Source organism: Gammaproteobacteria bacterium (ex Lamellibrachia satsuma) (genome assembly GCA_019623805.1).
GTDB lineage: Bacteria > Pseudomonadota > Gammaproteobacteria > Chromatiales > Chromatiaceae > QGON01.
The window spans coordinates 576,716-634,386 of sequence record CP053680.1 but is presented as its reverse complement, the minus strand read 5'-3'; the positions used below and the strand labels follow the sequence as shown (position 1 = coordinate 634,386).

At 52.7% G+C, this 57,671-nt stretch carries 42 protein-coding genes and 2 pseudogenes (2 of these 44 running past the window's edge); 12 read left to right on the top strand and 32 right to left on the bottom strand.

The window, feature by feature from the left end; translation table 11 throughout:
• From HPY30_02805 to HPY30_02710, 20 genes are all read right to left on the bottom strand, one after another.
• A protein-coding gene (locus tag HPY30_02805) for an alkaline phosphatase family protein (protein ID QYZ65012.1) crosses the window boundary here: on the bottom strand, positions 1-817 show its 5' portion. The gene continues 554 nt to the left of window position 1, outside the view; 817 of the gene's 1,371 nt are visible here — the first part of the coding sequence; the start codon lies at positions 815-817; its stop codon lies beyond the left edge, outside the window.
• Positions 814-2,046, bottom strand: a complete 1,233-nt coding sequence (eboE, locus tag HPY30_02800) for a metabolite traffic protein EboE (GenBank protein ID QYZ65011.1) — start codon at positions 2,044-2,046, stop codon at positions 814-816. Before eboE ends, HPY30_02805 begins: the two co-directional genes overlap by 4 nt.
• A 147-nt stretch (positions 2,047-2,193) precedes the next feature.
• Positions 2,194-3,075, bottom strand: coding sequence for a hydrolase TatD (locus HPY30_02795; GenBank protein QYZ65010.1), 882 nt, complete (start codon positions 3,073-3,075; stop codon positions 2,194-2,196).
• A 23-nt stretch (positions 3,076-3,098) separates the two neighbouring features.
• The gene (locus HPY30_02790) at positions 3,099-3,974 is read right to left on the bottom strand and encodes an EboA domain-containing protein (GenBank protein QYZ65009.1); all 876 of its coding nucleotides are present in this window, start codon (positions 3,972-3,974) and stop codon (positions 3,099-3,101) included.
• 156 nt (positions 3,975-4,130) lie between these two features.
• Positions 4,131-5,015: a UbiA family prenyltransferase gene (locus HPY30_02785; GenBank protein ID QYZ65008.1), complete on the bottom strand. Its 885-nt coding sequence runs from the start codon at positions 5,013-5,015 to the stop codon at positions 4,131-4,133.
• Positions 5,012-5,854, bottom strand: a complete 843-nt coding sequence (locus HPY30_02780) for a sugar phosphate isomerase/epimerase (protein QYZ65007.1) — start codon at positions 5,852-5,854, stop codon at positions 5,012-5,014. The genes HPY30_02785 and HPY30_02780 overlap by 4 nt, the downstream gene beginning before the upstream one ends.
• Before the next feature lie 126 nt (positions 5,855-5,980).
• Positions 5,981-6,547: a cytochrome B gene (locus HPY30_02775; GenBank protein QYZ65006.1), complete on the bottom strand. Its 567-nt coding sequence runs from the start codon at positions 6,545-6,547 to the stop codon at positions 5,981-5,983.
• A complete protein-coding gene (locus tag HPY30_02770) occupies positions 6,534-9,011 on the bottom strand; it encodes a VWA domain-containing protein (protein ID QYZ65005.1) in 2,478 nt (825 codons plus the stop codon). Before HPY30_02770 ends, HPY30_02775 begins: the two co-directional genes overlap by 14 nt.
• Positions 9,008-10,579, bottom strand: a complete 1,572-nt coding sequence (locus HPY30_02765) for a hypothetical protein (protein ID QYZ65004.1) — start codon at positions 10,577-10,579, stop codon at positions 9,008-9,010. The genes HPY30_02770 and HPY30_02765 overlap by 4 nt, the downstream gene beginning before the upstream one ends.
• A complete protein-coding gene (locus HPY30_02760) occupies positions 10,576-11,451 on the bottom strand; it encodes a DUF58 domain-containing protein (GenBank protein QYZ65003.1) in 876 nt (291 codons plus the stop codon). Before HPY30_02760 ends, HPY30_02765 begins: the two co-directional genes overlap by 4 nt.
• On the bottom strand, positions 11,451-12,443 hold the full coding sequence (locus tag HPY30_02755) for a MoxR family ATPase (GenBank protein QYZ65002.1): 993 nt from the start codon (positions 12,441-12,443) through the stop codon (positions 11,451-11,453). Before HPY30_02755 ends, HPY30_02760 begins: the two co-directional genes overlap by 1 nt.
• Positions 12,427-13,578: a hypothetical protein gene (locus tag HPY30_02750; protein QYZ65001.1), complete on the bottom strand. Its 1,152-nt coding sequence runs from the start codon at positions 13,576-13,578 to the stop codon at positions 12,427-12,429. Before HPY30_02750 ends, HPY30_02755 begins: the two co-directional genes overlap by 17 nt.
• Complete coding sequence (locus tag HPY30_02745; protein QYZ65000.1) at positions 13,575-14,051, bottom strand: hypothetical protein; 477 nt, start codon at positions 14,049-14,051, stop codon at positions 13,575-13,577. The genes HPY30_02750 and HPY30_02745 overlap by 4 nt, the downstream gene beginning before the upstream one ends.
• Positions 14,048-15,451, bottom strand: a complete 1,404-nt coding sequence (locus tag HPY30_02740) for a hypothetical protein (GenBank protein ID QYZ64999.1) — start codon at positions 15,449-15,451, stop codon at positions 14,048-14,050. Before HPY30_02740 ends, HPY30_02745 begins: the two co-directional genes overlap by 4 nt.
• Positions 15,452-15,684: 233 nt before the next feature.
• Positions 15,685-16,764 (bottom strand): terpene cyclase/mutase family protein, encoded by a 1,080-nt coding sequence (locus HPY30_02735; GenBank protein ID QYZ64998.1) that lies wholly within the window; start codon positions 16,762-16,764, stop codon positions 15,685-15,687.
• A gap of 31 nt (positions 16,765-16,795) precedes the next feature.
• On the bottom strand, positions 16,796-17,452 hold the full coding sequence (locus HPY30_02730) for a hypothetical protein (GenBank protein QYZ64997.1): 657 nt from the start codon (positions 17,450-17,452) through the stop codon (positions 16,796-16,798).
• A 47-nt stretch (positions 17,453-17,499) separates the two neighbouring features.
• A complete protein-coding gene (locus tag HPY30_02725; GenBank protein QYZ64996.1) occupies positions 17,500-18,732 on the bottom strand; it encodes a myo-inositol-1-phosphate synthase in 1,233 nt (410 codons plus the stop codon).
• Positions 18,733-19,013: 281 nt separating this feature from the next.
• On the bottom strand, positions 19,014-20,456 hold the full coding sequence (locus HPY30_02720; GenBank protein ID QYZ64995.1) for a sigma-54-dependent Fis family transcriptional regulator: 1,443 nt from the start codon (positions 20,454-20,456) through the stop codon (positions 19,014-19,016).
• Positions 20,453-21,853, bottom strand: coding sequence for a HAMP domain-containing protein (locus tag HPY30_02715; GenBank protein ID QYZ64994.1), 1,401 nt, complete (start codon positions 21,851-21,853; stop codon positions 20,453-20,455). The genes HPY30_02720 and HPY30_02715 overlap by 4 nt, the downstream gene beginning before the upstream one ends.
• Before the next feature lie 78 nt (positions 21,854-21,931).
• Positions 21,932-22,552, bottom strand: a complete 621-nt coding sequence (locus tag HPY30_02710) for a hypothetical protein (protein ID QYZ64993.1) — start codon at positions 22,550-22,552, stop codon at positions 21,932-21,934.
• 97 nt (positions 22,553-22,649) lie between these two features.
• On the opposite strand from HPY30_02710, the gene HPY30_02705 reads away from it, so the two are divergent.
• The 7 genes from HPY30_02705 to HPY30_02675 all read left to right on the top strand — a co-directional run bounded on the left by HPY30_02705 (position 22,650) and on the right by HPY30_02675 (position 29,062).
• The gene (locus HPY30_02705; protein QYZ64992.1) at positions 22,650-23,669 is read left to right on the top strand and encodes a methyltransferase; all 1,020 of its coding nucleotides are present in this window, start codon (positions 22,650-22,652) and stop codon (positions 23,667-23,669) included.
• Positions 23,666-24,451, top strand: a complete 786-nt coding sequence (locus HPY30_02700; GenBank protein ID QYZ64991.1) for a hypothetical protein — start codon at positions 23,666-23,668, stop codon at positions 24,449-24,451. Before HPY30_02705 ends, HPY30_02700 begins: the two co-directional genes overlap by 4 nt.
• Positions 24,452-24,502: 51 nt before the next feature.
• Positions 24,503-24,886, top strand: coding sequence for a hypothetical protein (locus tag HPY30_02695; GenBank protein QYZ64990.1), 384 nt, complete (start codon positions 24,503-24,505; stop codon positions 24,884-24,886).
• 12 nt (positions 24,887-24,898) lie between these two features.
• Positions 24,899-26,602, top strand: coding sequence for a potassium channel protein (locus tag HPY30_02690; GenBank protein QYZ64989.1), 1,704 nt, complete (start codon positions 24,899-24,901; stop codon positions 26,600-26,602).
• Entirely contained in the window at positions 26,599-27,150 is a 552-nt protein-coding gene (locus HPY30_02685; protein QYZ64988.1) for a purine catabolism protein pucG, read from the top strand. Before HPY30_02690 ends, HPY30_02685 begins: the two co-directional genes overlap by 4 nt.
• A gap of 177 nt (positions 27,151-27,327) precedes the next feature.
• Positions 27,328-28,197 (top strand): OmpA family protein, encoded by an 870-nt coding sequence (locus HPY30_02680; protein ID QYZ64987.1) that lies wholly within the window; start codon positions 27,328-27,330, stop codon positions 28,195-28,197.
• Positions 28,198-28,519: 322 nt separating this feature from the next.
• Entirely contained in the window at positions 28,520-29,062 is a 543-nt protein-coding gene (locus HPY30_02675; protein ID QYZ64986.1) for a transposase, read from the top strand.
• Here HPY30_02675 and HPY30_02670 read toward each other — a convergent pair.
• On the bottom strand, positions 29,001-30,074 hold the full coding sequence (locus HPY30_02670) for an IS630 family transposase (protein ID QYZ64985.1): 1,074 nt from the start codon (positions 30,072-30,074) through the stop codon (positions 29,001-29,003). The two genes, HPY30_02675 and HPY30_02670, sit on opposite strands and share 62 nt — an antisense overlap.
• Positions 30,075-30,126: 52 nt before the next feature.
• Between HPY30_02670 and HPY30_02665 the strand changes: the two are divergent.
• Positions 30,127-31,152 (top strand): annotated as a pseudogene (locus tag HPY30_02665) (IS21 family transposase).
• Positions 31,153-31,166: 14 nt separating this feature from the next.
• Positions 31,167-31,904 carry an ATP-binding protein gene (locus HPY30_02660; GenBank protein ID QYZ67881.1) on the top strand — a complete coding sequence of 246 codons (738 nt, stop codon included), beginning with the start codon at positions 31,167-31,169 and terminating at the stop codon, positions 31,902-31,904.
• Between the two features lie 543 nt (positions 31,905-32,447).
• Here HPY30_02660 and HPY30_02655 read toward each other — a convergent pair.
• Together HPY30_02655 and HPY30_02650 are read right to left on the bottom strand one after the other, a co-directional pair.
• Entirely contained in the window at positions 32,448-33,440 is a 993-nt protein-coding gene (locus tag HPY30_02655; GenBank protein ID QYZ64984.1) for an amidohydrolase family protein, read from the bottom strand.
• A gap of 279 nt (positions 33,441-33,719) precedes the next feature.
• Positions 33,720-35,809, bottom strand: a pseudogene (locus HPY30_02650) (HAMP domain-containing protein).
• On the opposite strand from HPY30_02650, the gene HPY30_02645 reads away from it, so the two are divergent.
• Positions 35,808-37,055 (top strand): IS256 family transposase, encoded by a 1,248-nt coding sequence (locus HPY30_02645; protein ID QYZ64983.1) that lies wholly within the window; start codon positions 35,808-35,810, stop codon positions 37,053-37,055. The pseudogene HPY30_02650 and the gene HPY30_02645 sit on opposite strands and share 2 nt — an antisense overlap.
• Here the strand turns inward: HPY30_02645 and HPY30_02640 are convergent.
• The 4 genes from HPY30_02640 to HPY30_02625 form a co-directional block, all read right to left on the bottom strand.
• Positions 36,977-37,735 carry a CHASE3 domain-containing protein gene (locus tag HPY30_02640; protein QYZ64982.1) on the bottom strand — a complete coding sequence of 253 codons (759 nt, stop codon included), beginning with the start codon at positions 37,733-37,735 and terminating at the stop codon, positions 36,977-36,979. The genes HPY30_02645 and HPY30_02640 overlap by 79 nt on opposite strands.
• Before the next feature lie 215 nt (positions 37,736-37,950).
• Positions 37,951-39,306: an HlyD family type I secretion periplasmic adaptor subunit gene (locus HPY30_02635; protein ID QYZ64981.1), complete on the bottom strand. Its 1,356-nt coding sequence runs from the start codon at positions 39,304-39,306 to the stop codon at positions 37,951-37,953.
• Positions 39,303-41,495, bottom strand: a complete 2,193-nt coding sequence (locus HPY30_02630) for an ATP-binding cassette domain-containing protein (protein ID QYZ64980.1) — start codon at positions 41,493-41,495, stop codon at positions 39,303-39,305. Before HPY30_02630 ends, HPY30_02635 begins: the two co-directional genes overlap by 4 nt.
• Positions 41,496-41,500: 5 nt before the next feature.
• Positions 41,501-43,168, bottom strand: coding sequence for an ATP-binding cassette domain-containing protein (locus tag HPY30_02625; protein QYZ64979.1), 1,668 nt, complete (start codon positions 43,166-43,168; stop codon positions 41,501-41,503).
• Between the two features lie 257 nt (positions 43,169-43,425).
• On the opposite strand from HPY30_02625, the gene HPY30_02620 reads away from it, so the two are divergent.
• Together HPY30_02620 and purL are read left to right on the top strand one after the other, a co-directional pair.
• Positions 43,426-50,289, top strand: coding sequence for a hypothetical protein (locus tag HPY30_02620; GenBank protein ID QYZ64978.1), 6,864 nt, complete (start codon positions 43,426-43,428; stop codon positions 50,287-50,289).
• A gap of 189 nt (positions 50,290-50,478) precedes the next feature.
• On the top strand, positions 50,479-54,366 hold the full coding sequence (gene purL, locus HPY30_02615; protein ID QYZ64977.1) for a phosphoribosylformylglycinamidine synthase: 3,888 nt from the start codon (positions 50,479-50,481) through the stop codon (positions 54,364-54,366).
• Positions 54,367-54,521: 155 nt separating this feature from the next.
• Here the strand turns inward: purL and HPY30_02610 are convergent, their stop codons facing one another.
• The 5 genes from HPY30_02610 to HPY30_02590 form a co-directional block, all read right to left on the bottom strand.
• Positions 54,522-54,917 (bottom strand): hypothetical protein, encoded by a 396-nt coding sequence (locus HPY30_02610; protein QYZ64976.1) that lies wholly within the window; start codon positions 54,915-54,917, stop codon positions 54,522-54,524.
• Positions 54,918-54,978: 61 nt separating this feature from the next.
• The gene (locus HPY30_02605; protein QYZ64975.1) at positions 54,979-55,740 is read right to left on the bottom strand and encodes a glycosyltransferase family 2 protein; all 762 of its coding nucleotides are present in this window, start codon (positions 55,738-55,740) and stop codon (positions 54,979-54,981) included.
• A 12-nt stretch (positions 55,741-55,752) separates the two neighbouring features.
• Entirely contained in the window at positions 55,753-56,472 is a 720-nt protein-coding gene (fabG, locus tag HPY30_02600) for a 3-oxoacyl-ACP reductase FabG (protein ID QYZ64974.1), read from the bottom strand.
• The gene (locus HPY30_02595) at positions 56,469-56,906 is read right to left on the bottom strand and encodes a hypothetical protein (GenBank protein ID QYZ64973.1); all 438 of its coding nucleotides are present in this window, start codon (positions 56,904-56,906) and stop codon (positions 56,469-56,471) included. Before HPY30_02595 ends, fabG begins: the two co-directional genes overlap by 4 nt.
• Positions 56,900-57,671, bottom strand: the 3' portion of a protein-coding gene (locus HPY30_02590; protein QYZ64972.1) for a 3-oxoacyl-ACP synthase. It continues 29 nt past the right edge of the window; only the last 772 of its 801 coding nucleotides appear in the window; the start codon falls outside the window, past its right edge; the stop codon is at positions 56,900-56,902. Before HPY30_02590 ends, HPY30_02595 begins: the two co-directional genes overlap by 7 nt.

Here is a 57,671-nt window from a genome sequence, read left to right as displayed (position 1 = left end):
GCAGTTCCCAACCCAGCGTCTCTTGAGTGCGCAGAAACCCTGCCGTGCGCAGGATCCGGTTGATATCGACACTGCCGGTAGCCTGTTCGATACCGTACTCGGAGACCACCATGACCTCCGCTCCCTGGGCGCGAACGTGTTCGATCAGCTCACCCGCGACCTGATCGATCTGGCGCAGATCCTCGCGGATGGTGGCATCGTTTGGACCCAGTCGCTGCAGGTTGTAGTCGAGATGCGGCAAGTAGACCAGTGAAAGCCCGGGTCGGTGGGCATCGAAAACTTCTCTGGCACTCTGGGCGATCCAGGCTGATGAGCGAATGTCAGAGGCGGGTCCCCAGAAGTTGAACATGGGGAAGGGGCCGAGTTTTTCCTGCAGCGATTGTTTCAGTGTGGGCGGTTCGGTGTAGATGCCGGGAATCTTGCGTCCGTCAGCCGGATAGATCGGTCGTGGCGTTGCCGACCAGTCCACATCTGCGTACATGTTGTACCACCAGAAGAGCTTGGCGCAGGTGAATTCCGCGTCGGCCGAGCGGGCTGCATCCCACACCTTCTCTCCCTGTACCAGGTGATTGGACTGGCGCCAGAGCCAGATCTCCGCCAGGTCGCGGAAGTACCACCCATTGGCGACGACACCGTGTCCACTGGGGGGCAAACCGGTGAGCATCGAGGCCTGAGCAGTGCAGGTGACGGCGGGGAAGACCCCTTCCAATGTGGCCATGAAACCGTCGTTCACCAATGCATTGAGGTGTGGGGTCTCCTCTCCCAATAGCGCTGGAGTGAGGCCAACAATATCGATGACCACCAGTGGCCTGCTCATTGTGACGTCTCCTGTAACAGACCGCGGCTTTGCATCGCTTGCTCCAGCCATTCAAGTTCAGCGCTCAGCCCGTCGATCAATGCCGGTTCATCCTTGGGCCGGATGGCTTCCGGCAGAACCTGCCAAGTGTAGGTCTCTACCTCCAGGTGGGGATGAAAGTCCGGGTGGTCCACCAGAAAATCGAGTGTCCGAAGGATCTGGTTCTGGGTGGTGCCGAGTGAGCCGGAGGCGAGTTCCCGGGTCTGGATGGGGATGTGAAAATGGGAGCGCCAAGGTGTCGTCCGGGGAAAGGTCTCCACTGCCTGATCCAGATCCATGACGCGTTGAACCTGGTTGTTCTCATCCAAATGGCAGCTCTGGTGCAGATAGCGCGCCTCGATAAATTCAGCGAGTTCATTTCTGGCCGATTGACTGGCCGGGTTGTAGAGTTCCAGGGCACTGGATATCTGTATCTTACCGATCGGAATCCCCGCCTGATGAATCCGCGACAGGCTTTCGTAGGCGTCTTCAAACATCACCGCCTGGTGGCAGACATCGAAGCAGATGCCGAGATGTTGGAATAGCAGATCCGGATCCATCTGCAGCTGCTCCAGCGCACTGGGCAGTTCCCTGGTGAAGAAGGGGATCAACTGATCCGTGTCTTCCAATACGCAGCCCGGTTCCATTTCGAGACAGAGCCTGATGCTGCAGCCGGTCTCCTGATGGATTTCATAAAGACCGCCAATACAGCGGCAAAGGGTATCCAGCGCTCTCTCCTGGCGGGCTTCACTCCAACCGGGGGCGAAACCGAGTGGGACGCTGGAGATGGTGCCCTCCTGCTGTTCCGGCGGCATCACTCCGGCAAGAATGACGGCAAGGTCGAGGGTGTAGAGAAGCCTTGTTTCATCGGACCAGTCGGGCAGATAGACTCGTTCTTTGACCCGTTTGGAATGGAAGTCACCATAGGGAAAACCGTTGAGGGTAAAGAGGTCGATGCCGTTGGCATCCAGGGTCCGGGAAAATGCGCGATAGGTTTTGTCGGAAGTCAGCACATTTGTGGCGGTGGCATGGCTCAGCCAGAGGCCGCTGCCCATATTGGGTAACCGGCGTGCCTGCCTTACAGCGGCGAGCGGGCCATTGATGACCGCGAGCAGCTGTTCCAATGTCTCGCTGGGGTGAACATTGGTGCAGTAGGTCAGGTCAGATCGATGCCATGTGGTTTTAGCGTATTCTTGTCTGTCTTGCGTCATACTGCCCCTAAAATGCCGAACAAAAGTAGGCCGCTTCAAGCGCAGCGGAACCGGCGATCCGGCAGTGCCCGATCCGTAACGCTTGATCGTGCCTACATCCTGAATAGATACGCTTATTATCGATTACCGCTTTCGAAAGGATGCTTGTTATTCTTCCACGATAGGTTGTTGACCACGTAACACCGAGTTCTCTTCCCAGAGTTTGGTCTGGTCGACCTTTTTCGGGTTCATCTCCTCCAGAGAGATGCGACCGCTTTGGGCGAAGAAGTTGATGGGATTTTCAAACAGCACTTTCTCAACTTCTGCCTCGCTGAACCCGGCTGCGATCATCGCTGCACCGGTTTTTGGTACTTTTAACGGATCGCTGCGCCCCCAGTCTGCGGCACTGTTGACCACCATCTTTTCGGTGCCGTACTGTTTCAGCAGTTCCGTCATGCGCGCTTCCGACATCTTGGTGAAAGGGTAGACGGAGTGACCCCGCCAGCAACCGGTCTCCAATACCATCGGCAGCGTCTGTTCGTTGAGGTGATCGATGATGACCATCTCTTCATCGATTCCCACCTCTTTCACCAGCGCGATGGTGCGTTCGGTACCTTGTACCTTGTCACGGTGGGGCGTATGGATGAGTACCGGCAGTTCGAACTCCTTTGCCAGTTCCATCTGTTCGGCAAAGAAGCGTTCCTCTTCCGGTGTCTGATCGTCATAGCCGATCTCGCCGATGCCGACTACTGTATCCTTCTGACAGAAGCGGGGCAGCACCTTCATCACCTCTTCAGCCATAGGCACGTTGTTGGCTTCTTTTGGATTCAGGCCCATGGTGCAGAAATGACGCATGCCGAACTGACTGGCGCGGAAGGGCTCCCAACCGATCAGGGTATCGAAATAGTCGATGAAAGTGCCAACATTGGTTCTGGGCTGTCCCTGCCAGAAGGCGGGTTCGACCACGCCAAGGATACCGGCAGCCACCATGTTTTCGTAGTCGTCGGTGGTGCGTGACATCATGTGGATGTGTGGGTCGAAATATTTCATAAATGACTCCCTGAATCTGTTGGTTAGCCCGGCTGTTGTTGCAGGAGATCCTGGAGTAAGTCGAGAACGAGCGTGTTATTTTCCTGTTTCAGCCGATCTTGCAGATGTGATTTAAGCGGCGGGTTTTCCGACAGACGCTGTCCCAGGGCAAGTGCTGTGTAGTAGCGGTGTCCTGTCTCCTCGTGGGTCAGATAGGCCAGGATCTGCTGTTCCCCTTCCGGTGACGCATGAGGCCCGATGGCCAGCCATATATCGACCGGCACGGTACGGCTGGCATTCTCCCGCTCAACGACATAATTCTCGCACATACGGGTAAGATCCGGATTTGCCCGCTGTTCAAGCCCTACCACCCGCTCTATGGCAAGACCGAGAAAGAGGCACTTCAAAACCATCTGATTGAACGTCTGCTCACTGTAGAAGGAGGCGGGGTAGGGGTTGTTGAGCGAGAGGGCGGAGAGCAGTTCCAGGCTGTTGGTGCGGCCTGCATCGAGGGCGATGGTGGTCAGATAGTCCGCTGGTGCGAAGAGGATCAGTCCCCGGATGAGGGCGATGCGTTCGGATTCGTCACCCATCCTGTAATAAGCTTGCACCAGCTCTTCGGTTTGATCAGGCTGGCGCTTGACCACCGATAGCAGCAGAACGAGTCGGGCGGCGTCAGCTTCCCCCCAGCGGCGGATATCAAGAGGAGAGAAGACGGCGTCTATGGCGGGGGCATGATCCAATCGCCTGTTTCCCAGCTTGCGTTTGGCCATTGCTGAGTAGAGTCCCAGATCGTCAAGAGTTTGATCGCTGGCGGCCAGTTTCTTCAACGTATTGTCGAGCCATGTCTTGCCGCTGTCCGTCAGGACTGGCGCTATCGCCGCAGTCAGCTGGGCTTGAAAGTTATCAAGATCTTCCATGGATTGTTCCATTTAGTATCGCCCCGCCAGAATTTTAGAGATTATATCGCTAAGGTGGGTATCTAAAAGCCGTTTTTTCTGTGATTTAGTAGAGGTATCGTCACGGTATGGCTTTTCTGTATAAACCTGTTTGAAAAGGTTGGAACCAAGGGTTTCTCATGTGACATACATGAACCTTGCCAGCAGCTTTCCCGGCAGCATCAGACTCAATACGGCCAGGGCGCCCCACCAGGGACCAAAGGCCAGTACCAATAGTGCGTCCAACAGGATGATGCCGAACAGCAGCAGTTTGACGGTGGCTGTGACTCTTGCAGGGGTAAAGTCACGGTAGGTGATAAGTAACTGTCTGGACACGATGAACAGGCTCGCAACTATCCCCAGCGCCAATAGTGGATGTTCCTGTATTGGCACTGGTGCCAGAAGGGAAATGAGTAACCCAGCAGCGTTGATGCCCACAAAGGTGAATATGAGCACCCAGCGGTGCCTTGCCTGCTCCTCTTCGCGGCTGAGCAGCGTCAGAGAAGTGATGTAGATAAAAACCGGCAGCGCAATGATCAGCAGGTCTCCGGTGAGTGGGAGGAAAGAGAACCCGAGCAGCCAGTTGAAATAGCGGCAGCCCCCCATGTTGAGGCTGCCGAGCAGGGTGCGTTTGAGCAGGCCGTCATAGAGCAACACCAGCAGTGTGATGATGATGGCGATGAACATCGACTGAATATGTGCATAGGCCGCGAGACCGATGCCGATCACAAGTAGTTCCAAGCCGAGAAACAAAGCGTTCTGTCGTTCGATTCTGCCGGAAGGCAGAGGGCGTTGTGGTCGTTCCTCCAGATCGATTCTGTAGTCGAACCAGTCGTTGAGCGCCATGCCTGCGGTATAGAGTGCGGCGGTGGAACCAAGCAGAAGCAGCAGCTGCGGCCAGGCAATCTCTCCTTGAGTGATGATGAGATGGGCCGCAAGGATGTTTGACAAGGCAGTGAAGACCGCCGGCGCCCGTACCAGTTGCAGGTAGTCGATCAATGGGGGTCTCTGCGTTGTATTCATCGATGCAGAATTCGTGAGAGATAAGCGAGAGATCTTTCACCCGCCTCGATGGGGTTGTGCGGATAGGTGTAGAGTTCTACCGTCAGAAAGTCATCATAACCCTGTTTATGCAGCGCTTCGAAGTAACGTTCGAAGGGTAGGTCGCCATCACCGGGAATACGATGGTAGTGCTTCATGCCGAGGATGTCCTCCACATGCACGTTCCAGATCCTGCCGCCGAGCAGTTCGATCGAGACCTCTGGTGACTCTCCATCAAGATAGGAGTGACCGATGTCGAGGTTGACTCCGAGGCTGGCTGATCCCACCCGGTCGATAATATCGGCCGCCTCGGTGGCGCGCTCAACGAGCAGTCCGGGTTCGTACTCTATGCCCACCCGGATATCCAACGCTTCTGCAAGGTTGCAGACCTGTTTGAGACTGTCGACGAAAAGTGTCAGCCCAGCTGCTGGATCGCCGCCGGAACCGGGTTGGCCGGAGGTGACACTGATGCACTTTGCCCCAAGCTGTTTCGCCAGTTGCAATGCCTTGATGGTGTATTCGATCCGCCACTCCCGCCACTCATCCCTGCGGCTGCTGAGTGCCGGTTCGAAAACATTTTCAGGTGGCAGCGGGTTGAAATAGATGTTGGCTGTATTGACGTTCAGATTGCTGATTGCAAGATGCTTCTCCTGCAATAGCCTGGAGATGGCAGAAACTTCGTCGGCGTCTGCCTGATGAGGGCGCAAATGGGGCGCATCGCAGAGAATCTCGGCGCCGGAAAAACCGATATCGGCAATACTGGCCAACGCACTGAAAAGATCGGTGCGGGTATAGGCGTTGGTGCTGTAGGCGAGTTTCATCTGATATTTATATAGATAAATCAGTCATCATTAATAATCGGGTAACGCCGTAGGCCGGTTCAAGCTTGCGGAACCGGCAAATGTCGCATGCTCCACCAGTGCAGCTGCCTGATCCGTTGCGCTTGATCAGGCCTGCGAACTTCGCTTGTTGCCGCTGATCATCGCTTTGATCAGGTTTTCACGGTGTGCAATGGAGGAGTGGATGACGCCGAGAATATGCAGTGGTATCAGGATCAACAAGGCATTGGTACTCCAAACGTGGATATCGAGAATCATCTGTTTATGGCGGTAGAGTTCCATCTCGGCAAACGGGCCGGACCAGTTCTCTGCACCGTCCAGGGCGATGCCGCTGATTGTCACCACCAAAAGCCCAAGCAGCAGGAGCAGCACCATCATGCCTCCCGCCGGATTGTGTCCGAGGTGGCGTAATGCCTGTTGCTGCAGCAACGACTTCGTATAACCCAGTACCTTGCGTGGGCCTTTGACGAAATCGGAAAAACGGGCATGGGAGGGTCCGGTAAAGCCCCATAGTATGCGAAAACAGACCAGCCCGATGATTGTATAACCTGCCTGTAGATGAAGTTCGTAATTCGCTTCCTGGGTGTACCAGGCAACCGCGAAACTTGCTGCCAGCAGCCAGTGGAAGATGCGTACTAAAGGATCCCATACCCGGATCATGTCAGGTTGATTCATTATGGTCTCCACCAATTTTTTGTGGGAGTGCTGCAAAGATGCCGGCGCGCCGTTCGTGCAGCAGGATTGAAAAGAACAGAAAGAGCGCCAGCAGCAACCAGATCTTACGCGATGGTGATCTTCTGCTGCTTGACTCCAGGAATTCCATAAACGCTGCTTTTGACCCGTTTTGGATGCTGCCCTGATCAACTCCAGCCAGTAGCCACGGGACGACGGGGGTCTCTATTGATTCGCTGTTTCGTACCTGCTGAAGCAATCGGTGGGTCCGCTCGTTGCCAACCTTGACCCATGCCTGATAGAGGCCGGAGAGAGGAGCCTTGATAATGGCTTCAAATCGTCCCGGTGCAGAGGGTGTCAGGTGGTGTTGCCGGCGGATTCCAGCAGGTGTTTCCAGAATCAACTCGGCTGCTCTTGCATCACTCCAGCGACCATCGCTATCAAGAGCATCGATGTTTATCTGCAACTCGCCTGCCATACTTCGATAGTCCAGCTGCAGGTGAGGGTTATGTCCCTGTCTGTCGAGCCATGCCAGCAGGCTCTGGGTAAAATGTCTGTTATACACTGCTCGGAGCAAACCGCCGGGGAGGGCGGCCACCCGTCCTGCTGTCGTCTGCCTGACGGCCAGCAGAGGGTCGCCATTGGGGGTGGCAAGATAGGCGGTGGAGTTGGGTTTGGTGCGGGTTATCTGGTAGCCGTTGACGGGTAGCCAGGCCGTTTCCTTCGGGATGGAAAATGGCAGTGGCGACACGGATTGGGTTTTTACCACAGTCGGCTGCCAACTCTGCCGTTGCTGCTCCAACTCGTGCCGCATGAAGCGGGGTAGCTCTGCAGTTTTGGTAACCTGCAGGACCTGTCCACCAGTGGCGGCAGCGAGTTGCTGCAGCACCGACAGATCTGCGTCCTCACCGACTGCAAGGGCGATCAACTTGATGCCGGCGGTTTGCATTTTTCCTATCAGTGGTTCGATGGTTTCCCCCTGAACGAATCCGTCGGTGACCAGTATCAGAAAGCGTTTTTCCGGCGTTGCAGTCTCCAGTTGCCCGATAGCGGTTGTGAGAGCGGGCGCCAGTCTGGTACCGCCGGAGGGGTTTACTTTCCACTTTCGACTCAGGGTTGATTGCGGGTCGGCATGGGCCTGTAACGGCAATAACGGCTGGACATCACGATCGAATGCGATCAGCCCGATATGATCTCCGGCGCGCATCGATCCGGCGCTCTCCGCCACTGCCCGAAACGCGGTGGCGAGACGGCTCTGGGGGAGAGTTGCTGAGTCCATACTGCCCGATTTGTCCACCAGAAAGAGAAATGCCGCTGCCGTCTCAGGACGGGCGGATTCCGCTTCGACAGGCAGCAGCCGCTCCAGTGTGGAGTGACGGTATGCACCACTGCCGAAGGCGTTGGGACCGCCGAGTACAATGAGTCCCACTCCCTGCTGTTCCACCGCCCCGGTGAGCGCAGTCACGGTTTCCGGCTCAAATTCGTCGGCGGGTATATCGTCAATCAAGACGAGCGAGGTGTCTTTGAAGCTATCTGGCCGGGAATTCAACTGTCGTGGTGACAACTGTGTGATTCCCCATCCGCTCTGTTGTAATTGTTGCACTGGCAGGGAAGGGGATTGGTGCGAGATATAGAGCAGTTGATGTTCCCGTAAGACCTCAAAATAGCGCTGTCTGGAATCCAATGGATCCCCGTTCGGGTCTAAAATCGCCAACTCCAGCAGATGTGGCCCAGTGGTTGTCGCGCTGAGTTGCAGATGATGGACGGTGCTTGATTGCGCTGTAAAGCGCAATGGTTTTTCCGTCAGCTGAAGTCCGTCGAGTTTGGCGATCAGTTGGTTCTCTCCAGCCGTGGGGGATGTTATGGCGATACTGACGGGAAACGTCATCCCCGGTTTTACTTTCTCCGGAAGATTGATCGACTCGATAACCGGGTGGCCAGCGGCGTACCGTGCTGGAGGTGCGGACCAGAAGAGTGCGATGTTACCCTCGGCATCGGGAAGTGCGGGTGGTGACGTGTCACTGTTTTCACGGCCGTCGCTGAACAGCAGAATGGCGCTCCTGTGGCTGGGAACAAGCTGATTGGTGGCCTGTTCCAGTGCTGTTCCAATCGCGCTGGTATTGTTGTCGAGGGAGAGGGTTCGGGGCGGTGCCGGTTGCTGGAGTTGTTGTTGCAGCTCGCTGTCGGATATCGGCTTCCAGGTGATCTCCGTCTGCGGCCGATCGGCAAAACGAATCAGACTGAATCGGCTGTTGGCGGGAAGATCGGCCAGCAGGGGTCTGAGTCCCTGCCAACTTTGGTCCGAAAATTGCCGGCCGACACTCTCGGATTCGTCCATCACCAGCAGCAGATCCAGAGGTTCTTCGGCGGGTAGCAGATCGGGGTTCCACCAAGCGAGCAACAGAAATAACGCGACAAGTGGATAGCCGAAAAGAGGAAACAATCTATGGAATGCACCCTCTCTCATCCACCGCTCCTGCGTTGCGACCGGAAGCCCCACAGCATGTCGATCAGCAATAGTACAAGGGCTGCAATAATTGGCAGGCTGGTGATGGATACCTGCTGTTTGGAGTGATCAGCAACGAGTCTGTTTGAGGCTTCCGACAGGGCGAGCGGCGTGATTCGGGAGGCATCCGGGTCACGGGAGGTGGAGACCAGGCTTTCAGCGAGGGGACTTTGCAGCATGCGCTCGATCAGTGCTGACAAAAGAAGTGGGTATTCCGGACTGTGAGCGAAACCGGGCTGCTGGAGATCAAGATAGACGTCGATAGTCTGTGCGGGTGTACGAGTTTCGCGAATCAGGGAGTGGCCGTCGGCACTCAGCAGCGTGACGCCTGAAGATGTTGCTTCACTCTCTTCCCGGATGAAAGCTAAGCCCCGGTGGATCGATAGATGTTGAACCCCCTCTTTTACATGCCAGTGCCCCGGTGAATGGGTCGTTTGATGATTCCCGCCGCTGTGCAGTCGGAGCAGGGGTGTGCCGGCAGAGGTCTGTATGTTGTCACAGTCGATGAAAATGCCAGGGTTGCGCTCGGACTGTTCAAGCCCCGGATGGGACTGCAGAAAAGCAGACAGATAAAGGCCGCACTCTCCCGTTACCTTGACGGCAATCGGTTTCAATGCGCTGGAGAGCGGGAGCCTTAGTTCATTATCCAGGGGCAGTGAATCGCCTGCTGCATGAAGTCTTGCAATAAGGTCGGCCGGGTAACTGAGGTCTGCCGCAAAATCCAGCAGCTTGCGCTCTCCGGGTGGGAGCTTGACCAACCAGCTCTCTATTTCGCGGCCTCGCTGGATCAGGATCAATCTGGCGTTCATTTCAGACTCGCCGCTGTTTCGCAGCTCGACCAACCCCTGTGCAGCTGAGGGGGTATCCGGTGAGGGGCGAATGGCCAGGCGGGTCAACGAAAGATTGCCGGTGCTGCGGCCGGTCTGGATGATCTCTGAAAACGGTGCACTTTTCAGCCAATGGCTGAGCCGGACATCCGCGCCATCCGTTAAAAGGATATGCCTGTTGTTCCGGTGCATCAACGCAGGTGCTGGAGGGTGGGGTTCTCCCCGGGGATCGTTGCCCCACTGTTTGAGTTCACTGATCCAATCACTGTCGGACTGGGGGTCTATTACCCAAGTGACGGTGGGGTTGCCCAGTGAGTGGAGGATCAATGAGGAGGGATGCTCCTTCTCCACTCGCTGGGTGAGCCGGTCGATGCCCCGCTGTAACCGTGTTTTCCCTCCTTCCTGAGTGAACTGACTCAGAGAGTCATCGAGCCAGACTTCCATGGGTATACCGCTTATTGTTTCCCGATAGGGATCACTCAGCGCCAGAACCAGAAGAGCGGCAATCACTGCCCGCAGACGCCATCTCGGATCGGGTCTGGTGGGGGCGTTCCCGGCGGCACCCTCGGTCTGGATACGTCGCCAGAGGAAGAGTGCGGCAGTGGGTCGAATGTGGCCCTGCCGCTGAAAGCGGTGTAGCCAGCGCAGCAGCGGCAGGCCACTCAGCAGGAGGAGCCAGAGCGGAGCGCCCAGGCCGATCACGAGGTTCTGCCTCTGGCGTGTAAATGATGGGTCAGTACATATTTCCAGGGGATGTCCGGTGTGGCATGGGAGAACTGAATATGGCGGCGGTGACAATAGTTTTCGAGGGATGCAGAGAAGGCGTCCAGCGTCAGCTTGAAATGTTCCCGGTCGGTTTCGGTAGGCGTGACGGCAAGAGTTTCGCCACTCTCCACATCCATGAGTGTCATCTCGTCGCCACCATCAGGGAAGTCGTTGTCAGCCCGAACCTGGAGGGCGTGGATTCGGTCCCCAAGCAATCTGAGCTTGTCCAGGGCGGGGCGCATGCCATCCTCCACCAGAAAATCGCTGATGACGAACACCGGACTGCGGCGTTTGATATGGGAGATGCAGGCGCGCAGATCCGACCCGCCACCGGATGTCAGGGGCATGGTTTTCCGCAGGGTCTGCAGTACGCGGGCGTAGTGGGTGGATCCTCGTCCAAGCGGTACCCGCTGATCGACCTGGTCGCTGAAGAGCAGGATTGCAACCCGATGATCCAGATGGATCAGCAGATAGGCCAGGGCGGCGGCACATTGAACCGCCAGCGCCCATTTATCCCCCGATCCCATGGATGCGCTGTGATCGAGGCAGATGGTCCAGTCAGCAGCTGCCTCGTCCCAGTAGCGGCGAATCTTCGGATGGCGGCTGCGAGCGGTGGCGCGCCAGTCGATATCCCGCAGGTCATCACCGGGAACGAACTCCCGATGGTCCAGAAACTCTACTCCGAATCCGGCCCGCATGCGGTTGGACCGGTGGCCCGGGGCCAGCAGCAGCCGGGTATTGAACAGATGATCAGCGATACGGGTCAACTGACCCAGTTCCTGCTCATTCAGGGCCTCGAGGGGGTGCATCAGATCCGGCTCCGCCACTCCTGGATGATCTGACGCAGGATGCTGTCGCTGTTGATGCCGTCCAGTTCACTCTCAATAGTGAGCAACACCCGATGGCGCAGCACCGGCAACGCCATCCTGGCCAGGTCGTCAAAATCGACCTGTAGGCGACCCTGTAACAGCGCGTGGATTCTGGCGGTTTTGAGCAGCGCCTGCAGACCCCTTGGGCTGGCGCCGTAGCGAAAGTGGCTGGTTCCGCCTGATGTGTCGGGATGGGTGGCGAGCAGTAAGGTTACCGCAGCCTGTTTGACCCTGTCGGCGATCACGATCTCCCGACCGGTCGCCATGATCGAATCCAGCCGTTCCAGATCCAGCACCGGTTGCAGATGCTCGGATGGTTCGTCGTCAAGGGAGATGTCGAGCATGGAGAGCAGGGCCGCTTCGCTGGGAAACTCCACGTTGAGCTTCACCAGAAAGCGGTCGAGTTGGGCCTCCGGCAGCGGATAGGTGCCTTCAATCTCGATAGGGTTTTGAGTTGCCATTACCCAGAACGGCGAGGGTAGGGGATGGGTGGCGCCGGCGTGGGTGACCTGATGTTCCTGCATCGCCTCCAACAGTGCGGCCTGGGTCTTTGGAGTGGCACGGTTGACCTCGTCCACCAGTACCAGCGGGGCGAAGATCGGGCCGCGCTGAAAATCGAGCCGCTGCTCGCCTTGGGAATCCCGGATCAGGATCTCACTGCCGGTGATATCCGCAGGCATCAGATCCGGCGTGCACTGCACCCGCGAGAATTTGAGACCGGTGGCTCCGGCCAGTGCTTTGGCCAGATGGGTCTTTCCCAGGCCGGGCAGTCCCTCCAGCAGGATGTGTCCCCCCGAGATAAAGGCGATGAGCAGACGATCGATCAGTTCCTCCTGCCCCACGATAGTGCTTTCCAGTGCCTGCTTCAGGCCTCTGAGGTCGTCATGGGCGTTCTGAAAGTCGGATTCGGTAAGTTCACGGTTTGCTTGCATCGAATTGACTCAACTGTTTGAAATAGCGGTTTACCAGCACACGCTGGTCTGGCGTCATGGAGGTAGAGCGTGTTTGTTCACCGGCGCCGGTGAAATACTGATCGACTGATGATAACCCTGTTTTTAGTGGCTGGCTGGTAGTCGTCAGGTGTTGACCTGTTTGTCGGTCGAATGCCTGGCTCTCCCGGTCAGAATCCAGTGAGATATCCTGGTAGCGCTGTTGTGTGAATGGTGCTGCCTGACCGGTTGTCTGATCCGTTGTGACAGAGGCATCCAGGCCGGGGGCGGTTCCGCTATGTCGTTCGGCGGATTCTCCAGGGTTCTCCCCGACATCGCTGGCAATGATAATCCGGGCTGCCGGATTTTTCCGGGTTTCTCCGTTTGTACTGCTCTCCATCCGGGATTCGTTTGCTTTTTCCGGGGATTGCCCGTTCGAAGGATTCCCTGTCTGCTCCTCTTCAGGATGAGGGCCTTCTGCCTTGGCGTGCTGCGTGGTTGCCTGAGATTCATGTTGTAGTGCTGCCTTTTTTTCTGCCAAGAGTACTTCATTGATGGCAGCCAGAGGATCGATGGTTTCCGAGTCCTTTGATTGCTGCTGTTTCGTGTCGTCACTGTTTCTGACTTCCAACGATTTCTGGGTTACCTTTCCCGGCAGCAGAAGCAGGAAACAGCCGAGAATTGCCAGGGTGATTCCAAGCAGGAGAGATGAGCCGGGGCGTTGTTTGAGTTGTGGTCTTAGCTGTTCCTGCCAGTGTGGAAGTTCTGCGGCGGCACGGACGAGCAGTAATTTTTGTGTGCTGGAGGGGATTTGCCGAAAAGTGGTGATCTCCCAAACCGAGAGGAAAAGTGCATGGGCCTTGAGCTGGGTGTCCGCTGCTGTTGCCCCTTCAGCCATCGTGGGAACCCGCCTGATAGCCACCACTGACAGATAGAGGGCGGGAGGCAGCAGGGCAAGGGTGAAAAACAGCGGGCTGTTCAGTTGCATCCACCCTTGGTGAATGACTCCGCTGGAGAACAGGATGAGAACCAACCAGCCGAGCGGCAGTGCTGTCCGTGTCAGTAATTGTGCCGACCAGAGCCGCCGCTGTTGCCGCCGAACCAGTCTTGGCAGCGTCTTGGATAGTGTTTCACTCACAGTCCGGCCCAACCCCACCAGATTTGACGGAACTGCCAGAGCAGAATGAGCAGTGCAATCTGCAGTGCACCGATCATTCCTTCTCTGATAGCTGGATTTGGCAGGATGTAGCTCAGGCCCTGCCGGATACCGAATGCAGTCAAGCCGGTGAGTGTGACAACAAGTGATCCCAGCGCAATGGAAATGATCTCCAGACTGCCGCTGAGCCAACTCAGGGTCAGTAGCGGCAGTGGAAAAAAGAGTACCAACGCCACCCCCATGATGTCGTTTTGTCGCGAGCTATCGACAGGCTTGAAGAAGAGCAGTATCACACCGATGATCTGTGCAATGAGCGTGACATGGACTGCTTGATCGAACAGTGTCGTCACTCTGGCAGCAGCCCAGTCATTGAGTTCCAGCTGTGCCGTCAGCCAGAGTGTGAGTGGCAGCAGGTAGGCCAGACTGCTTATGGTGGCGAGCCGGATCAGGTTCATGATCGCTCCCCCGTGGAGGAACGGATTACCAACCAGCCTGTGGTCGAAGTGGCCGAAGGGGCGAATCCTCCCCACTCCTGGGAAATGGGGATCAGCAGTGCGGCGTTGCTGAATGAGAGCCGTCGGTTGAGTAGTCGCTCGGCAGGGGTTGTGGGGGCTTCGCCCTGCTGTTCAGGCTGCCATGTTTCACCGGGTGAAAGTGCGGGCAGTACATAACTGTGGCGTTTCCAGAGCAGCCGTCCGGCAGGAGTTGCCCTGGCTCCGGTATTGCGGACAATCGGCTGACCGCTGTCCAGTATCAGCGAGAACCGGTGGGGTTGCCGGACGATGCCGTCCAGACGATAGCGTGTCGGTGCAAACAACGCCGTGTCGCTGGTCAGATGATAGAGATCGTTCCCCTCTCTGTGTTCGATCGGTGTGGATGTCTCCTGGTTCTCAAGACGTGTTATAACCATATCCCTGGTAAATATCGTCTCCTGAAAACCTCTGCGGTCACCACCGCTGTATTGGATCGCCGCCAGCCTGGCGATAGGATCTCCTGTCTCCGCTTCGGCCCAGAGAGTAAGCTGCTGCACCCCTGCACCGTACCAGACCACCAGACCTGTAGCAGCAGTCAGAAGCGGGAGCACCAACAGCAGAGCGGGGCGCTTGAGCAGACTGCTCAATAGCACCATGAGCAAAAGATAACCAAAAAGGTATAACGGCACCGCCAGGTTGGGCTGACTAGTGGTGAGCAATGCCAGGGTTGTGCTTTCAGGTAGTTTTGGAGGACGCAGCCCATCGAGTTGCTGCAATAGTTGGGGAATCCCCGACAGTTGATCGTAACTGCGGATGAGATGTCCACCGCAACCGGCTGATCTGCCCAGACGTTCAATTACTGATGAAGATGCCTTATCCAGCAGCAGGATGCCGCATCCCGCCAGATATTGACCCAAGGCCTCAGACTGTCGCTGCTCAAGGGCAGCCAGACTTTCAAGGTCGGTGATGATCGATTGGACAGCGCCATACCCCTGGGTGGTATGGGGAAACCCGGCGGAAGAGAGCATCACGATAACGCGCTCTTCGGTTGTTTTGAGCTGCGCAGTGGACCTCATTCGTTCGTTCGGCGCGATGGAAACCAGGGTGATCGGTAATCTGGTGGCCGTGAGATTGATGGAGTGGGTGAGCGTTTTATCGCTTGGCACCGTCAGGGTGACGGTAACCGAACCATCCTTTTTTTTGGGTTTGATGCCAAACCAGAGTTTTTTCCTGGCGTGTTCGTTTAATTGCAGATGATGGATCGTTTTGCCGTTGGCATCTGAGATTGAGAGATCGGCTTTTGCTGCGCGGGATGAGATGATCTCCACCCCGATTTCGGTGGTTCTCCCCGGCTGGAATTTCCCCAGCAAACCTGCTCGCACGCGCAGATCAGCTGAAGCCCCTGCTGCTACCTGAACAGTGAACAGCAGCAGGATCAGCAGGATTGAGGTGCGAGGAAGGAGGGTCAGGGTAGGTTCCTTTGAATAAGTCTGATTAATTACCTCATTGTCATCTCGACCGGAGGGAGAGATCTCAAACCCCCGAAACCATGAATGATTTCCGAAGTATTGGATTTCTCGCAACGCTCGAAATGACAATCAGTCACAGACATCCTTCAACGGATGACATGATTCAGGGAGATGACGGCCCAGGCGGTCACCAGGTTCTTGTTGCCTTCCCACCAGCGTGGGGAGTCTGGGTTGACCCAGGAGCCATCTTTGTCCTGCAGGCCGAGCAGTTTTTCGGCCAGGTCGTTGCGCCAATTATGTTTGATGCCGCTGCTATCCGTGACCTCTGCTTCACCGAAGGCATACATGCTCTTTGCGAAGGCGTTGAAGTAGTAAAATAGTCCCTGGTTTTTCTTCGCGCCGGGATTCTCATCCAAGGTGTAGTTGGCACGGATCCAGTTAAAGGCCGACTGAACCCTGGGATCATTCTTGTCGACACCGGCAAACAGCAGACTAATGAGTCCGGCATGAGTCATGCTGCCATAGGAGACAGCGTCTCCATGTGGGCTATAACCGGGCATATAGGCGAAGCCACCGTCATTCTTTGCCCATTTAAGATCGTTGGTTTCACTATTGTTTTGGGAACGGCTGACAAAGACCAGCGCCTTCTCCCAAACTGGATCGTTGGGATCAAGGCTGGTGGCCTTCATCGCTTCGATGGCAAGGTATTCATTGGAGAGGTCAGGGCGTTCGTCTCCACCGTAGCCGATGCCGCCGTAGTATTTGTGATCCTTTGTATAACCGGTTTTCTCATCCAGTTGCAGTCCTTTCAGAAACAGCTGGCCATTTTTGATGGTCTGTCTGTATTTTGGGTTGCCGGTGGCTTGTAGTGCGGTGATGGCAACTGCCGTGTTGTAGTTGCGGTTGTTGATGGATTCACTGATGGAACCATCCTCTTTCACATGAGAAAGCAGGAACTGAACAGGCCTGGTAATGAAGGGGCCGTCATCCTCGGTATATTTGCGGCGGCTTTCCAGGTAGGCCCGCAGCGCCAGTGAGGTGATGCCGACTGAGCCCGACCAGGAGCCGTTTTCCTCCTGTTGTTCCCGCAGGTAACGCAGGCCGTTATCGGTGGCGCGCTTGGCTTTACTCTTCAGCCCTGAATTCATGTTGGCATCCGTGGCGGAGACACTGAAAGCCAACAGGAAGGTGAACAGAAATGTTAGTGTCTTGGTCATCAATTTCATGGGTAATGTCTCTTCGTCAATATTTGCCGATTCAATGCAGGTTGGGTTTAAGTCGCAGGGTTAGGGTATGCAACGCTGCTGCAAACCCCAGATAGATAGCGCCGAGTTGCAGGCTGTCGGGATAGGCAAAGCGCAGGCTGCCGAAGGGTGTGTTGCGATAGAGCCACTCGCTACGCAGGTAGTCGTACTCAGCGGCGGCGGATATATAGCTCATGGGGCTTGCCGCGATGATCGCATTGACTGCGGCGTCACTGAAAACAAAAAGTTCAACCACGGGGCCAAGCCAGAGGGTGGCGCTACCGGCAACCAGTGCCAGCAAAAATACCGTCGGTAGAGCGATCTCTGTGGTTGCACGAAATCTTTTTAGAAAACCCGCAAGACTGAACAGCAGCAGTGTGGTGATGAACACTGCAAGTGTGCTCTGCAGCAGAATGGTATAGGGGACCGTGCCTTTATCGTGTGCAAACAGCAACAGCAGAAATATGATGGCAGAGGCGATGCTGTTGAAAACAAGAGAAAATGTGCCGCCGGTGTGTGGCAGCATCAGCAGGCAGGCCAGAGAGGTTGCCAATCCCAGGTTGACCACCAGCCATGCATCAGAGGGGAAAGATGACCCTGAGAGGGGCGTCGTGTGTTGAAACAGCAGCACCAAAAGCGCCGCGAGCCCCCAACGCAGCAGCCAATCCATTATCTGCACCGGATTCATCCGTTCGCCAAGTGCCGGATGGAACATCGTCAGCCAATGCTTTCCAGGTTGACTGCTTCGGTATTTCTCTGCAGATGACTATCAACATATTCGAGCAGGAGTTGGAACTGGGGGTAGAGTGCCAATTCATCGCAATCGATGGGGTTCTTGAAATAGGCCGCGAGATGGTACATGGGGCCGGATTCACCCTGCCGCGCGGCGAACTCGCTGAGGCGGATCATATCCAGTACCAGTGGTGCCGCCAGGATGGAGTCACAACCCTGCCAAGTGAACTGCATGGTCATCTTGACGTCGAGGAAACCCTGAAAATGAATCAGGTCCCAAGCGGTTTTCCAGTCTCCCAGTGAAGGGACATAGTTAATGTCGATCCCCCCGTGAGGGGAGTAGCCGAGGATCGAGTCGAGAACATTACCCTTGTTACGCAGCTTGGCCACTTTGTGGTCCGGGTCGTCCAGTGTTTTGCCGTCTCCGTTACCCAGCATGTTGGTGCCTTCCCAGCTAAGGATGCGCAGGTTGCGATAGGCAAACATGGGTGCCAGGGCTGTCTTGACCAGCGTCTCGCCGGTTTTGCCGTCATTGCCATAAAATGGCACACCCTGTTGGTCCGCCAGTTCGTGCAGACCTTTCAGGTCAGAACCGGGATTGGGGGTGAAATTTATATAGGAGCAGCCTTCAAGAAAAGCGGCCTGGGTATAGCAGATGCTCGGGGTCAGTGATTCGGAGCGGTTCTCTTCGATGAGTAACTCGATGCCCGCTTTCGTCTCATGGGCTTCAGTTTCCACGGGCAGGGATTCGGATGAGGTGAGATTGACCACCACCAGATGATCGAGTGTATGCCGCTCTTTGAATCGTTTCAGATGACTGCGAATTCTGGAGATGAACATCGACATGTTAGGTCGTGTTTCGACCGGTGAACCGGGTCCCCAGAGCGCCGTGGGTTCATAGATGATATCCGCATCAATTGCTTGCAGATCGGATTCGATGGCATCAATCAACTCGTAGGTATAGGTGCCGGAACGCCTGGCGACCACACGGGCTGTATCTACGAGGGAATCCTCGATAATATCCAGGCCACCGAATACCAATGAGTCCAGGTCAGCCAAATCGAGATCGCTGATGGGCGGGATCTCGGTGACCATGCCGCTGCTGGAAACCCGTCCGGCTCGTACTGCCAGAGTACCGACAATCAAGGTTGTTGCGATATCGCCGCGAGCGCCGGTGAGCCAGACGCCAATTTTTCTGGGAGAACGTTCTCTCTTCATGATTTCTGCCGAAGCGTCCGTGTTGATTCTTGATTCGTCTGCATAAATTACGCAAAAAGAGGGCCAATGTCTTCTGATCTGATAATGTTGAAGAAAACTTATTAATAACAAAAGGATAGTTATTGTTATGGTGGGTGTTGGCGGAATGGGAAAAAGCTTTATATTGTACGCTGAGTGTACAGTCTGCTTTTTGATAAAGGCGAAAAAAATATAATAATTAATTAATTATCAATGAGTTGGATTGATATGATTATTTGTTGGTATGGTTGTACAGAAGGATGTCACTCATCTGACGGTGACGGAATTTTGTTGCGCAGTGTCGTTCGGTGGAGTCCGAGCAGCTTGGCTGCGGAGACCTGGTTATCGTCGCAGAGCCGGAGCGCTTCGTCGACCAGTTCCCCCTCGGCAAAACTGATCAGTATATGAAAAGGGCCGTCAGTTTTCCCGGTGGGTCTGTTCTTTTCTACCAGTTGGCGCAGGGTGTAACGTAAAGTGCCACTCAGCTCTTCGAACTCGTCCTGGGCAGTTGAACCGGATTCATGGGTGGGCGATGCGGGAGATGCATTCTCCAGTGCAAGGTCATGATTGGTTAGTTTGTTGCCCCGGGCGAGCAGCGCGGAGCGTTTGATGACATGTTCCAGTTCTCTGACGTTGCCCGGCCAACAATGGGCGCACAGCCGCTCGATGACGCCGGGTTCAAAATCGGACAGTGGTTTGTTCAATTCACCTGCGACCTGTTTTAAGAAGTGACGGGCCAGCAGTTCGATATCCTCCTGGCGATTGCGTAGCGGTGGGACCTGTAGAGTGACCAGATTGAGGCGATGGAGAAGATCTTCCCGAAAACGTTTGTCTATAACCTCCTTGGCCAGGTCCCGGTTGGTGGCGGTGATCAAGCGCGCCTGCAGGGGGATAGGGGTACTACTGCCGATACGCTCGAAACTCCGTTCCTGTAGCACCCGCAGCAACTTTCCTTGCAGGGGCAGGGGAAGTTCACCAATTTCGTCGAGGAACAGAGTGCCCTCACCGACGCTTTCAAAACGTCCGATACGACGAGTTTCGGCGCTGGTAAAGGCTCCTTTTTCATGACCGAAGAGTTCACTTTCCAGTAGGTTTTCCGGGATGGCGGCGCAGTTGATGGCAACAAATGGGGCCTCGGACTGTCTGCTGTGTAGGTGGATGCCTCGCGCCACTAACTCCTTGCCGACGCCGCTCTCGCCGGCGATCAGCACGGTCATGTTGTTGGTGGTCAAGAGTCCCATCAGTTTAAAAAGCTCCTGCATGGGAGCGCTCTGTCCCACAAGTCTGGGCTCAGTTTCCGGTTCTGCCTGCCCGGTTTCGGCTTCAGGGGCTGGGGGTTCGGTGGCGGACTGTTCGAGCATCTGGTGCAGCAGCTGCCTGACGCGGGTCAGCTCCACCGGTTTGCCCAGATAATCAAAGGCATCGAGGCGCACCGCTTCCATCGCTGTCTCCATGGCGCCATAGGCGGTCATGATTACAACAGGCAGTCCGCCGATCTCATCACGGATTTGAGCCAGTGTCTCGATGCCGTCCATACCGGGCATTCTGACATCCATGAAAACCGCGTCGGGATGTTGTTTGCGGATGACCTGCAAGGCCTCTTTCCCATTGCTGGCAATCAGCGCCTCATGTCCCTCCATCTCGAACAGACGGGAGAAAGCATCGCAGATGGCGCGTTCGTCGTCGGCGATGAGGATCTTGCTCATGCGGTGGTATCCTGAAGTGGCAGGCTGAGGAAAAATCTGGCGCCGCCAAGTTTACTCTTTTCGACGCGAATCTGTCCGCCATGAAGCTCGGCCAACTCGCGACAGAGCCGCAATCCAAGACCGAACCCTCCCGGTTTGTCGCTGCTGGGTTGATCGAACAGCGTAACTTGCCGATCCGGCGGAATGCCCGGTCCCGAGTCGTCCACTGCAATCCACAGGCTGCGGCCGCCCGTCTCCACGCCTGTGCTGAGAACAATCTTACCGCCATCTGGCAGTTCATCCTTGGCGTTGAGCAGCAGATTGAGCAGTATCTGGCGGAGCATATCCCTGTCGGCGGATAACGGGGGGAGAGATCGACCAGGCGTCATCTCCAATTGAATATGCTGGTGCTCGAACTGTAGTCGGGTGAGGCGGATGATTTCATCGATCAGCAGATTGACATTGACGGTGATCCTTGACGGTTTTGCCGGCAGGCGATGCTGCAGGGTGCCGGAGACGATCAGTTCCAGTCGTCCAACCTCGTCCAGCAATGTCTGCAATACACCAAGATCCTCTTTGCCGGAGATCTCCTTCAATAACTGCAACTGCATCTTGATGGCGGTCAATGGGTTGCGGATCTCGTGGGCGATGCGGGCGGTCATCTCCCCCAGCGTGGCCATGCGGCTCTGTTCAGCCACCGTCTTTTCGTACTCCTGCAGTCTGCCCGCCATAGTATTCAAGGCGGCCGCAAGATGGCCGATTTCGTCCCGGCGGTGGATGCTGACTGATGTCTGGCGCTCTCCGGTGGCAATCTTCTCAGCCATATCCGCCAGTTCTTCAATAGGCAGGGTGATGCTGCGGCTGGTGCGGTGACCGACCCAAGCCACCAGCAGCAGCCCAGAGATGACGCCGAGCCCCAGCCACCAAGCCATACGGTGTGAGGTTGCGCGGATATCTGACAGGTTTGAGAGGGCGGCAACATAGATTATGTTCCTGCTGCTGCGAGGTTTTATCGGCCGCATCACCAGCAGATAGTCGGCCCCACTCAAATCGACTCTGTGGCGTTCTTCAGAGTGCAGCAGGTTAGGGTGGTCGGCGAGCAATCCAGTGATAATCCTTTGCAGATCGTCTCTCTCTCCCTTGAAGGTCGTAAAGTCTACTTTTCCATCGGTGCTGATGAGGGATAGATCGGCTCTGATTAGCTGTGATAGTTGCTCCACAATGCCGGTCGTATGGGGGAAATCTCTGCGGGAGAGTGTCTCTACGGCGTGGATCAATTGTTCGTGCAGACGCTTTTCCAGCGTTTCGGAAAAGAGTTGACTGCCCATCCACCAAGCTGCGCCTGCACTGAATAGCAGAGTGACCACATAAGGGATAAAGAGCCGTTTATAGATGCCGTCGCTAAGCATGTAACTCACTGAACAAACTGCTTATGTCTCAACACAGCATATCTTAACTATTGGTTTGTTTGCGAAAAGTATCCCCTAGCCTGAACTTTAGGGCGTTGAAGAGCTGCCGCTATCGTCGCTCCGTTTCTGATAGCGTCTCCAGACAAGCCAGGTTACCACCGGCAGACCCAATGGAATCAGCAGGCCGGGGCCGAGAAATGAATCCGGCAGAAGGGTGGCGCCGTTACCTGCCAGAACTAGGGAGATCAGTCCGTTTGCGATGAGTGTGACCAGAAAAAAGTGCCGCAATGACATGCCTCCCGCACCGGCGGCAAAGGCGACCGCTTCTGCCAACACCGGCACCGGTCGGCTGATGGCGAGTATGACCAGCGTTGGTGCCTCGGGCAACACCCTGTCTGGTCTGGAGAGCAGCATACGCCCGGCCAGCCAACCGAACACATTTCCCAGCATCAGTCCAAGCCAGCACCAGGGCCAGCCGGGGACAATACCGAGACGGGCGCCGAGCATGGTACCTATGATGCTCGAAGGAATCGGCAGCAGGATATCACTGGCCAGCAGACCTGCCCCAGTCAATCCGAAGTAGAGCGCGTTATCATCGGTGGCGGAGAGCCACTGCTCCCCAGGAAGTTCCCCGATTACCGCGAAGGGGATGATGGGAATCAGCAGAGCCAGGGTGATGACAAGAATCTGTTGTTTATGAAGTCGCATCGATGTGTGAATGATTGAAAGGTACTTCAGTCTAGCGGATTGGGTTAGAATCCGACAGATGGAAAAATCCTGTAAGCACCACTACTAGGAGAATGGAGTGAGCCAGCCCGATAAAGCTATGCAGGGTTTAAGTCCCGCTCCGTTGATGCAATTGTCAACTGCCTATTGGGATTCACAGACCCTGCTTACCGCCAACAGAATGGGGCTGTTCGATCTGCTCTCGGATGGTGGGAAAACGCTGGAGGAGGTTGCAACCGCACTGGGCACCGAGCCGAGACCGACGCGGCTGTTCCTCAAAGCCTGCGTCGGATTGGACCTCGTTGATGAACGGGAAAACAACTTTACCAACACGTCCTTGAGTCAAACCTTTCTTACATCCGAAAGTCCGGCTTATCTGGGCAATGCACTCCGTTACAGCGACAATCTCTATACTACCTGGGGTAACTTGGAACGGGCGTTGAAAGAGGACAGGCCGCCAATGCCTCCTGAGACCTATACCGGTAACGACAAGGCGCAGACCCGTGACTTTGTCTACGGTATGCACGATCGGGCGTTGGGCATCGGACAGGTTATGGTCGAATTGGTCGATCTCTCCGGGAGAACCCGCATGATCGATGTGGGCGGTGGACCGGGCACCTATTCGGCGCTGTTTGCGACAAAAAATCCGGCGCTGCACTCCCGCGTATTGGACTTGCCTGAAGTGGTGGCGATAGCGGTCGAGATCGTGGAATCCATGGGAATGTCTGAGCGAGTCAAAACCGAGCCACTGGATTACATGCAGGATGCTTTTCCAGTGGGTAACGATGTTGTATTGATCTCTGGTGTTTTTCATCGTGAGAGCGAACAGACTTGCCGTGGCTTCATCCAGAGGGCCTTTGATGCTCTTGAGCCGGGCGGTATGCTGTTGGTAAGCGATGTGTTTACCGATGCAGGTGGGAACAGTCCCCGGTTTGCCACTCTGTTCGGCCTCAACATGCTGCTGACAGCAGAGGATGGTGGAGTGCATGCGGATGCCGATGTGGTGGATTGGATGAAGCAGCAGGGTTTTACTAATATAGAGAAGAGTCCCTTTCCACCACCTATGCCGCATCGGATCGTAACGGGAATCAAGCCATGAAGGGACAGAATATGTCTGAGCGTCGAATAAAAATCACCGTAATGGCCTTTTTTATGATTGGCCTGTTTGTCTTTTTCGGCGCGGTTTTGGCAGAAGTCAAAACGCCCGCTATGGGACAGATCGTGATGCCTCCAGAAGCCAGAGAACCTGGTGATGGGTTGATGAAAACGAAACCCCGAGTCGAGGATTTGGGTAAAGGCAAGTACCGTATCGGCAACATTCAGTTGGACAAGAAAGCGGGGCGTTTTAGCCTCTCGGGTGTCATGCTCTATTATGAAGAGGGTGGACCGATAGAATATATGGCAGTGATGAAAGGTGGCTTCAAATCCTATGAGAGTGTGCTTGAGTTGGATGCCGATGCCTTTGAGTTTAATTTGGCATGTATTCTAATTGGCCTGGATGCCAAAGGTGTCCGACTACCTGAATACCACTTCGATACCAAACCTGTAGATGGTGATGCGGTGGATATTCGCGTCAGTTGGGAAGAGAAAGGTAAACAGGTCGAAGTCGATTTGCTGGATCTCGTCAAGTTGCGCGCTGAAGCACCCAAGGACAATAGAAGGCAGGTATGGAGCTACACCGGTTCCACCTTCATCGAAGGAGATCGTTATCTTGCTCAGATGCACGGTACGTTGATCGGTGTAGTTCATGACCCCGGAAGTATTATTGAACACCGCCTGGGTCTTGGTTTGGAGCAGTGGGGTTTCGTCTTTACCGACGTTGAGCGTGCACCGCCCATCGGAACAAAGGTTGTACTGACGGTGCAGCGTATCCAAAAATAAGTATCAACTGCATTGGGGCGTGAAATACCCCGATGACAAAGGAGACATAGCGTGAACCCTGAAAAAGTCCTTTTCGGTTTCTTCATTGTTTTGGCCTTGACCCTCAACTTTGGTTTTTTTGTCGGCGAACTGGATAATCCGGATCATCATCACGTGTACGAGTTGTTTGCGGTGATCGTTGTCAACCTAGTCGCCACGGTGCTGAAATTCGGTGACCGGACGCAGATGGGGGCGGTGCTGCTTGCCACCAGTCTGGTGGCGCTGCTGCAGCTTTTTGCCGCCGCGCTGGTTTGGACTGTGGCGGAACAGATTACAACAATCGGACTTACGCCGGTGGTAACTGCCAGTATTGTCTCCCTTTCCGGTGGCGCCATGCTGGCCAATGTGGTCTCTGTTGTGCTGTTGGTGATCGAAACGGTCATGTTGCGACGTTGACGGCTATCCGTCATGCAAAACATCTTCTTTCTAATCTTTCGGCGCATGCGGGCGCCGTTGCTGGCCCTGATCCTTACCTATGCAATCGCAGTGCTGGGTCTGGTGCTGATTCCAGGGCAGGATGCAGATGGCAATCCCTGGCGCATGGATTTTTTTCATGCCTTTTACTTTGTCAGCTTCATGGCCAGCACCATCGGCTTTGGGGAGATTCCATTTGAGTTCACCAATGCCCAGCGCCTCTGGGTCACCTTCTCCATTTTTTTTACCGTTGTTGTCTGGCTCTACTCTATAGGTACCCTGCTGACGCTGTTTCAGGATCCCACTTTTCAACGGGCTTTGACAGAACGTCGTTTTACGGCCCAGATCCGGCGGATCCGCGATAGATTCTATTTGATCTGTGGTTATGGTGAGACCGGCAGTGCACTGATCCAGGCGCTTACCGACCGCGATCAGCATGCTGTGGCAATCGATATACGTCAGGATCGGGTCAACCTGCTTAAACTGGAAAATCTGCGACAGTATGTTCCGGCATTGTGTGCCGATGCCCGCATGCCGATACATCTGATGGAAGCAGGTTTGAAGCATGCGCTCTGCTCCGGGGTGGTTGCCCTGACCGACTCCAACGATGCAAATTTGAAGGTAGCCATCACTGCAAAACTGTTACACCCGGAAATCAAAGTGATTTGCCGCGCGGATTCCCACGATATTGAAGCCAACATGGCCTCTTTCGGTACCGACTACATCATCGATCCTTTCGATACCTTTGCTGTTCATCTCGCCACTGCAATACAGGCGCCTTGTCTCAACCTGTTGCAGGAGTGGTTGACGGGCCGGGAAGAGAGTGAGCTCAGAGATCCTATCTACCCACCAAGTGAGGGGTTGTGGGTGATATGCGGATACGGTCGTTTTGGCAAGGCTGTGTATGACCAGTTACGCAAGGAGGGGCTGGAGCTCGTTATTGTCGAGGCTGAGCCGGAGAAAACCGGACTGCCGAAAGAGTACTGCGTCATGGGTCGTGGTACTGAAGCAGAGACCTTGCAGGAGGCCAATATTCAGCGCGCCGTGGGACTGATTGCCGGTACTGATCATGATGCCAACAATCTCTCGATTATCATGACGGCACGTAAACTCAACCCGGATCTATTCGTGATTATGCGGCAGAACCGGCAGGATAACGATGCAATCATCGAAGCGCTGCAGGCCGATATGGTGATGCATCCCAGTGCCATTGTGGCGAACCGCATCCGTGTATTACTTGGAACCCCAATGCTGCACGAGTTTCTGCAGCTTGTTCTGTATCAGGATGATAGGTGGGCCTGTGAACTGGTGAGCCGTATCCTGGCGCTGGTGACTTCCCATGCGCCGGACATATGGGAAGTGGCGTTTTCTGAGGAGTCCTCCCACGCCATCTGCCAGTCAGTCCTGGAGGGGAAGGCGGTAAGTCTTCGGGATGTGGTGACAGATCCTCGGAATCGCTCAGAATTACTTCAGTGTATCCCTTTGATGATGTTGAGAAATAATGAAAGGGTGCTGCTCCCGGAAATGGATGAAATACTGCATCGAAATGACCAGATTCTGTTCTGCGGGTCACACTCGGCTGCAAATCGGATGGAGTGGACCCTGCAAAATGAACACGCATTGAGCTATATACTGACAGGAGAGGCCCGTCCTCAGGGTCTGTTGTGGCGCTGGTTGAAAAGAAAGGAAAAGGCATGAGTACGCTTCTGGAACGATTGCATCGCGATCACACCATATTGAGACGTCTGCTTGATCTATTGAGCAGTCAGTTGGATGCCTTTTTTGCAGGCCATGAATCGAATTTTGATCTCAAGATCGAACTGCTGGACTTCATTGTGCACTATGCCGAGCAGATTCATCATCCCACTGAAGACCTGTTATTTCAGGTTGCAAAGAACAGGTGTTCAGAAGATGGGGAGCTGTTTGAGCGGATTGGTAATCAGCACCCTAATCTGGAGGCATTGACTCACCGTTTCAGGGAGACCCTGGAGGGGGTGATCCAGGGCGAGGTGATGCCACGGGAAGAGGTGGAAGTCCGCGGGCGTGAGTTTGTTGCCCTTCAGCGGCAACATATCGACCAGGAGGAGCAGGAGGTCTTCCCTCTGCTGGAGAAGTGTTTGGCTGCTGAGGACTGGGAAAGGCTTTTGGCTGAGGTTCCACTTGGTGAAGATGAGTTGTTCAGCCGGGAGGATTTTGCGCGGTTTCGTGGACTTATTGATTTTCTTTCAGATCATGGCAATGAGTGATTTTTGCTAAAGGGTGTTCGTCCAAACGCCGCTGTAAATCCTAGAGCGTAGAGTGCGCACGGCGGACCCTACTCAAAAAAACAGGTTCTCTGCGTTATAGAAAGTAAAGAATTCTGAATATTAGCCGATATGCTTCACGCCTGTGAATATCGTGCAATATGAGGTGCCTATATCCAAATGAGAAGTTGGCCGGGAATTCTGATCTTACTATTGGCGTGGCCGATAAATGCTGCTGCATTGCCGTTCAGCGATGAAATCCACGTGGCAGACGAGCACAATTCTGAATGGCATTTCAGCGGTACGAAGGTGAAATGTGAGCTGCGCCATGAGATTCCCGGATTTGGCACCGCATATTTTCTACGGCGCGCGGGTCAGACGCTCTCCTTTCATATCGACAGCTTTCAGCCGACGCCATCCGCTGTTGACGCTGAGTTGCGGGAAGTCTCGCCAGCCTGGGTCTACGATGAACCGGATCTGTTGGTTGAATCTGTAACACTGAACATTGGGTTGAGACCACTCCTGCTCAAGCGCAAACAGGCAACCAGAATATTGGCATCACTTGATCGAGGCATGCTTTCCAGTATTGATTTTCCTGACTGGGATGATGCGCGCAAACGTGTGCATCTACAGCTTTCACCGGTCTATTTTCAGACTCCATACCAGGATTTCAGGAAGTGCCTGAAGCAACTGCCCGCAAAAGGTTTCGCCGACTATCGACTTACGGAAGTCCATTTTCCTCTGGATATTCATGATCTGAATGAGGATTCCCGTATGGTCATTAGAAAACTCGCAGAGTTTGTGAAGGCAGACGGGGAGATAAAACGGATAAAGATATCCGGTCATGCGGATGATCAGGGATCGCGAAAATATAATCTGAGACTGTCGGAGCGTCGTTCGCAAAGTGTTTCAGATTTTCTGCTGGCGAATGGAGTTGAGAACAATTTACTTTCGAAATATCACTATGGTGAATCAAGGCCCAAAGTTCGCGGCCGTACTGAGCGGGCAAGATCTGTAAATAGACGGGCTGATATCGAATTGGAGAAATGAGGTTAGCAACGGCTGATTGCAAGTCAGTTTATTGAACATTCAATATGTCGTGAATCGATCAGGATGTTAATTACTGCATATTCTGGCCCATCATGAACACTGATTCTGATCCATCGTGAACACCTATTCTGGACGAACGTGAACCCCCATTCTGATTGATCGTGAACGCTTTTGGCATTTCACCAGAATCACCGTTCACGATGCCAGAAACCCTTTCCACACATTGATAAAGCCTTGCTAACCTTGCCCGTTTTGACCGGGGAAGGCGATGCCAACAAAGAGACTATCAATGCGTAAATTAAGAGAGATATTAAGACTCCGGTTGTCTGCCCAGCTCAGCATGCGGCAAATCCGGGACAGTCTGCGCCTCAGCCTGGGTGCAGTGCAAAAAATCACCTGCAAAGCTCATGAACTGGGATTGGACTGGGAGGCTATCGAAAAACTGGATGATCGCCAGTTAGCCAATGCCATTTATCCTGAATCAGACACACGAACCTCTGGATCGTTACAGTTGCCAGACTGGAAAGATGTTTATAAGGAACTGCATTTTAAACATGTCACCAAGCACCTGCTCCGGGAAGAATATGCCCAGCAATACCCCAACCGCAGTTACAGCTATCCGCAGTATTGCCACTTATACAGTGAGTGGCTAAAAAAACAAAAACGCTCCATGCGCCAGACCCATAAGGCCGGTGACAAACTGTTCGTGGATTATGCAGGCCAGACCGTACCAATTGTTCAAGGTGATACCGGTGAAGTGCGCTTTGCCCAGATCTTTGTCGCGGTACTAGTGGGACATGCGGTTAATTCTGTAATGATTTCTTTGCACGCCCAACAGCCGCCAGAATGTGGCTGGCAGGTTTAGTCCATTTAAAGGGTTTTGCGCTCTCCCTGTTATGAACCTTGATGAACCGCTCCAACTCAGTCTTTAGTTCTGGAACGCTGGTGAACACCCCTCGGTATAACGCACGTCGCTCAAGTTGCGAGAACCAGCCTTCCACGGCATTGAGCCATGATGAACTGGTTGGCGTAAAATGAAGGTGGATGCGCGGTCGGGAGGCCACCCATTCTCGAACAGCCTCTGTCTTGTGAGCACTCAGATTATCCATAATGATGTGCAATTCTCGGTCTGCACGCGTGCGTCTATCAAGTAGTTTCAGAAAAGATAGAAATTTTTTGCTGTTCGTTCGATCCGAAACTTTGCCAATCACTTTTCCAGTCAGTGTGTTAAATGCAGCATAAAGACTGGTGGTGCCGTGTCTTTTGTAATCATGAGTGCGACTGCCGATCCGGCTCGGATTCAATGGTAGTCCAGGTTGGGTACGATCCAATGCCTGAATCTGCGTCTTCTCATCCACGCTGAGAATAACTGCATTCTCAGGAGGATTCATATACAGACCGACAATATCAATGACTTTATCAGCGAACTCAGGATCATTACTGATCTTAAACGTTTTCAGCCGGTGTGGACGCAGATCTGCAGCCTTCCAGGTCTGACGAACCTGCCAAGGTGTCACTTCTGCGTATCGAGACATTAACTCGATGCTCCAATGTGTAGATTCCTGTGGAATTCTTTTTGTGGTCAGAAATAGAACTTTGTCGACAGTCGCCTTGTCTATGACCGTAGGACGTCCGCAACGGACTCTTTCAAGTAGTCCATCAACGCCTTCGGCCTCAAATCGATTTCGCCAGCGGTGCACTGTCTTCGCTGATGTCCTTTGGGCAGTTGCAACTTCCATCGGTGTCATCCCTTCACTGAGTTGTAAAATAATCTTGGCTCTCATGATCTGGCCATGAGGAAGGGTTGTTGATCGGCACCACTCTTTTAAAATCCCAGCGGCTTTATCAGTAATCTGAAATGTCTTAGGTAAACGCATTCCATATTTTACACCGTTAACGTTTTAGTTACATTATTTTACGCATGGCCCACTAGGCGCCTCCAATTACACCTTTGCAGAAGCTACCTGGACACAGGGCTTGCCAGACTGGCTGGCCAGTCATGCAAGAGCATTCGCTTTTATCGGTGGTGTTCCAAAATTAGTGGTTCCGGATAACTTAAAAAGCGGCGTTACCAAAGCCTGCCGTCACGATCCGGACCTCAACCCCAGTTACGAACAACTGGGTGCACATTACGGTACCGCCATTATGCCGGCTCGCCCCAGAAAGCCACAGGATAAAGCCAAGGCAGAAGTGGGTGTGCAAATCATCGAACGCTGGATACTGGCTCGCTTACGCCACCATACCTTCTTCTCCCTGGCCGAGTTGAACCAATGTATCGTTGCCTTGTTGGCTGACGTTAACAAAAAACCTTTTAAACAACTGGAAGGTTCACGTCAGGAATGGTTCCAGTCAATCGACAAGACTGCTCTGTCTCCATTGCCGAAGCACACCTATGAATATACCTATATTAAAAAGGTGAAGGTCAACGTGGATTACCATGTGCAGTATGAAAAGCATCTGTACTCTGTGCCCCATCAGCTGGTTGGTGAGCAGTTGGAAATCCATACCAAAGACAAACTGGTAGAGATCTTCTTCCACAACAAGCGGGTGACCAGCCATGTACGAAAATACTGCCATGGCATGACCACCGTTCCTGACCACATGCCCAAAAAACATGAGAAACATCATCAATGGTCTGCTGGACGGTTGATGAACTGGGCCAAGGATCTGGGTGATGAGGTTCTCATCTGGGTAAAAAGCATACTGGCTCAAAAGCAACATGAGCAGCAGGCATACCGTGTCTGCCTGGGTCTGCTGAATCTATCCAGAAAATACGAACCTGACCGGCTGAATAAAGCATGTGCGATTGCCAATCATCACCAGCTTTATCGCTTAAAGCAGATCAAATCCATCCTGCAAAGCAATCAGGATCAACTGCTGCCGGCATCAAAAGAGCAGCTCTCTTTATTACCCCAGTCACATGAAAACATCCGTGGCCCGAAGAGCTTCCACTAAACCCAAAGGAAACCATAATGTTAGATCAAACCATTACACAGTTACGACAACTCAAGCTCAGTGGCATGGCCAACGCACTGGTAACTCAGCAGGAGCAGCCTGGCACTTACGAGGGCCTGTCCTTCGAGGAGCGCCTGCAAATACTGGCAGATAATGAACTCAATGACCGGGAGCATCGCAAGCAACAGCGTTTATTAAAAGCGGCCAAGCTCAAAATAGCAGCCAACCCTCAAGACGTTGATTACCAGCATCCCAGAGGGCTGAAGAAATCCCTGGTGGCCAGTCTACTGCAATGTGACTGGATCAATAAAAACCAAAATCTGCTGCTGACCGGTCCTTGTGGCAGCGGAAAGACTTACATTGCCTGTGCGCTGGCTTATGCTGCCTGCATGAAAGGTTACCGGGTCAAATACTATCGACTATCCCGGTTGCTGCTGGAACTCGCACAAACAAAAGCCGATGGCAGTTACAGCAAAGCACTGCAAACACTGGCCAGGCTCGACTTGCTCATCCTTGATGACTGGGGACTGGAGCCGCTCAACGCTGCACAGCGAAATGATCTCATGGAAATAATGGATGACCGAAATGGCAGCACATCAACGGCCATCCTCAGCCAGTTGCCAACGAATCAATGGTATCAGTCCATCGGTGATAATACGTTGGCTGATGCCATTCTGGATCGGCTCATGCATAACGCCCACCGGATCACGCTGAAAGGCGAATCTTTACGGAAGCGGCAAGCCATAACTTGACTGATCGTGAACACTTGAAGTAAAAATACACCGAGCCCTATGTGTGGTTAGGTTGGGTGTTCACGATCACCAGAATCAGCGTTCACGTTCGCCAGAATACGCAATTACTGAATTCTCTTCCAGGTTCAAGTCCCTCCTTATCCGGCCGATAGTGTCTATACAGAATCTGTTTCCAGTACGGTTTTTTACTAAATAGTAGTATTATTGTTGACTTATAAATAAGTAAACACTAATATACTTACATGTAATTCATGTCAATGAGAGGTAATGGACATGTCGATCTTTTCTTGTGGAACTTTGCGCGCTTCGGTAGTCGTTTCGATAGGTCTGTTGTTGGTAGGCATGGTATTTGTTTCGCCAACAGTGATTTTTTCAGCTCAACTGGAACTCCCTGTTCTCTTTTTTCACTTTGCAGGGTTTGCAGCAATATTAGCAAGTCCAGTGGTTCTGCTTGTCACACTGCTCCTGTCATTATTTCCGTCTGTGAACGGCAGACTCAATGAGTGCCAGCATTAACCTTCACAATGATCCATTGTGATTGAGTCATGTGATACCAAGCACCTTTTGGTAATTACTATAGATTGCACTGCCTGCAGGGAAATACTCAAGCAAAGCTTCAATGTAGCGGTCGAACGGGTTCTGCGTCGCATTGATTCGGAGTCTTGTCGTAATGTCTAAATCGTAGGTATTGAAGACGATAGGGAACGGCACTGGAAAGTCTGTGCCGAAAAGAATCTTCTCATGTGCCATTGTTTGTTGTGAGATATGTCTGAGAGAGCGGGCTTTAAAAGGCGTTAAAATGGCTGACAAATCAGCATATAGATTATCGTAAACGGTCAGCTTTTCCAGTAGCGTGTAGTAGTCCTGGTCAAAGAAATCAGGGTTTCTTGAAAGGTTTCGCCAGAATTTCAATTTGTAATTTGGCCGCCCCAATCCCATATGCGCGGCGATAACCGTCACACCTGATTTCAAAGGCAGCTCAATCATATTGATCCGCTCATAGGCAGGATCAGACTGAACTGTGTATTCGCAACCTATGTGTATGATCAGCGGGATATCGTTTGATTTAAGCTTTTCATAGTAGGGAAGAAATCGTTCGCTATTAAGGTCGACCCCCCAGTAGTTCTGTAGAAACTTTGCTCCTTTGCAGCCTCTTTCGACATACTCATCGATGAGATCCAATGCATCTGGACGATCTGGATTAACTGATAGGAAAGGGATAAAGCTATCTGGGTAGTGCGCTGCTGCAGCGAGTACATCATCGGTTGAGGCACAGACTGTTTTATCACGATGAGTATCGTGGCCATGTTTGTCGACCCGGCTATCGACGCCAAACAGACAGGTTTTTTTAAGAAATACGGACTTGTTGATCGCGCGTGCCATTGATTCCAGGTATACCGGATAAGGATCTGCTTTAAGATACTTGGCTTCTACGCCCAGCTTTTTGGCAAAAAAACGAACGATAAAACGATCAAGTGGGCGATCAAAACGAACGTGTGGGTTGAGAAGGTGTGTGTGGATGTCGACGGTTTTCATTTTCAGTATTAAGACGCACTAGGACAGTCTTTCTCCAGAACCCTGGAGAAAATGCAACGCACACTAAGGCACAGTAGGCCTGATTATACTAAATTCAATAACGATTATTCATTAGCTTGCTCATGGTAACTACACCTTGCGTTGCTCTATCTCCTGCATCTGACCTCCAGGGATAGTGGAAATGCAGAAAGAGTGCAGGAGCGATCTCTCCCATGAGCCGATCACTGATCTTCGCCTTCCTGTGGTGGATTGCTTGACAGACCCTGGAGTTAAATGGTTTCAGGTAGCCTCACCTTCGTGTTCCAATTTAAAAAAGGCAATACGGTTCTGCATCTCAAGCGCCTTATCGTTCATCGCTGCTGAGGCAGCCGAGGTTTCTTCTGCAAGAGATGCATTCTGTTGGGTCATTTCATCCATATTGGCAATGGAGTGGTTGATTTGATCGATGCCAGTTGCTTGTTCCTGGCTTGCAGAGGCAATTTCAGCAACGATGTCGCCAACCTTCTTTACACCGATAACTATTTCCTCAAGTGTTTCTCCTGATCTATTGACAAGTTCCGAGCCAGCCTGGACTTTATTGCCGGAATCATGAATCAAATCTTTAATCTCTTTCGCGGCGGTAGCAGATCGTGATGCAAGGTTTCTGACCTCAGTGGCAACTACAGCAAAGCCACGTCCCTGTTCTCCAGCCCTGGCGGCTTCAACAGAAGCATTAAGTGCCAAAAGGTTTGTTTGGAAAGCAATTTCATCAATGACACCGATAATCTCGGCTATTCGATTTGAAGCTGTATTTATCTGATCCATTGCCTGAACAGCCTCTCGGACAATGCCACCACCCTCTTCTGCCTGATGGCGCGTACTATTGGCAAGTTTGTCAGCCTTGAGTGCGTTGTCAGCATTGTTGCGAACAATGCCAGTGAGTTCAGACATGCTTGAGGCAGTCTCCTCAAGAGATGATGCCTGCTGATCGGTTCTAGATGAGAGATTATTATTCCCGCTGGAAATCTCAGCTGAAGCATTCGCAATCATATACGTAGAGTGATGCAGCTCACTGATCACTTGCTCGAGGTTAAGGCGCGTCAGGTTTACATTTTCTTTTACCTCTCCGAAGGTTCCTTGGTATTCCTTGTCAATGATGTAGGTAAGATCACCTTTAGCCATTTCACTCATTGCTTTTGCAACCTCATCAAAAACGCTGGAAAGCTCATCGAGTAATTCATTGAAGCCTCTACCCAGTTGCAGCAAAAAACCCTGTTTTCCATCGAGGCTGATACGGTGTGTAAGATTACCTGAACGTGCGGATTCAACCAGCATATCTATCTCTTTTTCAACTGCAAGTTGTTTCGTTATATCATCCCACTGAGTTACTCTGCCTCGATATTTACCGTCACTGTCGAGCACGGGATTGGCTGTCAAATGTAACTGGTAACCCACAAGTTCAGTGTCATATTCTTTAGGTTCTTTCAAGTGAGATCGGTATGCTTCAACGAGTTTATCGTCAGTGAATAGATCGGATAGACGATTTCCAAGTGGATTATTTAGATCAAATCTTAAATTCTTTTCCGTTAGCGCCGGTATCATTTCATCAAGCAGGGAATGAGCTGCATGATTTAGATAGATGAGTTGATTTTCATCATCAGATACGGTCACACAAGTTGATACCTGATCAAGGGCATAGCGGATACGAAGATTTTCTGCCGCTATTTGTTGCTCTTCTTCAATGCGGAGTCGCAGATTATCCTGCATTTTCATCAAAGTGTGAAGTAATACGCCAGTTTCATCTTTATTCGGTGAATCGATATAATTGTTGAGTCTCCCCTTAGCGATACGTTCAGCCATATCTACGGCCTTCTGTAACGGCATTGTTATGTTCCGTCCAAGTAGCCACGCAATAGCTATAATGCCGATCACAGAAAGGATACCAATGATGAAGAACTCAAGACGTTTCTGACTGTATAAGCCGGCAGCTGCTGTTTGGGATATGGTGATTTCCTTACGCTGATGTTCAATCAGTTCATTTATCAGAGTGTTAGTTTCATTAAGTAGTGGTGTTAGTTCAGAGCGTATCAGGAAGGCATCTGACCGCCAGCGGTCACTGCCGTGGAGTTTGAGTAAACGATCCAAGTTACCCATAAAAGTAGGTAGTAATTCAGAAAATTTCTCATAGGAATCGATCTGTTCTAGCGTGAAGAGATCTTCATACTCTGCCAAATCAGTGGTCTGACTCATGATTGCTTCGCGATAGATATTTAGGTTATTCAAGGCGAGTTATAACTGAATCTGGTGTTTGACTGATTTGAAAAAAGGCGGCGTATCTGGTTGATTTGTAGTTGCGACACGACAAACAACCTGAGGAGATACGCCACCATGAAGAAGAATACCGTTGTTGGCCTGGCAGGTCGAGATACGATTGCTGACCCGCTGACAGAGATGCTCAAGGCAGGGGCACGACAGTTGATCCAGCAGGCAGTCGAGGTTGAACTGCAAGAGATGCTTGAAGACTACTCAGGACGACGCACAGAGGATGGCAGGGCCGGTGTCGTGCGCAACGGCTACCTGCCTGAGCGAGAACTGCAGACAGGCATGGGGCCTGTAACAGTCCGGATACCCAAGGTTCGCGCCAAGACGGGCAAGCCGCTGACCTTCCGCTCTTCACTGGTACCTCCCTATGTGCGGAAAACGAAGTCACTGGAGGCAGCGATTCCCTGGTTGTATCTGAAAGGAGTATCCAGTGGTGAGATGGGAGAGGCCCTGAAGGTTCTGGTGGGGCCAGAAGCACAGGGGCTGTCAGCGAGCACTGTGTCACGGTTGAAGCAAGTCTGGGCTCAGGAGTATCGGGCCTGGTGCGATGAGCGGTTGGATAAGGATGCTTGGGTGTATGTCTGGGCAGATGGCGTTTACAGTGGATTAAGATCGGAACAGACCAAGCTGTGTTCGCTGGTGGTGATCGGCGTGAATGAGCGCGGCGAGAAGCGTTTCCTGGCGATTGAGGACGGTGTACGCGAATCAACACAGAGCTGGCGTGAAGTATTGCTGAAATTGAAATCACGGGGAATGAATGTGCCGGAGTTAGCGATTGGTGATGGTGCCATGGGGTTTTGGGCGGCACTCGAAGAGGTCTACAGTGAGACACGCCAACAACGCTGCTGGATGCACAAGACCATGAACGTGCTAAATTGTCTGCCAAAATCAGCTCAGGCGAAGGCAAAACAGGCACTGCATGCGATTTGGCAGGCGGAGACCAAAGCAGATGCCGAGAAAGCCTTTGATCTGTTCCTCAAGACCTATGAGCCAAAATATCCGAAGGCCGCAATCTGTTTGCAAAAAGATCGCGATGAACTGATGGCATTCTATGATTTCCCTGCACAGCACTGGCAGAGCATACGGACCAGCAATCCGATTGAATCAACGTTCGGCACGATCCGTCACCGGACCAAGCGTTCAAAGGGTTGCCTGTCTCGGGACGGCATGCTGCATATGATGTTCAAACTTGGACAGTGTGCCGAGAAGAGATGGAGGCGCCTACGTGGTTTCGATTACCTGGCGAAGGTGATAACCGGAATAAAATTTAAAGATGGTGTCGAAGTGACAGAAATCGGCCAGGCTGCCGCTTGATTCAGGTTGGCAAACACCACTTTTGACAATAACTCATTCAAGGCAGCTGGTGTGCGAAATGCAAGGTAGAGTCGAACCTCGTTGTTCTGTGTGGTCCAGCTGAAACGTAAGGCGATTATTTTAGAAAGTAACTCTTTGCGTTCATCTAATGATTCTTCAGTCTCCTCAGATAAAATCATCTGGCTAAGGTGTTGAAGCATTTCCCTGAACATTGGGTTGAGATTTGTACTTGCAAACTGTATTGCAGGGATGTTTTCATTGTCGTTTCCAGCAAGTACAAGCATGCTGTCGCGAAATTCATCAAAACGTTTTATACCTAAGGTTATATCGGATATCAGCTGTACGCTGATTGGATCACCATTTATTGCGGGAAGCTCCTGCAAACTATTAAGTTGTTTATCTATCTTTTGCAGTCCGTTTAGATAGTTTTCTTTGTGCTGAGCCTCTTTACTCAGAAGATAAAAGCCTAACGCACTGGTGGTGCGCTGTAATTCAGAGGCAACGCTCATAGATTGCAGTACCGCCGGCTGGGTATGTCCGACCACCTGATCAACTTGATTATGCACACTGGAAAGACTGATGATAGCATTGATACTCTGGATAATCAGCACCAGCAAAACAAGGCTAAATGATGTAAGTAGTTTATATTTAATGGAAATGTTGGCAATGGTCTTTGTCATTGGTGCCTCTGGAAGCGGTTATTGACTCAAATTGGCATATTTTTGTTGTTGTAGAGGCACTTGATGCAACCATCCGTGTGCAGATATTCCAGGCTTATTTATGTATCGGTATGTTTGATTATTGCTTTAGCGTTTATTTGGAGATAGCTGAACTTTTAACGATAGAACCTGCACGATAATCCTGAAAGGATTGAGCAGGACAGATGTATTCTTGTCTATTTTTCTCTGAACGCGCTATCAAATCCACGGGATATTGGTTTGAGCAAGTAGTCCAGTACTGTTTTTGAGCCTGTTTTTATATCTGCTTTCACTGTCATGCCGGGAATGATCCTCATTAAACTGGGTTGGCTGCCAACCCAGGTGCTTTCCAGTTCTATTTCTGCCCGGTAGAAAGGGTTGCGTTTTTCATCAAGATAGGTAGAGGCAGAAATCTGCTTTATTGTTCCTTTTACGCTGCCAAAGCGGGCTGAATCATAACTGTCAACTTTTACATCGGCCTGTTGGCCAGGGTGGATGTGCCCGATCTCGTTTGGCAAAATGCGTGCTTCAACAATTAGATCATCATCTACAGGTACGATCTGCAGAATGACCTGTCCAGGTTCAACCACGGCATTTATACGCGTAATAGATAGTCCCTGTACGATACCGTTAACGGGTGAATAGACTTCGAGTCTTGCGACCTTATCCTGGAGGCTAATCAAAACCTGTTCAACTTCAGCGAGTTGTGCGGTGACTTCTCCTGCTTCTAGTTCTATTTCCTTATTAAATCTGGCAACTAGCTCAAGACGTCTTTGTGTTACCTCATCCAAAGCTGACTGGGAAACGATGACGCTATCGTAGAGTGCCCTCTGTTCACTTTGTGTTTCTGCCTGACGAGTCTGCGTCGAAATCAGTTCAGTGCGTGCGACAAGCTGGTCTTCTGCGAGCACTGATCGAATATCGACTTGCTCTTTAAGTAATTCAAGCTCTTTGTCGATTGACTGGACTTGATGTTGTTGGCGGAACAATTCGGTTTTTCGTTGCCTTATTTGTGCATCAACAACCTTCAATTCAGTTTCGTGGCTGTTGATTTGGGCCAGGTAGATGGTCTGTTGTTTGCGAGCAATATTTGGGAATTGCTCTCCAAAGCTGCTAAATTCAGGGATGCGTCTGTCGATAATTGCCTGGAGGCGCTCTGACTCCATCATGTAGGCAGCTTTTCGAACCTGGGTTTGTGCATATTCTGATTGAGAAGCGGGAGGAGAGAAACGTAATAGTAGTTCTCCGGCTTTGATATGATCACCGTTACGTACGGTAATATTGTTTACTATGCCGCCTTCAAGATGCTGAATATCATGAATCAGGCCAGCAGGTACTACCTCTCCCATCGCAGTTGTGACTTCACTGACCTTCGTTGCCCATGCCCAAATGATCGCGGCAACGAGTATCATAACCATGAAATAGATCGTGCTTCTGATTATAAGGGAAGGTGGCTGCTCTTCTAACTGAATTGCCTGTGCCAGGAAGCGGGAACGTGCGCGGGGGATACCTATGGTGCCTTTTGATGTAAAGACGTAACTGTCTTCTTTCATTGTGCATCCTCCAGAAGTTTGGTGACTGCTTGCTCCGCCGTTCCGATGAAATTGATAGAACCATTCGTAAGCAGAACCGCTTTATCTGCCAAACGGATATGACTGGGTCGGTGGCTAACCATAATAATGGTACGCTTGCCCTTGAGTTTATTAATCTGTTCTATGAAACGCCGGTCGCTGGCTTCATCCAGCGAGGCTCCCGGCTCATCCAGAAGAAGAATGCGCGCAGGGCTGACGAATGCTCGGGCCATGGATAAAGAACGCAAAAAACCGGGCGGCAAACGATCTGTGGTACTGTCACCTACAAGGGTATCAAAACCTTTTGGTAGGTTTTGTATCTCTTGTAAAATGCCAGCCTCACTAGCTGCCTCTTCCAGCTCTTTGTCTGTGGCCATACCATTGTTGAGTCGCATATTCTGGGCTATGGAACCATAGAAGAGTTTAGTCTCCTGTGGAACATAGGCAATTGCGCGTCGGAGATCCATGGCATTGAGCTGACGCATATCGAGATCGTCAATGGAAATGGAACCACCCTGGGGTCGATACATTCCTGCAATTAGCTTCAACAGACTGGATTTTCCAGAACCTGTGTTACCGACAACAGCCACCATCTCACCTGCTTTGATTTCAAAGGCTACGCCGAGTAATGCCGGGTCCATTTCTGGTCCGTATCGGAAGCTGACACGATCGATTTTCATGCTGCCTTGTAATTCTGAAAGCATTAAACTTGATTGACCAGTGTGGCGTTCAATCTTCAAGCGCATAAGTTGATTGATCTGTTTAATTGCTTTAAGCGTGTGCTGAAACTTTGAGAAAGAGAGGAAGGCGCTTTGCAAAGGTGAGAGGACACGCCAGACTAACGCCATGGTGGCTATGAGTGCGCCAATGGTCATTTCCCCTGCGATTACAGATAATGTGCCCAGACCAATGACCGCCACGCCGGATAGAGTCATCATGCCTTGAGCAATACTACTCATGATGCCATTTCCTACTAGGGTCTGATAATTGGCCATGACAGCCTCTCCTGAGACTTCCCGAAATCGCTCCCACCAGACAGTTTCACCGCCTATTGCCTTTATCTCACTGCGTCCATTGAGAGTTTGCATGAGGATGCGGTGCTTATCCGTTCTTGTTTTTCCAGATCGGAGGATCTTTTGATTTAAACTTGGTATCCAGAGAAGGCCAAGCACGATAAATGCAGCAACCATAGCCAGTGGGATAACGGCGATTGGGCCGGAGAGTACACCAATAACAATGATAAACAGAAGAACAAACGGCAATTCCAGTACGATGGCCGCGTTGGGTCCGGTAAAGAAGTCTCTTACAGAATCAAACTGTTTCAGACGAGATAATTGGGCTGCTACTGATGAGCGTTCAGTAAACAATGGAGGGAGGAGGATCATATGTCTGAATGTCTCAACACCGATCAGATAGTCCAGGCGTCCTGCGACAGACCCCAGTAGGCGCGCGCGTAGTAGCCTCAGAACAAGGTCAGACAAGAGCAATATGACTACACCAGATACGAGATAAGGAAGAGTATCTGGAGATTTTGCGCCAATAACCTTGTCATAGATCATCATAATAAAAAGCGGTACGATCAATGCAACCAGGTTTATAATGAATGTTATTCCAAGCAGATGCTTAATCATGTGCTTGAAACGTTGCAACAATTTTGTAAACCACTCTGTATCAGCAGTATCTGCCCGCGAGACACCGTGTGTTGGGTGCGTGTCAGTAAACAGATATGCAGTGCCGTAATCCCATAGAATGTCGGCGCTTATGTACTCATGCTGCTGGGCATCGAAGTATCGAACGCTATTTTCCTCCCGTTCCAGCAGTACATAGACAGCGCCGTCCCTGGAAAGAAAGAGACAGGGGTACAGTTCATCCTTGATTGATTCTATGCGGATTTTTTGAGCGATACTCTCATATCCCAGGGTAACAAGAACATTCCTCAAATCGATCAGGTCAAACTGCTCGGTATAATGGGGCAGGGACTCCACCAGTTCGCGGGCATAGTTGTGCCAGCCAAGCTCCTGTAGTAAAGGCATCAGGCATGCAGCATAAGGAGAGGCTGTGTTGAAGGCCTCGGTTTGATCATTACGTAACGCTTTAGCCAGCATTTCTGAAACGATAGGTGGCCGCTTCTGATGAACGTTCTCTGCTGCCTGAATGGATGCCATATTCATCTGGTCTATCCGTTTCCTGTGGCTGATGTTTTGGTCGTCTGCTGTGTGCTGGATTGTTTATTGAAATAGCCAGGCCAATTTTCTGTGATATCGGTTAATTGTCCTTCTTCTAGTGAGAATTGTCTGTCGCAAATGCGCAAAAAAGATGGGCGATGTGAGATTACGATTATTGTACGGCTCCCTTTTATTCGCTTAACCACATTGAGAAATTTCAGGTCATTTTTGATGTCAAAGTTGGCATTGGCATCGTCAAATAGCATCACGGATGGATGTCCAACCAGAGAGCGGACCATGATGATCTTCTGCCTGACACCTTCCGAAAGTGTGTCTACTGCACTCCCACCAACAAACGTATCCAGTCCGTCTGGCAGACGCGATAGTATTGCGTCCAAACCCAGTTCATGGGCAAGTTCTATCGCATGGTCGATGGCCTCACCTTCCCGATAGAGAGTCATGTTTTCCAGAATGGTACCTTCAAATAGTGTACCGTGCTGGGGCACGATACCGATCTGAGAACGCAAAAATTCGAGTTCGTAATCACGGATTTTTCGTCCATCCAGCAAGACTTCCCCTTGGTCTGGCTGAAGAAAACCGGACAACAGTCCTATGAGCGTGGATTTTCCAACGCCGTTACTGCCGGTGATACCGATGGCTTCTCCAGGCTCAATGTTTAGAGAGACACCCTGCAGTAACGGCTTTTCTGTTGCAGGATATTTGAAGTAGACGTTATTCAGTTCCAGTGCGCCTTTGATGCCCTTTTCAGCCCTGTAGTGGCCATGTTTTTCCTGATTCATGGAAAACAGCTCTTCCACCTTCTGCAGTGAGAGGCGTACCGACTGAAACTGACTCCATAAACCCATAGCCTTTAACCCGGGCTGCAGTACCCGGCTTGAAAGCATGGTGCCGGCTGCCAGAGCACCGATGGTCAGTTCGCCACTGATGACTGAGTAGCTTCCAATACTTACGAAAGAGACGACTGCAACCTGGGAGAAGGTGGCTCCTATACCTTGAACGATGCTGCTGATGCGGCTGAGCTCGAATACACTGGCGGCAGATTGGCTTTGCAATCTTTCATAACGGCGCATCATGAATGATTCCATTGCCATCGATTTGACCGTATGAATGCCGCTCAGTGTCTCAATAATAAAGTTTTGACGCCGATCCTCCATTGTCGAGCGTGTATCTAGCGCCTCATGAAGATGGCGGCCAGTCCAGATAGATGTAACGAAAAATATGATCAGCAGCGTAGCCGGGATCAGGATGAGAGGGCTGGCAATCACCCAAATAAGACCGAGAAAAATTACAACAAAAGGGAAGTCCATCATTAGCAGGACGGATTGACCCGAGTAGAACTCCTGGATCTGTTCCAGAGCATGCATCTTGTCGAGGTAAAATCCTGCAGGTTTCTCCTCAAAAGCGAGTGTTTCTGAATCAAGAATCCGATTCATTGCCCTGAGGCTTTCCCGGTGATCGAACCTTGCTCCCTCCCAACTTAGGATCATTGAGCGAAATACCTTGAGTCCGGTATCCAGAATCAGGACGCCAAGCATACCTATGATCAGAAAAAGAAAAGTATCAGCTGCCTGGGTTGGAATAATCCTGTCGTAAACTTGCAGGATCACCATTGGCAGTGCCAAGGCCATCACATTGATGCCAAGTGAGGCCAGCAGCACAACCGGTTTCCGCCAGGTGTCCGGTGTTCTGAATTGACCTTTGCCAAAAATGTCTGATTTCTTTCGCCGCATGGAACCTGAATAATTATGATAGGACTTAAAGTTCGACAATTGCTGACTTTGATTCCTATATCGGCGTATGTGTCTGTTACTTTAACAATTAGTCTATGAATTTTATTCCGTTGAATTAGTTAAGAATTTTTCCCGGTTGCCGCCAACGTGGCTGGGTAATTGGCCTAATCCGGACAGGTTTTGTGATGAACGAGAATCCAGATAAATCACCAGCGCCAGCGCGTGAACAAGGTACTGAGGAATTGTTCGACAGGGACGCTGATCCCTACCAACACCGGGATGCGCGGCCGGAGGAACCTGGGAAAAGTGCGGCGGCTGAGAACTCCGAGGAGCTTTTTCGTCAGAATATTCAAGAGGGTAGCCGTGGTGAACAGGAGATTGCCCATAGTCTTGAACGACAGAGTCCTGTAGTTGGAGAGCTTGACCTAACAGACGATTCAGGGCTGTCAGAACGTGATGAGCGGATTGTTAAGCGTGGTGAGGGTGTTGAGCCGATAACACCAAAGGAGGTTACTCCTGGGCAATCAGGGACTGAGTTTTCATTTTCCGATCAGGATCTTCAGATCCAACCTGCCGTTCAGAATAGGAGTGCGCCTGAAGCTGAACAGGCGGTGCGTGAGACCCGTGGTACTGGCGATGTCTCCAATAACACAGGGGAAACGGTTGAAGAAAGAATTCTGGTAGAGGAGCCTCCTGCGCCTGCAATGGCAGTGGTAGAGGATGATCCTTCAGTACAACTGGACGAAAGTGAAGATGATGAAGAGGTACAATTGGCGCCAGATGACCTTGTACTCTCCAATCACAGCGTCGATGAACACAGTCAGGCGGGCAAGGTCGTCGCTACGCTTGAGGGCCATGATCAGAACAGTAATGATAGTCTGACTTACTCTATTGTTGGAGATTCATCCAATATTTTTATTTTGGATGACAATAAACTTGTATTCAAGGAAGGTGTTGAAATCGATTTTGAGGAAGCTGCCAGCTATGACGTCATACTAGCAGTGACCGACAGTGCCGGCAATCAGTTTACCAAGACATTCACCATCGACATCAACGACCTCAATGATGCCCCAGTTATCGGTGATGATGTTCTGATGCAGCTGGACGAAGGCAGTGGTGAGCTGAGTGGAGTCCTGACAGCGAGTGATCAGGATATGGATGCTGTGCTGACGTTTTCAATTTCCGACGGGAGTACTGCACCTGCTGGTTTTACCTTAAACCCTGACGGCAGATATAATTTCGATTCTACTGATAGTGCCTACGACCATTTGATCGTCGGTGATTCAACAATCTTGACCATCCCGGTTACTGTTACTGATGACCAGGGTGGAACCGATACTGCCCAAATTCGCATTACCGTAAACGGTACCAACGATGGACCGGTGGCTGGTGCTGATGTCACGACCTCCGTGGATGAAGGTGCGGCTTCAATCAGCGGCCAGCTGACCTCGACGGATCTGGATGACAATGCTTCTGCGACATTTACTGTTTCCGAAGGATCTACTGTACCTGCTGGTTTTAGTCTGAGCGAAGATGGCTCCTACAGCTTCTATCCGACAGACTCAGCCTATGATCATTTGAACGTCGGCGATTCAGCAGCACTCACCATCCCGGTTACGGTCACCGATGACCAGGGTGGAACCGATACTGCCCAAATTCGCATTACCGTAAACGGTACCAACGATGCGCCAGTAGCTGGGGCGGATGTCACGGCTTCGGTGGATGAGGGTGCGGCTTCAATCAGTGGTCAGCTGACCTCGACGGATCTGGATGACAATGCTTCTGCGACATTTACTGTTTCCGAAGGATCTACTGCACCTGCGGGTTTCAGTCTAAACTCCGACGGTTCTTATAGTTTCGATCCTACCGATAGTACCTATGATCATTTGAATGTGGGCGATAGTGCTGTACTCACCATCCCGGTTACGGTCACCGATGACCAAGGTGGAACCGATACTGCCCAAATTCGCATTACCGTAAACGGTACCAACGATGCGCCAGTAGCTGGGGCGGATGTCACGGCTTCGGTGGATGAGGGTGCGGCTTCAATCAGTGGTCAGCTGACCTCGACGGATCTGGATGACAATGCTTCTGCGACATTTACTGTTTCCGAAGGATCTACTGCACCTGCGGGTTTCAGTCTAAACTCCGACGGTTCTTATAGTTTCGATCCTACCGATAGTACCTATGATCATTTGAATGTGGGCGATAGTGCTGTACTCACCATCCCGGTTACGGTCACAGATGACCAAGGTGGAGCCGATACTGCCCAGATCCGCATTACCGTTAATGGTACCAACGATGCGCCAGTGGCTGGGGCGGATGTCACGGCTTCGGTGGATGAGGGTGCGGCTTCAATCAGTGGTCAGCTGACCTCAACTGATCTGGATGATAATGCTTCTGCGACATTTACTGTTTCCGAAGGATCTACTGTACCTGCGGGTTTCAGTCTGAGCGAAGATGGCTCCTACAGCTTCGATCCGACAGACTCAGCCTATGATCATCTCAACGTGGGTGACTCAGCAGTTCTGACCATCCCGGTTACTGTCACCGATGACCAAGGTGGAACCGATACTGCCCAAATTCGCATTACCGTAAACGGTACCAACGATGGACCGGTGGCTGGTGCTGATGTTACGACCTCCGTGGATGAAGATGCAGCTTCAATCAGTGGTCAGCTGACCTCGACGGATCTGGATGACAATGCTTCTGCGACATTTACTGTTTCCGAAGGATCTACTGTACCTGCGGGTTTCAGTCTGAGCGAAGATGGCTCCTACAGCTTCGATCCGACAGACTCAGCCTATGATCATCTCAACGTGGGTGACTCAGCAGTTCTGACCATCCCGGTTACTGTCACCGATGACCAAGGTGGAACCGATACTGCCCAAATTCGCATTACCGTAAACGGTACCAACGATGGACCGGTGGCTGGTGCTGATGTCACGACCTCCGTGGATGAAGATGCAGCTTCAATCAGTGGTCAGCTGACCTCAACTGATCTGGATGATAATGCAACCACCACCTTCAGCATCAGTGCGGGTAGTGAAGCACCTGCAGGTTTCAGTCTGAACTCCGACGGTTCTTATAGTTTCGATCCTACCGACAGTGCCTATGATCATTTGAACGTCGGCGATTCAGCAGCACTCACCATTCCGGTTACGGTCACCGATGACCAAGGTGGAACCGATACTGCCCAAATTCGCATTACCGTAAACGGTACCAACGATGCGCCAGTAGCTGGGGCGGATGTAACCACATCAGTAAGTGAAGATGCTGCAGCCATCACTGGTCAGCTAACCTCGACCGATTTGGATGACAATGCTTCTGCGACCTTTACTGTTTCCGAGGGATCTACTGCACCTGCGGGTTTCAGTCTAAACTCCGACGGTTCTTATAGCTTCGATCCCACCGATAGTGCCTATGATCATTTGAACGTCGGTGACTCCACCACACTGACCATCCCAGTCACAGTGACTGACGACCAGGGCTCGACCGATAACGCCCAGATCCGAATCACACTCAATGGCGCCAGTGACGCACCTACTGCTATTACTGTTTCCAACTCATTCATAAATGAGGATGCGGCTGGCGGCTCAGTCGTTGCCGATCTATCAGCGGCGGATGCCGATTTTGGGGACACTTTCACTTATCGTCTGACCGATGATGCGGATAGCCGTTTTGTGATCGATGGTGATCAGATCAAAGTTGCTGATGGTGTGACGCTGAACCATGAAGACATATCCAGTCACGATGTGACGATCGAGGTTCAGGACGCTAGTGGCAGCACTTTCAGCCGAACCGTAACCATTGATGTGACAGATGTGAACGAAGCACCGGTCGATATTATATTTTCGGGTGATTCACTGGATGAGAACGCCGAGGCGGGCACTGTGGTGGCGAATCTATCTGCTACAGACGAAGATGGAGGTGAAGTTTTTTCTTATGCACTGACCGATGATCCCTCGGGAAATTTTGAGATCGTCGGCAACCAGATCAGGGTGAAAGAAGGTGCTGACATAGACTATGAAGACTCCTCTGAGCATAACCTGACGGTTCAGGTCACTGACTCTGACGGCAATAGTTTCGCAGAGATGGTTACCATCGATGTCAGAGATGTGGATGAACGTCCAGCAGGTATGGTGCTTCTCGGCACCAACAATGCCGACCAACTGGTTGGTGGTGCTGGTGATGATACTTTTTACGGAAAAGGCGCGAACGATCGCCTTGAGGGTGGGGAAGGCGACGATACCTTCCGTGTAGACTACGATGCTGGCCTGGACCAAATGACCGGTGGCGAAGGTCACGACACAGTGCAGGGCGGAAGCCGCAACGATACCATCCGGGTATCTGATGGTCTCTCCAACCTGAACGGTGTTGAAGAGATAGATGGCGGCACAGGCTGGAACCAAGTGCTGGGCACGGGCGGCGACGACACTCTCGACTTCAGCGTGGATGATGCCCCCACCTTAGAGAATATCAACCGCATCAACGGCGGCCGTGGCAACGACACCATTATCAACGACGATACCGGCCGAGAACTCTATGGCGATGCGGGAAATGACACCATTATCGGCGGTGCCGGAGATGATGTATTCCGTGTCGACTATGACGCAGGTCTGGACCAAATGACCGGTGGCGAAGGTCACGACACAGTGCAGGGCGGAAGCCGCAACGATACCATCCGGGTATCTGATGGTCTCTCCAACCTGAACGGTGTTGAAGAGATAGATGGCGGCACAGGCTGGAACCAAGTGCTGGGCACGGGCGGCGACGACACCCTCGACTTCAGCGTGGATGATGCCCCCACCTTAGAGAATATCAACCGCATCAACGGCGGCCGTGGCAACGACACCATTATCAACGACGATACCGGCCGAGAACTCTATGGCGATGCGGGAAATGACACCATTATCGGCGGTGCCGGAGATGATGTATTCCGTGTCGACTATGACGCAGGTCTGGACCAAATGACCGGTGGCGAAGGTCACGACACAGTGCAGGGCGGAAGCCGCAACGATACCATCCGGGTATCTGATGGTCTCTCCAACCTGAACGGTGTTGAAGAGATAGATGGCGGCACAGGCTGGAACCAAGTGCTGGGCACGGGCGGCGACGACACCCTCGACTTCAGCGTGGATGATGCCCCCACCTTAGAGAATATCAACCGCATCAACGGCGGCCGTGGCAACGACACCATTATCAACGACGATACCGGCCGAGAACTCTATGGCGATGCGGGAAATGACACCATTATCGGCGGTGCCGGAGATGATGTATTCCGTGTCGACTATGACGCAGGTCTGGACCAAATGACCGGTGGCGAAGGTCACGACACAGTGCAGGGCGGAAGCCGCAACGATACCATCCGGGTATCTGATGGTCTCTCCAACCTGAACGGTGTTGAAGAGATAGATGGCGGCACAGGCTGGAACCAAGTGCTGGGCACGGGCGGCGACGACACCCTCGACTTCAGCGTGGATGATGCCCCCACCTTAGAGAATATCAACCGCATCAACGGCGGCCGTGGCAACGACACCATTATCAACGACGATACCGGTCGAGAACTCTATGGCGATGCGGGAAATGATATATTGCAAGGTGGTGCTGGCAATGATGTGCTTGATGGTGGTACCGGCAATGACACACTGATCTACAAAATCGGTGAAGGAAATGATACGTTTGATGGTGGCTCTGGTACAGATACCTTGCGGATCGAGGTGACCAGCAGCCAATTGAACGCAGATGCTGGTCTAGCAGATATGATCACGCAACTGGCCAACGAGTTGCCTGGCCACAGTGGAAGCTATGAGTCTGAACTGGGTATTACAGCGACTCATATCGAACAGGTTGAAGTTTATCTGGATGGTCATAGCGTAACTCTGGATGAGATCAGCGCGAATACACCTACACTTTCGCTTAAGGTTGGTGATCCCGACATAATCAGACCGGCGAATCATGAGGACGATCCTGCATATAGTTATGACTTGAATCTTCAACTCGGAGATACAAGCGCTTCCATTACCTCCATTTCTTTCGGTGACTTGCCGGAAGGGGTGCAGCTTTCTGCAGGTACTGACAATGGTGATGGAAGTTGGACGTTGAATGAAAGCCAGCTCCCCGGGTTGCAGATCATTGTGTCAGAAGCTGTTGATATCGATTTTAATTTACAGACTAGCGTCGAATTTGAAAATAATGGTCTGATAAAAACGGCGGTCACAAGTGATAATATTGACGTAATCAACGCGGATGGTGAGACTATCTACGGTACTTCGGGTGACGATTCTATCGGGCTTGACACTGGTTCTGATCTCTCCCGCCAATCGCGCGATTCGCATCAATCCCAGCTGTCAGATGACTCTCACAATGTTGATATAGCACCTGCTTTCGCCGGTGATGGTGATGACCTTATTGTCGCTGGCGCTGGGAAAGACAAGATTAAAGCGGGTGATGGCGATGATGTCGTCTTTGGTGAAACCGGCAAGGATGACCTGAAAGGTGGTGATGGTGATGATCAGCTCTTTGGCGGTGATGGAGATGACAAGCTAAAAGGCGAAGAGGGAGACGACATCCTCAAAGGCGGTGTAGGTGATGACGAGCTGAAAGGCGGGAAGGGTGATGATCTGCTACACGGTGGTGATGGAAACGACAAGCTAAAAGGCGAAGAGGGAGACGACATCCTCAAAGGCGGTGCAGGTGATGACGAGCTGAAAGGCGGCAAGGGTGATGATCAACTGTACGGGGGTGCGGGCGATGATGTCATAAAAGGCGAAGCGGGTGACGATACTTACTTCTTCAATCCCTTCGACGGCAACGACATCTTTCATGGAGGGGATGGAGGCGGTTGGACCGATGCTATTCATCTGGATGCGACCGCAGACCCCAATGCGGATCCGAACAACCCCTGGACCATCGAAGTCGATGGACAGCTGATGGAGTATGATTTGGCCGCTCACGCCCTGGAACTCAATCCGGATACGGCGGGTGTCGTAACACTTGCTGATGGCAGCGAGCTGGCCTTTGATGGGATCGAACGGATCGAGTGGTAAAAAAAAGGTGACAGGCGAAAAACGTAGGCCGGTTCAAGCGTAGCGGAACCGGCAGCCGGAGGCACGGATGCCTGATCCGCTACGCTTGATCAGGCCTACACAGCTGGAACCTGAAACCTCTACTCTGCCACCTGTCCCTTTTTCGAGTATCATTGTCTCTTCTCCCAACAAGCAGGAAAAGGCCCGACGATGATCATTCTCCGTGGTGCACCCGCGCTCTCCGAATCTCGTCTGAAAAAACTGGCTCAGCGGCTGGAAAACAGCCTTGGCAAGCCTGTCTCCGTGTATGCGGAATTCATGCACTTTGCCGAGGTGGATCAGTCACTTGCGGAGGACGAGCAGGGGGTTCTCGAACGTGTCCTGCGCTACGGTCCCCATTTGACCGGGCACGATCCGGAAGGGAGTCTGTTACTTGTGGTGCCGCGCCCAGGCACTCTCTCACCATGGTCGACCAAAGCGACGGACATTGCTCACCACTGCGGCTTGGAACGGATTGCCCGGATCGAGCGCGGTATCGCCTACTATTTGGGGGCCGGGGAGAACATCCTTAGCGATAATGAACTCAATACGGTAATGCCTCTACTGCATGACCGTATGACTGAGGTGGTGTTGCTGGAGATGGGGGATGCAGATTGCCTCTTTAGCCATGCAGAGCCCAAACCTTTCATCAGCGTCGATGTGATCGGGGGTGGTTGTCCTGCACTGGAAAAGGCCAACGTGGAACTTGGGTTGGCACTGTCGGATGATGAGATCGACTATCTGGTGGAGAGTTTTCAGGGGTTGGGACGCAATCCCACCGATGTTGAGCTGATGATGTTTGCCCAGGCCAACTCGGAGCATTGCCGTCACAAGATTTTCAATGCCGACTGGGTCATCGACGGCAAGCAGCAGGATCTTTCGCTGTTCAAGATGATCCGCAATACCACAGAGAAAGCGCCGGAAGATGTTCTTTCTGCCTACAAGGACAACGCTGCAGTGATCAGAGGCCCAAGGGCCGAACGCTTCATTCCTGACGCCAAAAGCAACGTTTACGGCTTTGGCGAAGAGGATATTCACATTCTCATGAAGGTGGAGACCCACAACCATCCCACTGCGATCTCGCCGGATCCGGGTGCAGCGACAGGGTCGGGCGGAGAGATTCGTGACGAGGGGGCTACCGGAAAGGGATCCAAACCCAAGGCCGGGCTCTGTGGTTTCTCGGTTTCCAATCTGCGAATCCCTGGCGCCGGACAGCCTTGGGAAACCGATCACGGCAAACCTGGCCGTATCGTCTCCGCGCTCGATATTATGCTGGAAGGCCCCATCGGTGCGGCCTCGTTCAATAATGAGTTTGGGCGTCCCAATATCTGCGGCTATTTCCGAACCTACGAGGAGCGAGTGTCGGGGCCGGACGGGGATGAGTTACGGGGCTACCATAAACCGATCATGCTGGCTGGTGGGTTGGGAAATATCCGAGACGAGCATATTGAAAAGACCACCTTTCCCGATGGCTCCCCACTGGTGGTGCTGGGTGGGCCGGCGATGCTGATCGGCTTGGGCGGTGGCGCCGCTTCATCCATGGCCAGCGGCACTTCGGCGGAAGATCTGGATTTCGCCTCGGTACAACGCTCCAATCCTGAGATGGAGCGCCGTTGTCAGGAGGTGATCGATGCCTGCTGGTCCAGAGGCAGCGATAATCCCATCCTCTTTATCCATGACGTGGGGGCGGGTGGCCTCTCCAATGCACTGCCGGAACTGGTCCACGATGCCGGACGGGGCGGCAGGTTCGAGTTGCGCACGGTACCCAACGATGATCCCGGCATGTCTCCCATGGAGATCTGGTGTAACGAGTCCCAGGAGCGCTACGTGATGGCGGTAGATGTCGACCGCCTCGATGAGTTCAAGGCGATCTGTGAGCGGGAACGCTGTCCTTATGCCGTGGTGGGTGAGGCGATCGACGAGGAGCACCTGACTCTGGGCGATGCTCACTTCGATAACAACCCTATCGACATTCCCATGCCCCTGCTGTTCGGGAAAGCGCCGCGCATGCTGCGGGATGTGCACCATCGCACTTTCCACAAGCCGGAACTCGACTTCAGTGATGTCGATCTTAAAGAGGCGGCCCTGCGGGTGCTGTCCCTGCCGACAGTAGCAAACAAGATCTTTCTCATCTCCATCGGGGATCGCACGATCACCGGTATGGTGACGCGGGATCAGATGGTGGGTCCCTGGCAGGTGCCGGTTGCCGACCTGGCGGTGACGGCTTCGGGTCTCATGGGGCATACCGGCGAGGCGATGGCCTTGGGCGAGCGAACCCCCATCGCATTGATCGATGCTCCCGCTTCGGGGCGCATGGCCGTCGGTGAGGCGATCACCAATATCGCCGCTGCTTCCATCGATAAAATCAGCGATATCAAACTCTCCGCTAACTGGATGGCCCCTGCCGGCCATGTCGGCGAGGATGCCAAGCTTTATGAGACGGTAAAGGCCGTGGGTATGGAGCTCTGTCCGGCACTGGGCATCGCGGTCCCGGTGGGCAAGGACTCCATGTCCATGAAGACGGTCTGGGATGAGGAGGGAGAGAGGCGTGAGGTTACCGCGCCGCTCTCTCTGATTATCACCGCCTTCTCACCGGTAAGCGATGTGCGGCGAACCCTGACGCCCCAGTTGCGCACGGACTTGGGTGATAGCGACTTGATTCTAATCGATTTGGGCAAGGGCATGAACCGTTTGGGGGCATCCGCTCTGGCGCAAGTCTATAAGCAGATGGGACATCGTGGCGCGGATCTCAATGATCCCGACGCATTGAAACGTTTCTTTTTGCAGATTCAGGAATTGAATCAGGATGGTCTGCTGTTGGCTTATCATGACCGTTCCGATGGTGGGCTGTTTGCCACCCTGAGTGAGATGGCCTTTGCCGGGCGCTGTGGTATCACCATCGAGTTGAATGATCTGGGCGATGATGATTTTTCCACCCTCTTCAGTGAAGAGTTGGGGGCCGTAATTCAGGTTCGGCATAATGATACGGATGATGTCCTGAAGCGGTTGCATGATGCCGGTCTGGGACATTACAGTCACGTCATCGGCAGTCTCAACGAGTCAGACCGTCTTGACTTTCTGCGTAACGGCAAGACTGTATTGGAGGGGGGGCGTAAAGCCTTCCAGCAGGCCTGGTCTGAGACCACCCGACAGATGCAGGCGCTGCGGGATAATCCAGACTGCGCCCAGGAGGAGTTCGAGCGGATCGCTGCGGATGATCCCGGCATGCAGGTGGAGCTATCGTTCGAAATTGATGATGACGTGGCCGCACCCATGATCGCCACCGGGGTTCGCCCGCCAATGGTGATTCTTCGCGAGCAGGGGGTCAATGGTCAGTTGGAGATGGCGGCCTCTTTTCATCGTGCCGGTTTTGAGTGTGTGGATGTACACATGTCCGACGTTATCGAAGGGCGTGTCTCGCTGGAGCAGTTCAAGGGGCTGGTGGCCTGTGGCGGATTCTCATACGGCGACGTGTTGGGTGCAGGCGAGGGCTGGGCCAAATCGATCCTTTTCAACGGACGCGCCAGAGATCAGTTTCAGAACTTCTTCAAGCGGGAGGATACCTTTTCGTTGGGTGTCTGTAATGGCTGTCAAATGCTCTCCAATCTGCATGAACTGATTCCCGGTGCAGAACATTGGCCCCATTTTGTGCGAAATCGTTCCGAACAGTTCGAGGCCCGTTTTGTTACTGTTGAGGTCGTGGATTCACCTTCCATCATGTTACAGGGTATGAGTGGTTCCCGGCTGCCTATCGCAGTGGCGCATGGTGAAGGCAGGGCGGAGTTTCGTGATGCGGCACATCTGTCAAAGGCAGGTGAACTGATGGCATTACGCTACGTTGAAAACAGTGGTGAAGTGGCAAGCGCCTATCCGGCAAACCCCAACGGCTCACCGGAGGGCATGGGCGGGTTGACCACAACCGATGGCAGGGTCACGATCATGATGCCCCACCCAGAGCGGGTAATCCGTACGGTGCAACACTCCTGGCATCCGGATGGTTGGGGTGAAGACGCGCCTTGGTTGCGTCTTTTCAGAAATGCCCGTGCCTGGGTAGGATAGATAGAAAAACGTAGGTTGGGTTACGGTGCACACCTGCCTTTAGCGGAAATAATTGATCTTATCGGCGATGTGCACCTAACCCAACCTACAAGGTGGCTGGTTTAATTCCCCGCAACATGCAGCGGGGTGGTTTATTGTTCCAGAAACAACCGGTATCAGAGCGTACTCAACTGCGCCTTGATCGCCCGGTCGAGGTTCTGAATCCAGCCGTTGTAGTTGCTGTGGATCTTTTCGCCATCGTACTTTAGGTTGTCGCTGTTTTTGTACTTGATGCTGTAGGTTTGGGCATCATACGGAATATCGACCTGTGCCATGTGGGAGCGAAGATGAATGGTGCCTTCAACCAGGCCGGATCCCATATCTTTCATGTTCCAGCCGAGAGTAGCCCCGGCGCGGATGATAGCCTTACGGACATCGTCCATGGTGACCCCATCCTTGTTGGCGACAACGGATGCGTCCTCAACGTTGTAGACCATTGCCTGATGCGGGCATCCCGCCAGGAATAGTGTAACCATACCGACGATCAGAACGCCCAATAATTTCTGCTTCATCACTAACTCTCCTTAAGTTGATAAAGGCTTATACATAACCTGCGGCTGAAAGTTTACTCGCTTATTTCTCATGAGGAAACCTGTCAGGTTCGTTATTCTCTCTGAATAAAACCCGGTAGAGTCCCATGGGATACATGCCGCTTGCGATGAGTTTCCCCGCCACCATCAGGACGATACGGGTAATATCCGCCACTGGGCGAAAGTGGCTTGTCCGTGCCTGCTGCGGATAGCGGGACTCGACGGGAACCGTGCTGAACCCAAACCCCTTTTTTGCTGCTTCGATCAGGTATTCACTCTCAAACACAAACCCCCGTTCCCTGCTGTGAGAAACGAAAACTGATTGAATCGCATCGGCAGGATAGAGTCGGAGCCCGGATTGACTGTCGTGGATGCGGCAGCCCGCCGCCCAGGATATCCAGAAGTCGGCAAAGTTATTGGCGCGGCGCCGCGCATTGGGGGCCTGTTCACGATTTTGCAGGCGTGCGCCTATGACCAGGTGTTTCGGATTGTCCTCCCAGATTGCATAGAGTTTGGGAATATCCTCCGGTACATGCTGGCCGTCGCCATCAAGGGTGATCACACATCTGGCGCCTTGTTTCACCGCCGCCTGCATGCCATCGTGCAGGCTGGCCGCCTTACCCCTGTTTTCCTGATGCCTGATTAGTGTCAACGGCAGATCGGCAAGCTGCTCAGCTGTGCCGTCACTGGAGCCGTCATCCACCACGATGAGTTGGGATGTATACTGCAAGACACGTTTCGCCAGATCACGAATGGTGGCCGCCTCATTATAGGCGGGTATGACCACTGTTACTGGAATCGACATCCTGTCCCTGACTCAGGCCATTGCGCCGTTGATGGAGATGATCTGCCCCGAGATATAGGCGGCGCTTTCAGAGGCGAGGAAAGAGACCAGATCCGCCACCTCTTCAGGCCTGCCAGCACGCTTCATTGGCACCAACCGGTCGATGACTTCCGGTGTAAAGTGCTCTCCGAGCATCGGGGATTCGATAACGCCAGGGGCAACTACATTTACGGTTATGCCACGGGAGGCCAGTTCAATGGCCAGGGACTTGCTGGCGCCGTGCAGCCCTGCCTTGGCGGCAGCGTAGTTGGTCTGTCCCCGGTTCCCCATGATGCCTGCCACAGAAGAGAGTGAGATGATGCGCCCCCATCGTGTGGACATCATCGGCAGCAGCAGGGGTTGGGTGACGTTGAAAAAACCGTTCAGTGAAACATCGATGACATTCTGCCATTGGTCGGCTTCCATGCCTGCCATCGGCATGTCATCGTGGGTGCCGGCATTGTTTACCAGTACCTGTACCGGTCCCCCGTGCAGCAGATGTTCGAGGACCTCCTTACTGTGTCTGTTGTCCCGCACATCAAAACAGACCGCTTCGGCAAACCCCCCCTGGTTGTTGATCTCTTCAGCCAGTTGCCTGGCCCGTTCCGGTTTGCTGTTGGCGTGGATTAGTACAAACAGGCCATCGGCAGCAAGTTTTCTGCAGATTGTGCCGCCGATGGTGCCACTGCCTCCTGTTACCAGTGCACGTTTCAAGATTCTCTCCCTCTGTTCTGATAGATCACCGTGGCCCGTCCTTCCATCAAGGACTCCGAGTTGGCTTCCATGTGGAAATCATAGATGGCGCCACCCTCATCAGCAGCCAGCTTGTGAGCGGAAATAATCAGCTCTCCCGGCAGATTATGCAGCCATTCTGTTTTGAGTTCGAGATCCCGTAGCGCGGCAAGAAAACCCACGCGGGGCGAGTTGTCATCTGCAAACAGACTGCCGTGAACCGCCATGGCTTGTGCGGCGTACTCGACGCCGCTGATTGTGGGCAGCCCCTCAGGGTTGCGTAGTGGGTTTGATGGTTCTCTGTGGTTGATTGCAATGCATTGGATGTAGTCGTTATCCCAGTGCTCCACTCTGTCGAGCAGGCACATGCTGCCTGAGTGGGGAAGACGCTCGCAGATTTGCCGTCTATTCAACATGGTTTGCACTTCAATCGCTGTTGGCAGTCGGGCAGATAATCAAAAGTGAGGGTTTCTTTCTCAGTCGGGGAGGCTAACTGCTGCAATAACGGCAGGGCGCGGGCTGCTGGGTTGCCGACGCGCAGTTGTTCCAATTTGGCGTCAGCCATGCGGGAAGCTGGAGCAGAGATGGCGTTAATTTCCAGTGTGCAGTGCAGCTGGGTCTGTCTGGTGGCGAAGGGCGTTACTACCATCGAGGTGGCAAATGGCGCGGAGAGCGGACGGGCTGCATCCAGTGGTGCTTCAAACGGCAGATCATAGGCGACCAACAGAAGTGGGCGTGACTCAGCCCGGCATTGAACGGCTGCCGACAAAAGACCCGCAGCGAAACTGGCATCGCTGGCCGCCAGGCTGCTGGTGCTCTCCAGCGAATCGATGGCGATACTCCAATAGCCGGCGGGGGCGTTGTGAACCGAGTTGTGGAACTGGGTGGGCGAGACCATCGGTTGCGGATCTGCCAATGCAGAGCAGAGCCGATCGACGATCTCAGGATCACCAATGGAGGAGGCGAAGATCGAGGCCAGTTCCGTTGGGGCGATCTCTGTAGTGCCCAGTGATTCCTGGGCGGCCTGGGTGGCCAGCAGGGTGCTTTGACTGCCTCTGCGCTGGGCGGTTGGCGGCAGTATTTTCGGTACATAATCGGGCAGGGGGGTCTGTCGATAGGCAGTCTCTTCCGCCAGCACGGGTTTGGCGTTTACCCAGCCATCCAACCCAGGGGCTGCAACG

What these genes read in the sequence shown, in the direction of transcription:
- HPY30_02770 (QYZ65005.1), bottom strand. Translation starts at nt 9,011, where the DNA reads ATGAGAGAGGGTGCATTCCATAGATTGTTTCCTCTTTTCGGCTATCCA.
- HPY30_02610 (QYZ64976.1), bottom strand. Translation starts at nt 54,917, where the DNA reads ATGAAGCAGAAATTATTGGGCGTTCTGATCGTCGGTATGGTTACACTA.
- HPY30_02755 (QYZ65002.1), bottom strand. Translation starts at nt 12,443, where the DNA reads ATGCAAGCAAACCGTGAACTTACCGAATCCGACTTTCAGAACGCCCAT.
- HPY30_02760 (QYZ65003.1), bottom strand. Translation starts at nt 11,451, where the DNA reads ATGCACCCCCTCGAGGCCCTGAATGAGCAGGAACTGGGTCAGTTGACC.
- HPY30_02595 (QYZ64973.1), bottom strand. Translation starts at nt 56,906, where the DNA reads ATGTTGAATAGACGGCAAATCTGCGAGCGTCTTCCCCACTCAGGCAGC.
- HPY30_02790 (QYZ65009.1), bottom strand. Translation starts at nt 3,974, where the DNA reads ATGGAAGATCTTGATAACTTTCAAGCCCAGCTGACTGCGGCGATAGCG.
- eboE (QYZ65011.1), bottom strand. Translation starts at nt 2,046, where the DNA reads ATGACGCAAGACAGACAAGAATACGCTAAAACCACATGGCATCGATCT.
- HPY30_02745 (QYZ65000.1), bottom strand. Translation starts at nt 14,051, where the DNA reads ATGAACCTGATCCGGCTCGCCACCATAAGCAGTCTGGCCTACCTGCTG.
- purL (QYZ64977.1), top strand. Translation starts at nt 50,479, where the DNA reads ATGATCATTCTCCGTGGTGCACCCGCGCTCTCCGAATCTCGTCTGAAA.
- HPY30_02620 (QYZ64978.1), top strand. Translation starts at nt 43,426, where the DNA reads ATGAACGAGAATCCAGATAAATCACCAGCGCCAGCGCGTGAACAAGGT.
- HPY30_02670 (QYZ64985.1), bottom strand. Translation starts at nt 30,074, where the DNA reads ATGCGTTTACCTAAGACATTTCAGATTACTGATAAAGCCGCTGGGATT.
- HPY30_02725 (QYZ64996.1), bottom strand. Translation starts at nt 18,732, where the DNA reads ATGAAGAGAGAACGTTCTCCCAGAAAAATTGGCGTCTGGCTCACCGGC.
- HPY30_02635 (QYZ64981.1), bottom strand. Translation starts at nt 39,306, where the DNA reads ATGAAAGAAGACAGTTACGTCTTTACATCAAAAGGCACCATAGGTATC.
- HPY30_02785 (QYZ65008.1), bottom strand. Translation starts at nt 5,015, where the DNA reads ATGAATACAACGCAGAGACCCCCATTGATCGACTACCTGCAACTGGTA.
- HPY30_02690 (QYZ64989.1), top strand. Translation starts at nt 24,899, where the DNA reads ATGCAAAACATCTTCTTTCTAATCTTTCGGCGCATGCGGGCGCCGTTG.
- HPY30_02795 (QYZ65010.1), bottom strand. Translation starts at nt 3,075, where the DNA reads ATGAAATATTTCGACCCACACATCCACATGATGTCACGCACCACCGAC.
- HPY30_02775 (QYZ65006.1), bottom strand. Translation starts at nt 6,547, where the DNA reads ATGAATCAACCTGACATGATCCGGGTATGGGATCCTTTAGTACGCATC.
- HPY30_02735 (QYZ64998.1), bottom strand. Translation starts at nt 16,764, where the DNA reads ATGAAATTGATGACCAAGACACTAACATTTCTGTTCACCTTCCTGTTG.
- HPY30_02645 (QYZ64983.1), top strand. Translation starts at nt 35,808, where the DNA reads ATGAAGAAGAATACCGTTGTTGGCCTGGCAGGTCGAGATACGATTGCT.
- HPY30_02605 (QYZ64975.1), bottom strand. Translation starts at nt 55,740, where the DNA reads ATGTCGATTCCAGTAACAGTGGTCATACCCGCCTATAATGAGGCGGCC.
- HPY30_02780 (QYZ65007.1), bottom strand. Translation starts at nt 5,854, where the DNA reads ATGAAACTCGCCTACAGCACCAACGCCTATACCCGCACCGATCTTTTC.
- HPY30_02640 (QYZ64982.1), bottom strand. Translation starts at nt 37,735, where the DNA reads ATGACAAAGACCATTGCCAACATTTCCATTAAATATAAACTACTTACA.
- HPY30_02710 (QYZ64993.1), bottom strand. Translation starts at nt 22,552, where the DNA reads ATGCGACTTCATAAACAACAGATTCTTGTCATCACCCTGGCTCTGCTG.
- HPY30_02730 (QYZ64997.1), bottom strand. Translation starts at nt 17,452, where the DNA reads ATGGATTGGCTGCTGCGTTGGGGGCTCGCGGCGCTTTTGGTGCTGCTG.
- HPY30_02685 (QYZ64988.1), top strand. Translation starts at nt 26,599, where the DNA reads ATGAGTACGCTTCTGGAACGATTGCATCGCGATCACACCATATTGAGA.
- HPY30_02655 (QYZ64984.1), bottom strand. Translation starts at nt 33,440, where the DNA reads ATGAAAACCGTCGACATCCACACACACCTTCTCAACCCACACGTTCGT.
- HPY30_02700 (QYZ64991.1), top strand. Translation starts at nt 23,666, where the DNA reads ATGAAGGGACAGAATATGTCTGAGCGTCGAATAAAAATCACCGTAATG.
- HPY30_02630 (QYZ64980.1), bottom strand. Translation starts at nt 41,495, where the DNA reads ATGAATATGGCATCCATTCAGGCAGCAGAGAACGTTCATCAGAAGCGG.
- HPY30_02680 (QYZ64987.1), top strand. Translation starts at nt 27,328, where the DNA reads ATGAGAAGTTGGCCGGGAATTCTGATCTTACTATTGGCGTGGCCGATA.
- HPY30_02720 (QYZ64995.1), bottom strand. Translation starts at nt 20,456, where the DNA reads ATGAGCAAGATCCTCATCGCCGACGACGAACGCGCCATCTGCGATGCT.